At 56.3% G+C, this 56,911-nt stretch carries 53 protein-coding genes, 2 tRNA genes, 1 pseudogene and 1 riboswitch (2 of these 57 only partly in view); of the genes and pseudogenes, 13 read left to right on the top strand and 43 right to left on the bottom strand.

Features of this window, described 5'->3' with window-relative positions:
• The 4 genes from PSTEL_RS09705 to nrdR form a co-directional block, all read right to left on the bottom strand.
• Window positions 1–429, bottom strand: partial view of a TetR/AcrR family transcriptional regulator gene (locus PSTEL_RS09705; RefSeq protein ID WP_052098323.1) — the 5' portion only. 219 nt of this gene lie to the left of the window's left edge; only the first 429 of its 648 coding nucleotides appear in the window; the start codon lies at window positions 427–429; its stop codon lies off the left edge, out of view.
• Between the two features lie 251 nt (window positions 430–680).
• A tRNA-Lys gene (locus PSTEL_RS09700) sits at window positions 681–753 on the bottom strand.
• Between the two features lie 6 nt (window positions 754–759).
• Window positions 760–835 (bottom strand) — tRNA-Ala (locus tag PSTEL_RS09695).
• A 162-nt stretch (window positions 836–997) separates the two neighbouring features.
• Entirely contained in the window at window positions 998–1,471 is a 474-nt protein-coding gene (nrdR, locus tag PSTEL_RS09690) for a transcriptional regulator NrdR (protein WP_038694901.1), read from the bottom strand.
• 140 nt (window positions 1,472–1,611) lie between these two features.
• On the opposite strand from nrdR, the gene PSTEL_RS09685 reads away from it, so the two are divergent.
• Complete coding sequence (locus PSTEL_RS09685) at window positions 1,612–1,842, top strand: alpha/beta-type small acid-soluble spore protein (protein ID WP_038694899.1); 231 nt, start codon at window positions 1,612–1,614, stop codon at window positions 1,840–1,842.
• Between the two features lie 81 nt (window positions 1,843–1,923).
• Here the strand turns inward: PSTEL_RS09685 and PSTEL_RS09680 are convergent, their stop codons facing one another.
• The 6 genes from PSTEL_RS09680 to PSTEL_RS09655 form a co-directional block, all read right to left on the bottom strand.
• A complete protein-coding gene (locus tag PSTEL_RS09680) occupies window positions 1,924–2,490 on the bottom strand; it encodes a lytic transglycosylase domain-containing protein (RefSeq protein WP_038700539.1) in 567 nt (188 codons plus the stop codon).
• Window positions 2,487–3,086 (bottom strand): dephospho-CoA kinase, encoded by a 600-nt coding sequence (gene coaE / locus PSTEL_RS09675; protein WP_038694897.1) that lies wholly within the window; start codon window positions 3,084–3,086, stop codon window positions 2,487–2,489. Before coaE ends, PSTEL_RS09680 begins: the two co-directional genes overlap by 4 nt.
• A 9-nt stretch (window positions 3,087–3,095) precedes the next feature.
• Window positions 3,096–3,881: a manganese efflux pump gene (locus tag PSTEL_RS09670; protein WP_038694895.1), complete on the bottom strand. Its 786-nt coding sequence runs from the start codon at window positions 3,879–3,881 to the stop codon at window positions 3,096–3,098.
• Window positions 3,882–4,074: 193 nt separating this feature from the next.
• The gene (gene mutM, locus PSTEL_RS09665) at window positions 4,075–4,911 is read right to left on the bottom strand and encodes a DNA-formamidopyrimidine glycosylase (RefSeq protein ID WP_038694893.1); all 837 of its coding nucleotides are present in this window, start codon (window positions 4,909–4,911) and stop codon (window positions 4,075–4,077) included.
• Window positions 4,912–4,964: 53 nt separating this feature from the next.
• The gene (gene polA, locus PSTEL_RS09660) at window positions 4,965–7,631 is read right to left on the bottom strand and encodes a DNA polymerase I (protein WP_038694891.1); all 2,667 of its coding nucleotides are present in this window, start codon (window positions 7,629–7,631) and stop codon (window positions 4,965–4,967) included.
• Between the two features lie 167 nt (window positions 7,632–7,798).
• Window positions 7,799–8,347: a hypothetical protein gene (locus PSTEL_RS09655; protein ID WP_038700538.1), complete on the bottom strand. Its 549-nt coding sequence runs from the start codon at window positions 8,345–8,347 to the stop codon at window positions 7,799–7,801.
• Window positions 8,348–8,453: 106 nt separating this feature from the next.
• Here PSTEL_RS09655 and PSTEL_RS09650 point away from each other — a divergent pair, with 106 nt between their 5' ends.
• Complete coding sequence (locus PSTEL_RS09650) at window positions 8,454–9,356, top strand: phosphatidate cytidylyltransferase (protein ID WP_425415262.1); 903 nt, start codon at window positions 8,454–8,456, stop codon at window positions 9,354–9,356.
• A gap of 103 nt (window positions 9,357–9,459) precedes the next feature.
• Here the strand turns inward: PSTEL_RS09650 and phoU are convergent, their stop codons facing one another.
• From phoU to citZ, 15 genes are all read right to left on the bottom strand, one after another.
• On the bottom strand, window positions 9,460–10,119 hold the full coding sequence (gene phoU / locus PSTEL_RS09645) for a phosphate signaling complex protein PhoU (protein ID WP_038694887.1): 660 nt from the start codon (window positions 10,117–10,119) through the stop codon (window positions 9,460–9,462).
• Window positions 10,120–10,194: 75 nt separating this feature from the next.
• Window positions 10,195–10,986: a phosphate ABC transporter ATP-binding protein PstB gene (gene pstB, locus PSTEL_RS09640; protein WP_052098322.1), complete on the bottom strand. Its 792-nt coding sequence runs from the start codon at window positions 10,984–10,986 to the stop codon at window positions 10,195–10,197.
• A 70-nt stretch (window positions 10,987–11,056) separates the two neighbouring features.
• Complete coding sequence (locus PSTEL_RS09635) at window positions 11,057–12,475, bottom strand: methyl-accepting chemotaxis protein (protein WP_052098321.1); 1,419 nt, start codon at window positions 12,473–12,475, stop codon at window positions 11,057–11,059.
• 94 nt (window positions 12,476–12,569) lie between these two features.
• A complete protein-coding gene (locus tag PSTEL_RS09630; RefSeq protein WP_038694885.1) occupies window positions 12,570–13,298 on the bottom strand; it encodes a response regulator transcription factor in 729 nt (242 codons plus the stop codon).
• A gap of 68 nt (window positions 13,299–13,366) precedes the next feature.
• On the bottom strand, window positions 13,367–15,163 hold the full coding sequence (gene pnpS, locus PSTEL_RS09625; protein WP_038694883.1) for a two-component system histidine kinase PnpS: 1,797 nt from the start codon (window positions 15,161–15,163) through the stop codon (window positions 13,367–13,369).
• A 328-nt stretch (window positions 15,164–15,491) separates the two neighbouring features.
• Entirely contained in the window at window positions 15,492–17,054 is a 1,563-nt protein-coding gene (locus tag PSTEL_RS09620) for a FumA C-terminus/TtdB family hydratase beta subunit (protein WP_038694881.1), read from the bottom strand.
• 119 nt (window positions 17,055–17,173) lie between these two features.
• A complete protein-coding gene (gene thiH / locus PSTEL_RS09615; RefSeq protein WP_038694879.1) occupies window positions 17,174–18,289 on the bottom strand; it encodes a 2-iminoacetate synthase ThiH in 1,116 nt (371 codons plus the stop codon).
• A gap of 12 nt (window positions 18,290–18,301) precedes the next feature.
• Window positions 18,302–19,075, bottom strand: a complete 774-nt coding sequence (locus PSTEL_RS09610) for a thiazole synthase (RefSeq protein WP_038694877.1) — start codon at window positions 19,073–19,075, stop codon at window positions 18,302–18,304.
• A 58-nt stretch (window positions 19,076–19,133) separates the two neighbouring features.
• Window positions 19,134–20,168 carry a ThiF family adenylyltransferase gene (locus tag PSTEL_RS09605; RefSeq protein ID WP_156995834.1) on the bottom strand — a complete coding sequence of 345 codons (1,035 nt, stop codon included), beginning with the start codon at window positions 20,166–20,168 and terminating at the stop codon, window positions 19,134–19,136.
• A gap of 2 nt (window positions 20,169–20,170) precedes the next feature.
• A complete protein-coding gene (thiS, locus tag PSTEL_RS09600; RefSeq protein WP_052098320.1) occupies window positions 20,171–20,383 on the bottom strand; it encodes a sulfur carrier protein ThiS in 213 nt (70 codons plus the stop codon).
• Window positions 20,358–21,035 (bottom strand): thiamine phosphate synthase, encoded by a 678-nt coding sequence (locus PSTEL_RS09595; RefSeq protein WP_084064907.1) that lies wholly within the window; start codon window positions 21,033–21,035, stop codon window positions 20,358–20,360. The genes thiS and PSTEL_RS09595 overlap by 26 nt, the downstream gene beginning before the upstream one ends.
• A gap of 119 nt (window positions 21,036–21,154) precedes the next feature.
• Window positions 21,155–21,257: riboswitch (TPP riboswitch) on the bottom strand.
• Window positions 21,258–21,360: 103 nt separating this feature from the next.
• Complete coding sequence (locus tag PSTEL_RS09590) at window positions 21,361–22,233, bottom strand: SDR family oxidoreductase (RefSeq protein ID WP_038694875.1); 873 nt, start codon at window positions 22,231–22,233, stop codon at window positions 21,361–21,363.
• 211 nt (window positions 22,234–22,444) lie between these two features.
• A complete protein-coding gene (locus tag PSTEL_RS09585) occupies window positions 22,445–22,876 on the bottom strand; it encodes a hypothetical protein (RefSeq protein ID WP_038694874.1) in 432 nt (143 codons plus the stop codon).
• A 203-nt stretch (window positions 22,877–23,079) separates the two neighbouring features.
• On the bottom strand, window positions 23,080–24,375 hold the full coding sequence (gene icd, locus PSTEL_RS09580; protein ID WP_038694873.1) for an NADP-dependent isocitrate dehydrogenase: 1,296 nt from the start codon (window positions 24,373–24,375) through the stop codon (window positions 23,080–23,082).
• 134 nt (window positions 24,376–24,509) lie between these two features.
• Entirely contained in the window at window positions 24,510–25,622 is a 1,113-nt protein-coding gene (gene citZ / locus PSTEL_RS09575; protein WP_038694872.1) for a citrate synthase, read from the bottom strand.
• A gap of 282 nt (window positions 25,623–25,904) precedes the next feature.
• On the opposite strand from citZ, the gene ytvI reads away from it, so the two are divergent.
• A complete protein-coding gene (ytvI, locus tag PSTEL_RS09570; protein ID WP_245625119.1) occupies window positions 25,905–27,068 on the top strand; it encodes a sporulation integral membrane protein YtvI in 1,164 nt (387 codons plus the stop codon).
• 108 nt (window positions 27,069–27,176) lie between these two features.
• Here ytvI and PSTEL_RS09565 read toward each other — a convergent pair whose 3' ends face one another.
• The 3 genes from PSTEL_RS09565 to PSTEL_RS09555 form a co-directional block, all read right to left on the bottom strand.
• The gene (locus PSTEL_RS09565; protein WP_038694868.1) at window positions 27,177–27,575 is read right to left on the bottom strand and encodes an FxsA family protein; all 399 of its coding nucleotides are present in this window, start codon (window positions 27,573–27,575) and stop codon (window positions 27,177–27,179) included.
• Window positions 27,572–28,081, bottom strand: a complete 510-nt coding sequence (locus PSTEL_RS09560; RefSeq protein WP_052098319.1) for an acyl-CoA thioesterase — start codon at window positions 28,079–28,081, stop codon at window positions 27,572–27,574. Before PSTEL_RS09560 ends, PSTEL_RS09565 begins: the two co-directional genes overlap by 4 nt.
• A gap of 69 nt (window positions 28,082–28,150) precedes the next feature.
• The gene (locus PSTEL_RS09555; RefSeq protein ID WP_038694866.1) at window positions 28,151–29,323 is read right to left on the bottom strand and encodes an MFS transporter; all 1,173 of its coding nucleotides are present in this window, start codon (window positions 29,321–29,323) and stop codon (window positions 28,151–28,153) included.
• A gap of 104 nt (window positions 29,324–29,427) precedes the next feature.
• On the opposite strand from PSTEL_RS09555, the pseudogene PSTEL_RS09550 reads away from it, so the two are divergent.
• Window positions 29,428–30,153, top strand: a pseudogene (locus tag PSTEL_RS09550) (G1 family glutamic endopeptidase).
• A gap of 137 nt (window positions 30,154–30,290) precedes the next feature.
• On the opposite strand, the gene pyk reads toward PSTEL_RS09550, so the two are convergent.
• The 6 genes from pyk to PSTEL_RS09520 form a co-directional block, all read right to left on the bottom strand.
• Window positions 30,291–31,712 carry a pyruvate kinase gene (gene pyk / locus PSTEL_RS09545; RefSeq protein ID WP_038694864.1) on the bottom strand — a complete coding sequence of 474 codons (1,422 nt, stop codon included), beginning with the start codon at window positions 31,710–31,712 and terminating at the stop codon, window positions 30,291–30,293.
• Between the two features lie 515 nt (window positions 31,713–32,227).
• Window positions 32,228–33,232, bottom strand: coding sequence for an acetyl-CoA carboxylase carboxyltransferase subunit alpha (locus PSTEL_RS09540; protein WP_038694862.1), 1,005 nt, complete (start codon window positions 33,230–33,232; stop codon window positions 32,228–32,230).
• Window positions 33,233–34,126 carry an acetyl-CoA carboxylase, carboxyltransferase subunit beta gene (accD, locus tag PSTEL_RS09535; protein WP_038694860.1) on the bottom strand — a complete coding sequence of 298 codons (894 nt, stop codon included), beginning with the start codon at window positions 34,124–34,126 and terminating at the stop codon, window positions 33,233–33,235.
• An 84-nt stretch (window positions 34,127–34,210) separates the two neighbouring features.
• Window positions 34,211–34,399 (bottom strand): hypothetical protein, encoded by a 189-nt coding sequence (locus PSTEL_RS09530; protein ID WP_038700526.1) that lies wholly within the window; start codon window positions 34,397–34,399, stop codon window positions 34,211–34,213.
• 147 nt (window positions 34,400–34,546) lie between these two features.
• On the bottom strand, window positions 34,547–35,053 hold the full coding sequence (locus PSTEL_RS09525) for a phosphatidylglycerophosphatase A family protein (RefSeq protein ID WP_038694858.1): 507 nt from the start codon (window positions 35,051–35,053) through the stop codon (window positions 34,547–34,549).
• Between the two features lie 190 nt (window positions 35,054–35,243).
• Window positions 35,244–38,909 carry a DNA polymerase III subunit alpha gene (locus PSTEL_RS09520; RefSeq protein WP_038694856.1) on the bottom strand — a complete coding sequence of 1,222 codons (3,666 nt, stop codon included), beginning with the start codon at window positions 38,907–38,909 and terminating at the stop codon, window positions 35,244–35,246.
• Window positions 38,910–39,045: 136 nt separating this feature from the next.
• On the opposite strand from PSTEL_RS09520, the gene PSTEL_RS09515 reads away from it, so the two are divergent.
• Together PSTEL_RS09515 and PSTEL_RS09510 are read left to right on the top strand one after the other, a co-directional pair.
• Window positions 39,046–39,369, top strand: coding sequence for a YtrH family sporulation protein (locus tag PSTEL_RS09515; RefSeq protein WP_038694854.1), 324 nt, complete (start codon window positions 39,046–39,048; stop codon window positions 39,367–39,369).
• A gap of 4 nt (window positions 39,370–39,373) precedes the next feature.
• Window positions 39,374–39,874 carry a sporulation membrane protein YtrI gene (locus tag PSTEL_RS09510; RefSeq protein ID WP_038694852.1) on the top strand — a complete coding sequence of 167 codons (501 nt, stop codon included), beginning with the start codon at window positions 39,374–39,376 and terminating at the stop codon, window positions 39,872–39,874.
• A 350-nt stretch (window positions 39,875–40,224) separates the two neighbouring features.
• Here the strand turns inward: PSTEL_RS09510 and PSTEL_RS26175 are convergent, their stop codons facing one another.
• From PSTEL_RS26175 to PSTEL_RS09475, 7 genes are all read right to left on the bottom strand, one after another.
• On the bottom strand, window positions 40,225–41,535 hold the full coding sequence (locus PSTEL_RS26175) for a glycosyltransferase family 2 protein (protein ID WP_052098318.1): 1,311 nt from the start codon (window positions 41,533–41,535) through the stop codon (window positions 40,225–40,227).
• 61 nt (window positions 41,536–41,596) lie between these two features.
• Window positions 41,597–43,138, bottom strand: a complete 1,542-nt coding sequence (locus tag PSTEL_RS09500) for a polysaccharide biosynthesis C-terminal domain-containing protein (protein ID WP_038694850.1) — start codon at window positions 43,136–43,138, stop codon at window positions 41,597–41,599.
• A complete protein-coding gene (locus PSTEL_RS09495) occupies window positions 43,128–44,288 on the bottom strand; it encodes a polysaccharide pyruvyl transferase family protein (protein WP_169744557.1) in 1,161 nt (386 codons plus the stop codon). The genes PSTEL_RS09500 and PSTEL_RS09495 overlap by 11 nt, the downstream gene beginning before the upstream one ends.
• Window positions 44,289–44,767: 479 nt before the next feature.
• The gene (locus PSTEL_RS09490) at window positions 44,768–46,102 is read right to left on the bottom strand and encodes a DRTGG domain-containing protein (protein WP_038694846.1); all 1,335 of its coding nucleotides are present in this window, start codon (window positions 46,100–46,102) and stop codon (window positions 44,768–44,770) included.
• Between the two features lie 109 nt (window positions 46,103–46,211).
• A complete protein-coding gene (locus PSTEL_RS09485; protein WP_052098317.1) occupies window positions 46,212–47,084 on the bottom strand; it encodes a leucine-rich repeat domain-containing protein in 873 nt (290 codons plus the stop codon).
• An 89-nt stretch (window positions 47,085–47,173) separates the two neighbouring features.
• The gene (locus tag PSTEL_RS09480) at window positions 47,174–47,518 is read right to left on the bottom strand and encodes a hypothetical protein (protein ID WP_038694844.1); all 345 of its coding nucleotides are present in this window, start codon (window positions 47,516–47,518) and stop codon (window positions 47,174–47,176) included.
• A 304-nt stretch (window positions 47,519–47,822) separates the two neighbouring features.
• A complete protein-coding gene (locus tag PSTEL_RS09475; protein WP_038694842.1) occupies window positions 47,823–48,104 on the bottom strand; it encodes a hypothetical protein in 282 nt (93 codons plus the stop codon).
• A 218-nt stretch (window positions 48,105–48,322) separates the two neighbouring features.
• Here PSTEL_RS09475 and PSTEL_RS09470 point away from each other — a divergent pair, with 218 nt between their 5' ends.
• Entirely contained in the window at window positions 48,323–48,904 is a 582-nt protein-coding gene (locus tag PSTEL_RS09470; RefSeq protein WP_038694840.1) for an LURP-one-related family protein, read from the top strand.
• A gap of 50 nt (window positions 48,905–48,954) precedes the next feature.
• On the opposite strand, the gene PSTEL_RS09465 is transcribed toward PSTEL_RS09470, so the two are convergent.
• Window positions 48,955–49,299, bottom strand: coding sequence for a YlbF/YmcA family competence regulator (locus tag PSTEL_RS09465; protein WP_038700520.1), 345 nt, complete (start codon window positions 49,297–49,299; stop codon window positions 48,955–48,957).
• A 149-nt stretch (window positions 49,300–49,448) separates the two neighbouring features.
• On the opposite strand from PSTEL_RS09465, the gene PSTEL_RS09460 reads away from it, so the two are divergent.
• The 5 genes from PSTEL_RS09460 to PSTEL_RS09440 are packed head-to-tail and all read left to right on the top strand — an operon-like array spanning window position 49,449 to window position 55,673.
• The gene (locus PSTEL_RS09460) at window positions 49,449–50,816 is read left to right on the top strand and encodes a YheC/YheD family endospore coat-associated protein (RefSeq protein ID WP_038694838.1); all 1,368 of its coding nucleotides are present in this window, start codon (window positions 49,449–49,451) and stop codon (window positions 50,814–50,816) included.
• A gap of 10 nt (window positions 50,817–50,826) precedes the next feature.
• Window positions 50,827–51,972 carry a YheC/YheD family endospore coat-associated protein gene (locus PSTEL_RS09455; protein ID WP_052098316.1) on the top strand — a complete coding sequence of 382 codons (1,146 nt, stop codon included), beginning with the start codon at window positions 50,827–50,829 and terminating at the stop codon, window positions 51,970–51,972.
• A 30-nt stretch (window positions 51,973–52,002) separates the two neighbouring features.
• Window positions 52,003–53,376 carry a YheC/YheD family endospore coat-associated protein gene (locus tag PSTEL_RS09450; protein WP_038694836.1) on the top strand — a complete coding sequence of 458 codons (1,374 nt, stop codon included), beginning with the start codon at window positions 52,003–52,005 and terminating at the stop codon, window positions 53,374–53,376.
• Window positions 53,377–53,378: 2 nt separating this feature from the next.
• Window positions 53,379–54,488, top strand: coding sequence for a YheC/YheD family endospore coat-associated protein (locus tag PSTEL_RS09445; RefSeq protein ID WP_038700516.1), 1,110 nt, complete (start codon window positions 53,379–53,381; stop codon window positions 54,486–54,488).
• 51 nt (window positions 54,489–54,539) lie between these two features.
• On the top strand, window positions 54,540–55,673 hold the full coding sequence (locus tag PSTEL_RS09440) for a YheC/YheD family endospore coat-associated protein (protein ID WP_038694834.1): 1,134 nt from the start codon (window positions 54,540–54,542) through the stop codon (window positions 55,671–55,673).
• 125 nt (window positions 55,674–55,798) lie between these two features.
• Here PSTEL_RS09440 and PSTEL_RS09435 read toward each other — a convergent pair whose 3' ends face one another.
• Window positions 55,799–56,506, bottom strand: a complete 708-nt coding sequence (locus PSTEL_RS09435; protein ID WP_052098315.1) for an HAD family hydrolase — start codon at window positions 56,504–56,506, stop codon at window positions 55,799–55,801.
• Between the two features lie 220 nt (window positions 56,507–56,726).
• Here PSTEL_RS09435 and PSTEL_RS09430 point away from each other — a divergent pair, with 220 nt between their 5' ends.
• On the top strand, window positions 56,727–56,911 hold the beginning of the coding sequence (locus PSTEL_RS09430) for a YhgE/Pip domain-containing protein (protein ID WP_052098314.1). 988 nt of this gene lie beyond the right edge of the window; 185 of the gene's 1,173 nt are visible here — the first part of the coding sequence; its start codon is at window positions 56,727–56,729; the stop codon falls past the right edge of the window.

The following is a 56,911-nucleotide window of genomic DNA, read 5'->3' as shown; positions in this document are numbered from 1 at the left end:
GCTTAGTGTCTCCAGCATTTTTTTTCTCTTTATCGTCTTGCTGTATTGGGAATACTTATGAATGGAACGCAGGATGTTTCCGCTCTGGTCCACCATCTGCTTCGCTAGTCCCGGATACTGACGAAGATAGCCGACATAGGCCTTGAAAAAACGCAGCAGCCGCTCTCTTGGCGGCAGGCTCTCGTCCTCCAGCGCGCCAAATGCGTCGTCGAAACCGGAAATCAGCATGCGCGTAGCTTCTTCCAACAGATTATCCTTGGAGTGGTAGTGGTAATTGACCAGCGCCAGATTGCTGCCCGCTTTGGCGGCGATCCGCCGCATTGTCAGGTTCGCAATTCCTTCCTCGCGGATCAATGCGATCGTGGCGTCTAGAATTTGCTGTTTCGTTGCTTTGTCGCCAGACGCCGCCGATTCTTCTCCCTTAGCCATACTATTTCATGTTCTCCTCCTTAGTAATGCCAATTTAAGCATCGATTTAAACATTGTTTAATTCATTGTTTAATATACTCTCGTTCCGCAGAACTGTCAACACGCCTGATGTCATTTTAACCCCGGAACCGACCGTTAATGCCGAAAAGATTTTCTATCCGTAACACGTGAATTCGGGAGGACACGCTGCTGTACCGCTCTTCTCCTGAATACGCAAAAAGAGACGGCATCTCTGCCGTCTTTACTTATAATGGACTCTCAGGGGCTCGAACCCTGGACCTGTCGATTAAGAGTCGAATGCTCTACCATCTGAGCTAAGAGTCCATAATATGGTGGAGCCTAGGGGGATCGAACCCCTGACCTCATCGCTGCCAGCGATGCGCTCTCCCAGCTGAGCTAAGGCCCCTTATGGAATTGGGATATGTATGCTGATCGGCTTGTCCACTAAGCAATATCTCACAGCCGACTTTTATATAATACAGAATCCCAAACCTGATGTCAACACTTTTCTATATTCACGTAACTGTCCTCTCCATCCGACGATCGATCTGCAAGATGCCGCAGCGTCTTACAGCACATCCTCATCTTCATTCTTGGACAGCAGCGCCTTCAGCTCTTTCATGAACATATTGATGTCCTTGAACTGGCGGTATACCGACGCGAAGCGTACATAGGCAACCTCGTCCACCGGATACAGCTGTTCCATGACCAGCTCGCCGATCTGACGGCTCTCCACTTCGGCGACGGCGATGCCCCGCAGCGATTTCTCGACCTCGGAGACGATCATCTCCAGACGCTCAACGGAGACGGGACGTTTCTCGCAGGCGCGAATCAGGCCCCGGAGAATTTTATCACGGCTGAATTCCTCGCGGCTGCCGCCCTTTTTGATCACAATCAGCGGAGTCTCCTCCACCATTTCAAATGTGGTAAAACGGCGGCTGCATTTCTCACACTCTCGCCTGCGTCTGATGGATCTGTTCTCATTGGCCGGACGGGAGTCCAGCACCTTGGTATTGGTATGGTCGCAATAAGGGCATTTCATGCCTCGCGGTCACTTCCTTCGCATTGTATTTGGGTTATCAAGAGGAACTTTTTTTCCAGTAAACACCTTGTCCGTTCCGGTTATGAATATGGCAGGTTCGGCACATAATACTGTTACCAACCGATAGGAGGTGAACAACAATGGCACAGGCAAGCAATGGCAGCTCCAGCACCAACAACCTGGTTGTACCTAAAGCCAACGCCGCTTTGGAGCAACTGAAATATGAGGTTGCCCAAGAACTTGGTATCACTCTTTCCCCGGACGGATATCAAGGCAATAAAACTTCTTACGAAAACGGTTCGATCGGTGGATACATCACCAAACGTCTGGTAACTCTGGCCGAACAACAGCTGGCTGGACAATTCCAGTAATTCGCCTTTAACAGGGCAATGATTTGGAAGTGCTGAGCGGCCTTCAGGCCGCCGGCACTTCTTTATGCGTTGAATTTTGGGTCAGAACATGTTTCCGTAGATTTCAACATACTGATTGTAATAATAAATGACCCGCTGCACATAGTGCCGCGTTTCACCGAACGGAATATTCTTCAACTGCTCCTCGCTTCCGTCCCAGGAACCGTCCTCCAGCCAGCTCTTCACCTTCCCCGGCCCCGCATTATAAGCCGCAATCATCATCGCACGGTTGCCGCCGAACTCTCCTGACAGCGTATGCAGATACCAGGTTCCCAGCTCAATGTTAGCGGAAGGTTCATCCCTCAGCTTGTCCAGCGAAACATCGGGCAGCTTGGCCTTCTCGAGCGCCCATTTCGCCGTGTCAGGCATCAATTGCATGAGTCCCAGCGCTCCCTTACGGGATTCCTTGCCGGTCTTGTAGTTCGTCTCGACCCGGATGATGGCTGCGACAAGAAAGGGGTCGACCTGATAAGTGAGGCTGTGCTTGCGGATATCCTCTTTATAATGGATGGGATAGAACCAGGACATCCAGTTCGTGCTGAGAAACAGAACGGCGGTGAAGCCGATGAACAAGAGAAGCAGAACCCGTTTTTTGCGCAGCAGCCTCAGCATGTAAATCCCAGCCTGTCCATCAACTGCTCGATCTGCTTCTCTGTTTCGGCGGGATCGCCACTGTTGTCAATCACGTAGTCGGCCTTCTCCCGTTTGAGCTCAATATCCATCTGCGAATCGAGCCGGGCCTTGGCCTGTTCCTCCGTCAGCCCATTTCGGGCGATCAGCCGCTGAATCTGCACCTCACGCGGTACATAAACCACCAAGATCTTCTCGAACAGATCCTCCTGCTCCGTTTCGTAGAGCAGCGGAATATCCACGATAGTAAGCCGGGAAGCATCCTCCCGCTCAAAAGCCTCCATCCGCTCCCGGGTAATCCTGCGGATCACCGGATGGGTTAGCCCGTTGAGCGTCTTCCGGGCTTCAGGGTCGCGGAATACGATGTCCCCCAGCTTCGACCGGTTCAGCGTTCCGTCGGGTTGCAGCACCTCCGCGCCGAAGAATTCGGCAACGGAGGCCAGCACCTCGTGTCCGGGGAGCATGATCTCCCGGGCAATGGCATCGGCGTCGACGAGCCTTGCTCCCTTGCTCACCAGCAGGGCGGACACGGTGCTTTTGCCGGAGGCTATTCCTCCGGTCAAACCCATAATCATGTTTTCACCTCATAACAGCTTCAGTATTCCAATGGCAATCAATAAGAGCGCCGGCAGCAGCGAAGCCCGCTTCATCCAGGAGCTTCCGGAGAACCGGAAGCCGGTATGAAGCCCCAGAAGCAGAATGCTTCCGCTGAACAGCGCAATCGTAAGCGAAGTCCGCAGCGGTTCAAAGCCCAAGAGCGCAGCGCCAAGCCCTGCTCCGAATGCGTCAAGGGAAAGCGCAATCCCGAGGACCAGCGCTTCAAGGGGCGAAATGCTGCCCGATTTGTCCATATCCGCCGACGACGGGGTGCGCAGAATCTGAATGACGATCCCAAGACGCCGAAGCTCCAGCGAGAATACGGCGGACTTCTCGTCTTGATTCCCATCATCTGCGCGCACCGGTTCTGGCAAAGACGGCCCGGATGACGTCAAGACCACATCAAGCTCCACAGGCACACATTCACTGCCGTTCTCTCCCGCATGTTCACCTGCTTCAGCCTGCTCGCCGCCCCTCGCTTCGGCCGCCTTGCCGTCATCCTTCTGGATCAGCATCTGCACCAGCGACCAGCAGCCCATCAGCAAAATGATGACAGCGCCGATACGGGACGCAATCCCGGGAGATACAACCGATGAGAGCAGCACGCCGACCTGCATCGACACGCTCATCACAACGCCTGAACACAGCGCAATGATCAGAACCGAGAACAAAGGAATTTTCAGCTTGCGCAGACCATATGTAACGCCAACGCCGAAACCGTCCAGACTCAGGGCAAAAGCCAGCAGCAGCAGTGAAACAAAAGGGCTAAACACCCGCAATCCCTCCCGTGAAGAACCGGGGCTATAAGGGGCCTTCAACCCCTCAAGCCGTCGTTCGCTAATGTAGCATTCTTCACCCAGTATATGGGCGGGAGGTCCCGGTGGTGTCATCCTTCTTGAAACCGTGTGAAACAACTAATTATCCGGCGCAATCCAGCGCAGACTGGAGAATCCAGAATAAACCGGCCTAGGTCAGCAGCGGAGGCTGGCAGCTTGGGCAAAAATGCGTGCCCCGTCCCCCGACAACGCTCTTCTCCACCTTGGAGCCGCAAGTGTAACAAGGTTCATCCTTACGCCCGTATATCCGAAGCTTATGCTGATAGCTTCCGCTCTCTCCCTGGCCGTTCACGTAGGACTTAACGGAAGAGCCGCCGGCGTTCACCGCGTTCGTCAGCGTATCGACAATGGAGTCGTGAAGCCGGACGATCTGCTCATCGGTCAAGGAACCGGCAGCTCTCTCCGGATGAATGCCTGCAGCATGCAGGGACTCATCCACATAAATATTGCCGATGCCGACCACGTATGCCTGATTGAGCAGCAGCGGTTTGATTTTTGTATTCTTCCCGGCAAGCAGAGCCTTAAACGCCTCCGCCGTAAAATCAGGAGACAGCGGCTCCAGCCCCAGATTTTTCAGCGGCTGCTGAAGAAGATCCTCGCCGGGAAGGAACAGATCCATTGTCCCGAACTGCCGGACATCGGTGTACCGGAGCTCAGTGCCGTCATCGAAGTGGAAAATCACATGACTGTGCTTGTCCAGAGGATCGCCCTCGGCATACAGGCCGTACCGCCCCTCCATCCGCAGATGGCTGACCAGCACGAGTCCATCCAGCAGAAAACGCAGAAATTTGCCGCGCCGCTCCACCGTCTGGATTGTATGGCCTTCCAGCATATGCGCAAATATCGTGATATCGTCCGGCCGCCGGATAATCCGGGGCAGCCGGACGGTGACTTTTTGTATTCTTTTACCGTGAATCAAGGTGTTCAATGTTCGCTTAACGGTCTCTACCTCCGGAAGTTCCGGCATGATGTCATCACCTCAGCTTTCATTATACCAAGATAAGCCGGGGGCGCGGGACTTTATTTCGCCTCATACCAGTCGCTTCCATAACTTACCTCAGCCTTGAGCGGCACGGACAGCTTCAGCGCGGCTTCCATTACCTCCGGCACGAGAGTCTTCATAATCTCCAGTTCATCCTCCGGCACCTCGAAGACCAGTTCGTCATGCACCTGAAGCAGCATGCGGCTCTTCAGTCCCCGCTCGAACAGCGCGCGGTCCATGTGAATCATGGCCAGCTTGATGATGTCGGCAGCGGTGCCCTGAATCGGCGTATTCATCGCTGTCCGCTCGGCGAACGACCGCTGATTGAAATTGCTCGCATTGATCTCCGGCAAATAGCGGCGGCGCTCCAGCAGCGTTGTGACATAGCCCGCTTTGCGCGCCTCTTTCACGATGTCATCCATATAACGACGCACACCCTGGAATACTTCAAAGTAAGCGTCGATAAACTTGGCAGCTTCTTTACGGGTAATGTTCAGGTTCTGCGACAAGCCATAGTCGCTGATGCCATAGACAATGCCGAAGTTGACCGCCTTTGCAGAACGGCGCATATTGCTGTCCACCGCTTCGGCCGGCACACCGAATACATCCATCGCCGTCTTCGTATGAATGTCCATATCATGCAGGAACGCATCTTTCAGTCTGGCATCATCCGAAATATGCGCCAGCACCCTCAGCTCAATCTGCGAATAGTCAGCCGCCAGAATCGACCAACCCGGCTCGGAAGGGACGAAGACCTTGCGGATTTTGCGGCCTTCCTCCAGCCGGATCGGGATGTTCTGCAGGTTAGGGAACTGGCTGCTTAGCCGACCGGTTGCGGCGATCGTCTGGCGATAGAAGGTGTGGACCTTGCCCGTCGAAGGCGCAATTTCCTTCAGCAGCCCTTCCACATAAGTCGATTGCAGCTTGGCGATCGTCCGGTACTGCAGAATCATCTGTACGATATCATGATAAGGGGCCAGCTTCTCCAGCACCTCGGCGTCGGTGGAGTAACCGGTTTTGGTCTTCTTGACCACCGGCAGGCCCAGCTTGTCGAACAAGATTTCACCCAGTTGCTTCGTGGAGTTCAGATTGAACTCGGTGCCCGCAATCTCATAAATCTGCTCCACAAGCCCGGCAATCGTCCGCTCGAATTCACGTCCAAGCTCTTTGAGTCCATCCTGGTTAACCAGGATGCCCTGCTTCTCCATGTCGGCCAAAATACGCGACAGCGGCATCTCCAGGTCGTGGAACAGCTTCAGCATGGCCGTATCGGCAAGATCCTGCTCCTGCTTCGGCACGACGCCGAGCACAGCCGCGCTCTTGGCGGCGACATGGGCGCCCAGCACCGCCAGTTCCGGCACCTTGTACTTCGCACCCTTGCCGAACACTTCTTCGTCCGCCGCCAGATGTGGCAGCCCGTATTTGGCAACCAGATCGCTTAAGTTCTGGTTCGCTTCGGTCGGGTCCAGCAGGTAGGCGGCCAGCTGGACATCATGGACCGCACCCGCGAAGGGAATGCCCTGCCAATGCAGGGCCAGGTCCGCGCGGTGCAGATCATAGCCGTTCTTCGGCGACTTCTCATCCGCCAGCCAGGCGCGCAACGCCTCGGCCTCACCGCTCTTCAGCGTCTCGAACGGCACAAAATAATGCTTCTCCGGCGTCGAGAGCGCCACTCCGATCACCTCGGACCGGTGAGGATTGTCGCCGTAGGTCTCCACATGCAGCGCCTTGACCTCCGGCAACGCTGCAACAGCTGCATCAAGCTCCGACCCGCCCGCAGCTATCACAATGTCAAGCTCCGGCGCCGGTGCGGCGACTTCTCCATCCACAGGCGCATGGCCGCTCAGATTCAGCCGCTCCAGCAGCGACTTGAACTCCAGCTTCGCCAGCGCAGGGCCGGCCGTGTCGCTCTTGAGACCGGAAAATTTCATATCCTCCCATGAATGGGTCAACGGTACTTCGCGGAAGATGGTAGCGAGCTTCTTGCTCATGACCGCATCATCGGCATGCGTTTCCAGCTTCTCCTTCATCTTGCCCTTCAGCTCACCGGTTCCGGCGATAACGCCCTCGACCGAGCCAAACTGGGCAAGCAGCTTGAGCGCAGTCTTCTCGCCGACTCCCGGCACGCCCGGGATATTGTCGCTCGCATCGCCCATCAGACCTTTGAGGTCAATGATCTGCTCCGGCGTCAGATCGTATTTGCTCCGGATTTCCTCCGGGCCGTACAGTTCGATTTCCGTCACGCCCTTGCGGATCAGCGCAATCTTCGTATGATCCGACGCCAGCTGCAGCATATCTTTATCCCCGGAGACGATCATCACTTCGCGGCCCGCTTCATCGGCTTCCCGGGAGATGGTTCCGATGATGTCATCCGCTTCATAGTTCACGATCTCATACTGGGGAACGCCCAGATTCTTCAGCAGATCTTTCAGCAGGGGGAACTGCTCCGACAGCTCCGGCGGCGTCTTCTGTCTCCCGCCCTTATAATCCTGGTAGCCCTCATGGCGGAAGGTAACCTTGCCCGCGTCGAAAGCGACGATCAGGTGGGTCGGCTTATGCTCTTCAATCAGGCGCAGCAGCATCGTCGTGAAGCCGTAGACGGCATTGGTCTGTTGGCCCGCCGTGTTCGTCAGAGGAGGCATGGCGAAGAATGCCCGGTAGATCACGTTATTTCCATCTATTAAAATCAGCTTGTCCTTGTCCATTATGCACCTCGTCTTCAATTGCTTATCGCTTCTATCTTACCACACGCCCGGCGAAAAAAAGAAGGAATCCCCCGCGACAGCCGGCCGCTTCGGTATCCTTCTCTGTTCATGTGCTTCCGTACAGTACATGATTTGAAAAAAAGGCAGGCAAACCCTCACCTCTTCGCTCAAGTCCGCAGCCCCGGTTCATAATCACTCAGCTTGCCTTCATAAATCAAGGTGAGCTGGCCGCACTTTCTCAGATCATCCGGCGTTACGAGGGCAGGCAGCTTGTTCCACAGCTTGATGCCGGAGCGCTGCAGAATCTCCGCCACGAACTGCGAGCAGAAGTAGGAATTGCTGAACTCAACCGGTTCCTGCAGCGCGACGCCAATCACGCCAAGCAGATTATACAAATATTTGTTACGGCTGCGTAAGAAGACATGCAGCACCCTTCTCATCTTCTCGACTTCCCGTTCTGTAACCTTAAGCTCATAGAGGACACAGGTCGTCTCCGGGTACTTGCTAAACGTTCCTGTCTTGATATCCTCTTGCACGAAGCCTCCGTTCAGGGGATTGCCGGGGTCCTTTCTTCCGAAGCTGTACAGCTCCGACAGCTGCCGGTCGAAGGAGATCGAAGCGTGATTGTACGGGGCTTTGGTATAAGTCTGGATGACACGGGTGAACAGTGTCCCGGTATTGGTAAGCAGTATAAAGACGGAATGTTCGGCAGCCATCATGCGAAATCCCCTTATCAAAAATGAATTCTTCCTTCATAATAACATAGGAACCTTCCATAAATTCTATTTTTCGACAAGTTGGTGATCGCGTTTGAACCATTCGATGCTCTTGCTCATTCTCGTCTTCTCCGCACTGGCGGCGTTTCATTTCATCTATTATATTGTGGACCGCATTCAGCCGGACAAGGACTATACCCCGATCGCCCTTCGCGTCAAAACGTGGTGGAGCATGTTCTTCATCTTCTGCCTGGCCACCCTGCTCAGTTCTGTCGTCTCTATGCTGAGCTTAATGGTGCTGATCTTCTTCGCGCTCAAGGAATACTTCTCCATGATCCGCACCCGCAAAGCGGACCGCAGACTGTTCCTGTGGGCGTATTTGGCGATCCCGATCCAGTTCTACTGGATCTACACCGGCTGGTACGGCATGTTCATCGTCTTCATCCCCATTTATGTATCGCTGTTCCTGCCGCTGCCGAGGCTGATCAACAAAGGAACGGTAGGGTTCCTCCGCAGCGTCAGCTCCACGCAGTGGGGGCTTATGCTGATGGTGTTCGGACTTAGCCATCTCGCGTATTTCCAGGTCGCCTCGCCGGAGTACGGTGCCGGACTTGTGCTGTATCTGGTTGTCCTTACCCAGCTCGGCGACGTCGTTCACGTACTCTTCTCCCTTTATTTCGGCAGACGCAGGATCGTTCCGACCGCCAATCCCAATCTGACCTGGGAAGGCTTCGCCTGCTCGCTTCTTGTGACTACGGCGGTCTCCTTCTTCATTGCCCCATACTTGACTCCGATCGCCCGCCCCTTCGCGCTCTTTACCGGCGCGCTGATCAGTCTGAGCGGGTTCTTCGGCAGCCTGACCGTCTCCGTGCTAAAGCGCGATCTGCTGATTGGCGACGACGACAAGGCGCAGGCGACGAAGAAGAGCTATCTCAGCCTGATTGACAGCCTCACCTATACATCGCCGGTGTTTCTCCATGTGATCCGGTATTTCTATGATTTTATGTAAGGGGCATTTCTTTAAAATAAATAAGCCGCCCATTGAACGCTTAAGATAAGGTTCAAAGGGCGGCTATGCTTCAATATTGTCCATTCCCGTTCCTTGCGGAAGACTACCGGTTCAGATCCGGCCGCTTGCCTGTCACCAGGTACACGACGCTTTCACCGATGTTGGTCGCGTGATCCGCGATCCGTTCAATGTAGCGGCCAACGAGTGTCAGCAGCATGGCCTGGGATACCGTTTCGGGCTGCTTCACCATGTAGCCGTACAGCTCGTTGATCATGGCACTGTAGAGATGATCGACCTGGTCGTCGTCAAGCGCCATTTTGTGAGCCAGATCGGTGTTCTCGTCCAGATAAGCAGTAATGGCCTCGGAGGTCATCGTCTTCACGATATCGGCCATTCTCGGGATATCCACCAGCGGCTTGATCAGATGCTGCCCATGCAGACGCAGAGTAACCTTCGCGACGTCCAGCGCAAGATCGCCCATGCGTTCCAGATCGCTGGAGATTTTGAAGGCCACGATGATCCGGCGAAGATCCTTCGCCACAGGCTGCTGGGTAATAATCAGCCGGGAGCCGATGTCCATGATCTGTTCTTCCATCTGATTCAGGCGAATGTCAGCCTGCACAATCTCCTGCGCGCGGTTCGTATCCTGCTGCTGGAGGGAGAATACTGCGCCTTCCAATGCGTTAACCACATGTTCAGCCATTTGGCGGAGCAGGCTGCGCAGCTCATCCAGGCTTTTATCAAATTCCACTCTTCGGATCATAAAATAGGGTATCCTCCTCGAATCTATATGTCTTCCGGATCTATCGTACAATCTCCCTCCACGCGGGGACGGGACTTAACCGAATCTTCCGGAAATGTAATCTTCGGTGCGCGAATCTTTCGGATTCGAGAACAGCTGCTCCGTTCCGGCAGCTTCTACAATGACGCCGTTCAGGAAAAAGACGGTCTTATCGGACACTCTCGCGGCCTGGTGCATGCTGTGGGTAACCATGACGATGGTATATTGTTTGCGAAGCTCCTGGATCAACTCTTCGATCTTCTGCGTAGATACCGGGTCAAGCGCAGAGGTCGCTTCGTCCATGAGCAGAATGTCGGGCTGAACGGCCAGCGCGCGGGCGATACAGAGCCGCTGCTGCTGTCCGCCGGACAGGCTGAGCGCCGATTTCTTCAGAAAGTCCTTCACTTCGTCCCAGAGAGCGGCCTGACGGAGACTCTGCTCCACAAGCTGATCAAGCTCTGCCTTGGCCGGCTTGCCATGAAGGCGAGGACCGTAAGCGATATTGTCATAAATCGATTTCGGGAAAGGATTCGGCTGTTGAAACACCATGCCCACCTGTTTGCGCAGGCTCTCCACCTCAATGTCCGCACCGTAAATGTCAGTTCCTTCGATGAGAACCTTGCCTTCGATCACCGTGCCCGGAATCATGTCGTTCATCCGGTTCAGCGTGCGCAGCAGCGTGGATTTACCGCAGCCCGAGGGTCCGATAAAAGCTGTAACGGCCTTCTCGGGAACCTGCAAATCCATATCCTTGAGCGCATGAAAGGCTTCGTAGTGCAGATTCAGCTTCTCTATGTCGATGATGGTCTTCTTGTCAGTCTTCGTATCGGTAGCCAGGGTGGCGTTCATATGCGTTCTCCTTCTCAGCATCTTCGGTACAAGTATATCCCCGGTTTGTTAATGACACTCCTGAGAAATGTTAACGCTGTGTAAAATCACCCATCGCCATCAGCCGATTCTTGACCTCCCGCGCACGTTCCGCACTCTGCCGGGCCAGGCGGCAGGCCGCCTCATCGGCCTGTTCTACCGCCCCGACGGCGGTACGGAGATTCTGGAAAAGGCTTTTGGCTGCGGCCACTTCCCCTGCCCCGCCGGCGATGTCGCCGGATGCGGCGCCGGTCAGCTCGGCGGTGCGTCCGGCCAGCCCGCCGATTCCGGCGAGCAGCGCGGAGATGCTCTCCGTCAGCCTGCGGGTGTGATGGGAGAGCGAGCGGACCTCGGAAGCTACAACCTGAAAGCCCCGGCCATGCTCGCCCGCATGGGCTGCCTCGATGGAGGCGTTGAGCGCCAGGAGCTCGCTGGTCTCGGCGATTCCGCCGATTTCGCCGGTGAGGGAGGCGATTTCCGACACATGCTCCAGCAGCTTCGCGACCTGGTCCCGCTGCTCCGCGATCCGTCCCTCCACACGGAGGTAGGAGGTGTGAACATGATCCATTTTGCCCGATCCCGTTTCAATCCACTGCTCCATCCGTTCGCATTCCAAGCGGGCTGCATCCGCCGCGGACGCCGCTTCCTGAAGCGCCGATTCCATGGAGCCGACATGGGTGAAGCTGCCTTCGACGGCAAGCCGGCGCTCCTCCTCGGCCCGTTCCTGCAGCCGGCCGGATAGCCTCATCAGGTCCCGCACCGTCAATACGCCTTTCAGTCTGCCGCCGTGATTAATTACGACGGAATCATAGAACTGCGACTCGCTGCGCTTCAGGGCACGTCCGATTACCTCTGAGGGATGATCGTTAATCTCTGCGGTCAGAGCCTCTCTGTCGGCAAATTGTAAGGCAGGCCGGGAGTAGAACAGCTCCGCTGCGAACCGTCCCGCAAGCTTGCGGTGAAACGCGTCGCGCATGAGAAGCCCTCCGGGAGCTCCGGAAGCGTCGGTTATGACCAGGCATGGGGCGTCGGGATGACTCCGGAATACGGCCAGCGCCTCCAGACAGTTCACTAACCCTCCCACCTCCGGAACCGGCTGGCAGTAATCGGCCAGCGCAACGCCTTCTCTTGAGCCGTGCGGCAGTCCGGCATCCGAATGAGACGTCTCTGCTTCAAGAGGAGACTTCCCGCTGGTCAAGACAGGATCTGACTGCTGTACCGAGGCTGAAACCCCATTCGTCCTTGCGCTTACAGGCATGTCCGTGCGGTCCACATCAGCAGCAGCTTTATCCGCCTGTGCGTCAGAAGTCCCCCCTTTAGCTGCTCGACGCTTCTCACGAAGACGGTCTTCGTTGCGTTCGGCTTCCTCACGCTGGCGCCAGAGAAGGTCCCGATCCACGGGAAGCTCCCTCTCTTCTTTCGCTTCTTCCCGTTTCACTTCTTCATCGCTCTTGGTCAGTACCTGCACCATGAATCCCTCCGATAGTCTTTCATTTTGTTTTCAGACTATAAGACAAATGTCATGGGAATTTCGGCTCATTGTAAAAAAAAGAACCCCGTCGCCGTTAAACGACCGGAGTTCTTTGTTTGTTCACAACCAGCTTGTAACCGACACCCCGAATGGAGTCGATATGAACAGAATCGGGGTCCAGCTCCAGCTTCTTGCGCAGCGAGCTGACATGCACGTCCACCGTCCGCTGGCCCCCGATATAATCGAAGCCCCATACGGCGTTCATGAGATCATCGCGTGTCAGCACAACACCCGGCTTGCGGGCCAGATAGAGCAGCACTTCAAATTCCTTGGGACGTAAATTGATGCTCTGGCCTCCAAGGCTGACTTCATAGCGCTCGGGGTAAATCTCGAGCTGACCCAGAATGATCGTGGAGTCGCCCGGCTTCTGCCCTTCCTGCGGCTCATCCGGGAGGCCGGATACGCGGCGGAGCACGGCGCTGACTCTTGCCAGCAGTTCGGACACGCCGAAGGGCTTGGTCATATAGTCGTCGGCTCCCGACTTCAAGCCGCGGACGACATCTTCCTCGGCATTCTTGGCCGTGAGCACGATGATGGGCGTCCGGATGCCTTGTCCACGCAGCTTATCGAGAATATCGATTCCGTTCATCCCCGGAAGCATGAGATCGAGGACAATAAGATCGAACTGTTCTTTAACCGCACGGTCATATCCCGCCGTTCCGTGATCCTCGAGCGTGACGTCGTAGCCTTCCTGCGTCAAATTGTACGACAGCAGCCGGGCCAGCGTCGGCTCGTCTTCGATGACAAGCAATCGTTGAGTCATAGATTCCCCCGCCTTATTATTTTTGACAAGCTCATCATATCATCGGAATGTTAACCGTGTGTAAAACCTTAACTTTCCTCTTCCTGAAGCAGCGGCAGCTCCAAGGTGAAGGTGCTTCCGATCCCGAGATCGCTGTCCACAGAGATTGTTCCGTGATGCAGCTCCGTCAAATGCTTGACGATCGACAAGCCGAGACCGGTGCCGCCCGAGCTTCTGGACCTTGCCTTGTCCACGCGATAGAAGCGCTCGAAGATACGCGGCAGGTCCTTGCGGGGGATGCCCATTCCCGTATCCGACACGGAAAAGACCACCGTCTCATCCCCGTCCGTCTTCACCCGGCTGGCCGCCGTTACCCGGACGCTGCCGCCGTCATGTGTATAATTGATCGCATTGGAGAGCAAATTCAGAAAAATTTGCCGCAGCTTATCCTCGTCGGCCTCGATGAAGAGCTCCTCTGGAACGTCCATGCTGAGGGAAATGCTCTTCTTCTCCGCCACCTTGCTGAGCGTCTCCAGCAGCGACTGAAAGAAGGATTCCAGATGAATCGGAGAGCAGTCAAGCTGCACCCGCTTGGATTCGATTTTGGACAGCTCCAGAATATCGCCGATCAGCCGGTTCAGACGCTCGTTCTCATCGTAAATAATCTGCAGGAACGAGTTGGCTGTCTTCTCGTCCTTGACGCCGCCGCCGAGCAGCGTCTCCGCGAATCCCTTGACTGCCGCGACCGGCGTCTTCAGCTCATGTGAAACGTTGGCGACAAATTCACTTCTCATCCGTTCAAGCCGGCGAATCTCCGTAACTTCCTGCAGCAGGAAGAGCATGCCCTGATAGCTGCCGCCCTGATTCATCGGTACGCCGTCCATCCGCATAGTGCGTTCGCCGGAATTGTAGAAGTTCCGTTCCTCATGGACCGGCTCCCTGTGCGAGAGCCCCTCCTCCAGAATGCGGGTCAGCTCGAAATGGCGCTTCAGCTCCCGGAAGTTCCGCCCGACCATATCGGCTGCGCTGACGTCGAGCATCCGTTCCGCCGCTTTGTTGAGCAGAACGATTTGCTCATCCTCATTCACAAGCAGAATGCCTCCGGTCATATTGTCCAGCACGCTCTGCAGCAGATTCTCGTTGTCGCGGATCGTGCGGAGCTGGGTCTGCAGGCTGTCCGCCATCACGTTGATGGCGCTGGCCAGCTGGCCGATCTCATCCTTGCGCCTGAGGGGCACCCTGGCGTCGTAATCCAGGTCGGTAATGCGCCGGGCCACCCTTGTAATCTGCTCCAGCGGCGAGGTAAGCCCGTAGGCGACCCGGTAACTGACCAGCGCGGCTGCGACGAACAGTAGTACAAGCCCGCCAGCCATAATCATCCAGGCCCGGTTCAGTCCCTGTTCGACGGCATCAAGTGCCATCGATAGCCGGATGTAGCCTTTGAAGGAGCCGTTCTCCGAGGCTACCTTCTTGGCGACATAGAGCATATTCTGGCCGATCGTATCGCTGTGGCGGATAGCCCGTCCGATGCCATCCTTGGCGGCCTGCAGCTCCTCTTCCCGGCCAAGATGGTTGTCCATCAGCTTGGGGTCCTTCTCGGAATCGCCGATAACCGTACCGTCCTCCCGGATGAAGGTGACGCGGGACTGCGTCAGCCGGCCGATTCTTTGCGCCTGGGCGGTATAATAGGCCAGCGCCTCGGAACTGTCCATGTCCCGGAACTCCATGGTCCCGGTAAGGAGATCAATCTCCCGGGACATATTGTCCTCCAGCGCCCCGACATGGGAATCCTTGAACAAATACGCCATTGTAAGGCCCGCCCCTACAATGGAAATACCGATCAAAATCATTAAAATCAAGGTAAGTCGGACCCGAAACGGTTTCATGGTCTGCTGCCTCTCTCTCCCTCTTGCTTCAGCTCTTTCTTCCGTCTTCTATGGTAGCCGGAAACCGGAGAGAACGCCAGCGGTCATTTCAGGAACGGTTAAGACTGAGCCTGGGACGCACTCCTTCCGTGTCCGGCCCATCAACCCCGAGCCACCGACCCTCTGCACCCGGCACTCAGCACTCAGCACTCAGCACTCAGCACTCAGCACTCGGCCAAAGCTGGTAGACCAGCATGACGGATGGCGGTCGCAAATCGACAAGCAGACTAACAGGGGCCGGGCATTCGATGCCCGGCCCTTCCGTATTGCCTGGATTGCTTGAATTAATTTACTTAAACACCGGCTCGCGGAATGCGGCGAGCTTCTCGGCCGAATTCTTCTCGACATCCGCATGCAAGCTGCCGCCGTGCGAATCCATAGTGACGATCGCCGCAAAGCCCTCGACCTGCAGATGCCACATCGCCTCCGGAATGCCGAACTCCATGAAATCGGCGCCGTTCACGTTCTTGATGCATTCGGCGTAATACTGGGCCGCTCCGCCGATCGCATTCAAATAGACGGCGCCATGCTCGCCCAGCGCCTGAAGCGTCTTCGCTCCCATGCCGCCCTTGCCGATGACGGCCCGGATGCCGAATTTGCGGATAATGTCGGCCTGATACGGCTCCTCGCGGATGCTCGTCGTCGGTCCCGCTGCCTTCACATGCCAGCCAGCCTCATCGTTCAGCATGACGGGGCCGCAGTGGTAGATGACGCCCCCGCCGAGGTCCACCGGGGAGTCGTGATCGATGAGATGCTTATGCAGCGCATCGCGTCCGGTGTGCATTTCACCCGAGAGAATGACCACATCCCCGACGCGGAGGGAGCGGATGTCCTCTTCACTAATCGGCGTGGTCAGCCGGACCTCGCGGGAAGGAGGCGCATCAGGTACCGCTTCCGGCGCTGCCTCCGCTGCGGCTTCGGTTGCCGCTCCTTCCTCCTCGACGGAAATGCCTGTTCCGCGTTCGTACAGCCACTCGCGGATTTCACCGGTCCCGGCGTCGAGCAGCAACCCCTGGCGCCGGAACGCCCAGCAGTTATACGCCACGGAGACGAAGAAACTGGCCGGCAGCCGGTTCATCACGCCGATTTTGCAGCCCAGCAGCGTCACTTCACCACCGAAGCCCATCGTTCCGATACCGAGCTCATTGGCATGCTCCAGTACGTAGTCCTCCAGCTCGGCCAGCTCCGGCACCGGGTTCGTATCGCCCGTCTTCCGGAACAGTTGCTTCTTGGCAAGCTCATAGCCCGAGGCCCGGTCGCCACCGATGCCCACGCCGATGAAGCCGGCGCTACAGCCTTGGCCTTGAGCCTGATACACAGCGTGTAAAATGCACTTGCGGATGCCGTCCAGGTCGCGTCCGGCCTTGCCCAAGCCTTCGAGCTCAGCGGGAAGGCTGTACTGGATATTCTTGTTCTCGCAGCCGCCACCCTTTAGAATCAGGCGGACATCGATTTGATCTTCTTCCCACTGTTCAAAATGGACGACCGGCGTTCCCCCGCCCAGATTATCGCCGCTGTTCGCCCCGGTCAGCGAATCGACGGAATTCGGCCGCAGCTTGCCTTCCTTCGTCGCTTTCCGGACGGCGGCTTCGATATCCCGCTTGATCGCAAGCTGATTGACGCCCACCGGCGTATGGATGATAAAGGTAGGCATGCCTGTATCCTGGCAGATCGGCGATACCTCCATCTCTGCCATGCCAATATTCTGCGCGATGGTCGCGAGCGCAAGGCCCGAGCGCGAGGCCCGGTCTTCCCGGCTGCGCCCCTCGGCTATCGCCCGGCGTACATCGCCCGGCAGGTTGGTGGATGTTTCAACAATCAGTTCGTACAGGCTGTCTTCAAACCGCCGCATTGCATCATGCTCCTCTCCGTCGTCCCGATAATCATGTGGATATAGTCAGATTCCATTCTGAATCTATCATATCATATCGGAACGGCGGCGATAGAGACTGCTTCAAATATAAGATTTTGTCAGACCGGTGCTTCGGCCAGGATGTCCCAATCCTTGAACACCGGCTGAAGGCCGCTCCGGTACAGCATCTCCCGGATTTCCGGCACGCTCCGTTCATCGGAAATCTCGAACTGCGGCGTGCCCCCGCCTCCTGTATGGCCGCCCACCTCCGTCGTCACTCCCGCCGAGATTTTCGTGATGCCCAGATGCACCAGCCGGTCCCGCAGCGCAGCGGGTTCGCGGGTCGACAGAGTAAGGCCCGAACGGGGCAGGAATAGACGGTAGGCAAGGATAATCTGCACGAGCGCGCGGTCCGTTACATCCGATTCCGGACTGAAGCTGCCCAGGTATGGACGGAAACGGGGAGGTGCAATGCTAATCTCGGTTCCCGGATAGCGGTCCTGGAGATACCGGGCATGCATGGCCGTCATGAACGCTTCGCGGCGCCAGTCGGACAGACCGAGCAGCGCGCCGATGGTCACGGAGCGGAATCCGGCCTGGCAGCCGCGCTCCGGCGCGTCCAGCCGGGCTCTGAAGTTCCGCTTCGGCCCTTTAACATGCAGACGGGCATAGGTCTCCCGGTCGTACACCTCCTGGAACATGGTAAGCCCGTCAACTCCGCATGCCGCGAGCTCACGGTATTCCTCAAGCGACAGCGGGTTGACCTCAATGCTTACAGACGAGAAATGCCTGCGTAGAACCCCCGCGCATTCCTTGACATAACTGACAGGCGAATCCTTCCGGGATTCACCTGTCAGCAGGAGAATATGCCTTAGGCCTGTCGCGGCAATCGCAGACGCCTCGCGATCGACCTCCTCCATCGTCAGCTTCTTCCGCGCAAAATCATGCTCAACGCTGAAGCTGCAGTAGGTGCATTGATTGACACAATAATCCGCCACGTACATCGGCGTGAACAGCTGGACGGCGTAGCCGAAATGAGCACGGGTAATACGGTGCGCCTTCTGGGCCATTTCCTCCAGATACGGGACAGCCGCCGGAGACAAGAGGGCTAGAAGATCCTCCGGGTCCAGCTTCTCGCGGGACAACGCCCGTTCCACATCATTTCTTCCATATTGTCCGGATTGCTCACCGAGCGGCATACTTTCCAGCTTCAGAAGGGTATCGTAAAAGCTCATGATCCGCCCCTCCTAAACGCTCAGGAATCCGGTCAGCGGCGAGGAAGCCTCGGCCGCATTCCGGACCGCGCCAAGGCCTGCCAGATAAGCCTGCCGTCCCGAAGCGACGGCGCCGCGGAACGCTTCGGCCATCAGAAGCGGATCGCGGGCGGTGGCAATCGCCGTGTTAAGCAGCACAGCGGCGGCGCCCATCTCCATCGCCTCGGCCGCCTCGGACGGGCGGCCGATACCGGCGTCCACAATGACTGGCAGTCCGGCCTCTTCGATCAGGATGCCGACCAGTTCCTTCGTCTTAAGCCCCCGGTTGCTGCCGATGGGAGCGCCCAGCGGCATGACCGCTGCGGCGCCGACATCTCTCAGCCGGAGCGCTGCCGACAGATCGGGGCTCATATAGGGCAGCACGATGAAGCCTTCCGCCGCCAGAATTTCCGTAGCCTTGACCGTCTCCAGATTGTCCGGCAGGAGATACTTCTGATCATTGATCACTTCGATCTTCACCCAATTCCCCATACCGGCGGCTCTTGCCAGCCGTGCGATGCGCACCGCCTCCTCCGCAGTTCGCGCTCCGGACGTGTTCGGAAGCAGTGTCATATGAGGAGGAATATGCGTAAGAATATTTTCCTCACGGGAAGCGGGATCGATTCTCCGGAGAGCTACGGTAATGACCTCCGATCCGGAGGCTTCCACAACCTCCGGAATCAGCGTATTGCGGCTGTACTTGCCTGTGCCGATGAACAGGCGGCTGCTCAGGCTTTTGCCGCCGATATGAAAGAGATCCTGTGACATTGAATAATTCCTCCTTGATTCCCATTAGGATTTCATAACATAAGCTTCATGGTGCGAATTACCCGAAATAGCGATGATACAGCGAACGCGCCTCCGCCGGATCGCCGGTTCCGTGAACGAGGACGCGTCCGTCCGGAAACACCGCCAGCCGGCGGTGATCCGCTGTAAAAGAAAGCATGAACGGATTCCGCTCCACTCTTCCATAAGGAGCCAGCCGTCTTCCCCACTCCTCCAGGTCCAGCTTGAGCGGCGCGGGCGGAGAAATCTGCACCGTATCCCGTCCGCACAGGACAGCCGTCCTGGTGTGGGAGGCTGCAGACAGATACGGATAGGTCCGGCTCGTCCCGCAAGACGGACAATCGGCTCGCTTCAGCTTGTCCGTGCGGACGGACGAGTGACGGTTCGTCCACAGGTCGAAGGAGACCAACGTGCCCCGCAGCGCTTCCGTACGGCCTGACAGCCATTTCAGCGCCTCGGCAGTCTGAAAAGCGGCGGTCATCTGTACGGCAGGTCCGATAATGCCTGCCGTATCGCATGTATCCGTCCCTCCGGGTATTCCGTCCATCAGACAATGCAGACAGGCGCTCTGCCCTGGGACGATTGTCATCGACAGCCCATAGCTGCCGGTACAGGCTCCGTATATCCAGGGGATGTCCATTTTGGCGGTAATATCGTTCAGAATCATCCGAACCTCAAAATTGTCGGAGGCGTCCAGAACAAGATCGACGCCGTCCATATAGAGAGCGATGTCACCCGCTGTAATATCGGCGACGATGCCCTCCACTTCAACCGCCGAATTGACACTCCGCAGCCTTCGCGCGGCCGCAGCCGCTTTCGGCATATGCTCGGCGGCATCCGCCTCGTCATATAAATTCTGCCGCTGCAAATTGCTCCACTCCACATAATCGCGGTCAACGAGCGTAACGCGGCCTACCCCCGAGCGGACCATCGTCTCCGCACATGCCGAGCCTAGAGCGCCCGCTCCAACGATCAAGACCTTCTTCTCCGCCAGTCTGCGCTGGCCTTCGGCGCCGATTCCATAGAAGCGCTCCTGCCTGCTGTAACGGCTCTCCTCATCAGGTTTCATGCTCATGATCAGCCTCCCCCCACAAAATGCACCAGCTCGATCCGGTCGCCATTGTTAAGCGACAGTTGGTCATATTCCTCCCGGCTGACGATCTCTCCGTTCAATTCCACAACCAGTCTCCGGTCCTTCCATTCCGGAAGCCGGAGAAGCCCGGCTAGCGTCCCGCATTCCTCAGGGAGCAAGGTTTCCTCTCCGTTAATTACCACCTTCAACGCCAACATCTCCTTCCGTAATTTCCTTCATTGCAGCCTCCGCTGCCTCACCCTTCATTGCGGCCTCCGCCGCCTCACGGTAAGCTCTCGCTGCCGACACCGGATCTTCAGCCCCGCAAATGCCGGACAGAACCGCGAACCCGGCCGCTCCTGTACGCAGCACTTCTCCCGCCAGCTCCGGCCCGATACCGCCGATGGCGATGACGGGAGCCGGACAGGCGCGAACCGCTGCCTGAAGTCCGCCAATCCCTCTCGCAGGAAGACCGGGCTTGCTCGCCGAGGCATAGACATGGCCGTACAGGCAGAAATCCGCTCCTTCCCTTGCCGCCAAGGCCGCCTCTTCCGGCGAATGAACAGAGCATCCCAGGCGGATGCCGGGAGCAATCCTCCTTGCTGCTGAGGCCGGCAGGCTGTGTCCGGCAAGCTGCACACCTCCCGCCCCGGAGGCCAGCGCGACATCCAGCCGGTCGTTCACGATCATTTTTCCGAGCGGAACGCCGTGCTCTGCCATTTCCTCCACAAGCCGAAGCAGCTCCTTCGCAGTGATTCTTTTTTCCCGCAAATGAATAAAATCCACGAAAGGATGTACCCCGGCGGCAATCGCAAGAAGAGATTCGAGGTTCATGTCTCCTTGGGACACCAGATGGATCTCGGGACGCATGGATATAGCTCCTTTCTCTAGGCACTGTGCGCCGCTTCTCATTCCCAGATGCAAAAAACCGCCCTCCCGAAGGAAGGCGGCGGAAATCGCGTTAACTGAACCACAAAGGCTGAATAAACGTCCATTCGCTCTCACTTCCCTACGCTGGTATAAACCAGATCAGGTTCGAAGGGTCCGAACTTAAACGTTCGTCTCAGCCTTGCGGCGCCCCCAGTGTCAACGACTATGAAATTGAGTAACCACAGGTAGTGTAGCATATATTCCCAGCAAATCCTATCCCTTTTGTTATAAAAGGGCTGTACCGCCTAAGATTAGCCGCGTTCGATTAGCTGCCTACAATTTCGCCGCCGTTAACATGCATCACCTGGCCGCTGACATACGACGAATCGTCGGATGCCAGATACACAAAGGCGGGAGCCAGCTCCTCCGGCTGACCCGGACGCTTCATCGGCTGCGAAGCGCCGAACTCGCTGACTTTCTTCTCGTCGAACGTGGACGGAATGAGCGGCGTCCAGATCGGCCCCGGCGCTACCGCGTTGACGCGAATGCCCTTGCTTATAAGGTTCATGGACAGGGACCGGGTGAACGCCAGAATGGCGCCTTTTGTTGCGGAATAGTCCAGCAGCTGAGGGCTGCCCCGGTAAGCCGTTATCGAAGTCGTATTTACGATGGTTGAGCCTTGTCCCAGATGGGGCATCGCCGCCTTCGTCAAATAGAACATCGAGAAAATATTCGTGCGGAATGTCCGTTCCAGCTGTTCGTTCGTAATATATTCGATCTTCTCCTGCGGATGCTGCTCAGCGGCATTGTTGATCAGAATGTCCAGCTTGCCGAGCCCTTCCACGGTTTTGTTGATGAGGTCCTGGCAAAAGGCTTCTACACCGATGTCGCCGGACACGAGTATGCACTTGCGTCCTTCCTGCTCGACCTGGCGTTTCGTCTCCTCTGCATCGGTATGCTCATTCAGATACGAAATCACCACATCGGCGCCTTCTTTGGCAAAAGCTACCGCCACCGCACGGCCGATCCCGCTGTCTCCTCCCGTAATAAGAGCTGCCTTGCCCAGCAGCTTGCCCGCCGCCTTGTAGTCTTTAGGCTCATACTTGGGAGGCGGCGTCATTTCCGACTCAAGGCCGGGCTGGTGATTCTGATGCTGGGGCGGCAAAGTCTTCAGGTTGCTCAAATTGCTCTCGGGCATATCTCATTCTCCTCTCGTAGTTGTCTGGCTGGCCCGCACTTTCTTTAGGATGGCTGGATTAATTGCTAATATACCGGTTCTTTCAGTTGTTCCAGCCATTATGTAAATTTACTTAACCAATCGAAAAAGGCTCAAACAGCAAAAAGAAGCTGAGCCGAGGTCACCGGAATGACCGCAGTTCAGCTTCAAACATACGAGAGGCAGCAATTCTTTAGATAATCTCGTTAAACACCATGAAGAACAGCATCACGAGCAGCAATACCGCCAGCAGGGCGCTGAGCGTCCGGATTTTGCCGGTTTCGCTTGTGACATCGCGGTTCTCCTTCATGCCATTTGCGGCCAGGCGGAGGGGTTTGCCCATAATGCCGGCAAGTGCGAACATCGCAAGCAGCAGCAGCGTAACGATGATCATCCAGGGTACCGAAAGATCATCTTTCTTGGTCATCATGTAGCCGCCGGTCAGCAGCTGGATGACAAGCCCGTATTGGGCAAAGCGGTTGAAACCGCCGATCGCGCTGAGTGTGCCTTCCTTGGCCGCAGACGACAGCTTCTCAGCCTTGCTGAGAACAAAAGGCAGCACCAGATAGAAGCCGAGCGCCACCGTACCGATCATATGTAGAAACATTAGCACATGCCAGTCCATAACACGATCCTCCCAACATTACTATGATTTATGTTACATCTAACGATATTATAGCAAATCGACTATCATTCCAAAAGAAAAACCCCGCTTTATCCACATAAAGCGAGGTTTCTCGTTCATATAATTGTCAATAACGGAAGGATGGTCCCGTAACACATGGTCCAAGCCGTTACAAGTTTCGCCGGCTCCGCCCAATTGCGGAACTACATATGCTTGATGACTTCGTCAGCGAATTCCGAACACTTGAGCTCGGTTGCGCCTTCCATCAAACGTGCAAAATCATAGGTAACTGTCTTGTTGTTGATCGCCGTTCCCATGCCTTTGTAGATCAGATCGGCGGCTTCCTGCCAGCCCAGATGCTCCAGCATCATAACGCCGGACAGCACGACCGAACCCGGGTTCACGACATCCTTGTCGGCATATTTCGGAGCGGTGCCATGAGTCGCTTCAAAAATGGCATGTCCAGTCACATAGTTGATGTTCGCGCCAGGCGCGATGCCGATTCCGCCGATTTGCGCTGCCAGCGCATCGGACAGGTAGTCGCCGTTCAGGTTCAGCGTAGCAATGACGTCGAAATCCGTCGGCCGCGTCAGCACCTGCTGCAGTGCGATATCCGCAATGGCGTCCTTGATGATGACTTTGCCTTCCTGCTCGGCTGCTTTCTGGGCCGCATTAGCCGCGTCGGTACCTTCGGCATCCTTGATCTTGTCGTACTGGTTCCATGTGAACACCTTGTCGCCGAATTCCTGCTCGGCCACTTCATAGCCCCAGTTCTTGAACGCGCCTTCCGTGAACTTCATGATATTGCCTTTATGCACAAGCGTAACGCTCTTGCGGCCATGCTTGACCGCATATTCGACAGCTGCCCGGACGAGACGCTTGGAGCCTTCCGAGGATACCGGCTTGATGCCGATGCCCGACGTCTCAGGGAAGCGGATCTTGCTTACACCCATTTCATTTTGCAAAAATTCGATGACCTTCTTAACCTGCTCCGAGCCTTCCTGGTATTCGATACCGGCATAAATATCTTCCGTGTTCTCGCGGAAAATAACCATGTCGACCAGCTCCGGATGCTTGACCGGAGAAGGCACGCCGTCGAAATAACGGACGGGACGCAGGCAGACATACAGATCCAGCTCCTGACGAAGGGCCACATTCAGGGAACGGATGCCTCCGCCGATCGGAGTCGTGAGCGGTCCCTTGATCGCCACGATATATTCGCGGATTGCTTCGAGCGTATCGTTAGGCAGCCATTCTCCATATGTATTGAACGCCTTCTCTCCGGCGAACACTTCGTACCAGGCAATGCTCTTCTTGCCGCCGTAAGCTTTCTCTACCGCAGCGTCGAGTACGCGCTTGGACGCCTTCCAGATATCCCGGCCCGTTCCGTCGCCTTCAATGAATGGAATGACCGGATGATCCGGAACCAGGAGTTTGCCTCCTTCAATGGTAATTTGCTCGCCTTCCGTTGGCAGTTCGAATTTTTCCAGCTTCAACATGAATGTATAGTCCTCCTTATAAATGGGTGTGTGCAGCGTACGCTTCTTTCATCGGTCATAAGGCTGCCATCAACCATCTCAAGGAAAGAAGCATACGCCTGCCATTAACGCTGCCGCGCTAGCCTGAAGTTCACCTATCTTTCATCAACCGGAACATATTTCTGCTCCACCAGGCCCGTATACTCCGCGCGCGGACGGATAATCCGGTTATCCTCATACTGCTCGAGAATATGCGCGGTCCATCCCGATACCCGGCTGATGGCAAAGATCGGCGTGAACAGCTCACGCTCTATGCCTAATTGAGTATACACGGAGGCGGAATAAAAATCGACATTCGGCCGCAGGCCTTTCTGTCCGGTAACCAGTTCTTCGACCTTAACCGACATGTCGAACAGACGCGTGTCGCCTTTCATAATGCCGAGTTCGCGGGACATTTTCATGAGATGCTTGGCGCGTGGATCGCCGTTCTTGTAGACGCGGTGTCCGAAGCCCATGATCTTCTCCCGGCGCTCCAGCTTCGTGCGGATATACGGCTCGACATTCGACAGAGTGCCGATCTCCTCCAGCATCTTCATAACCGCCTCATTGGCGCCGCCGTGCAGCGGTCCCTTCAGAGCGCCGACAGCCGAAGTAACGCCGGAGTATATATCGGACAATGTAGCGACCGTTACTCTGCCGGCAAAAGTTGAGGCGTTGAGTTCGTGATCAGCGTGCAGCACAAGCGCCGTATCCAGCGCCTTAACGGATATCATGTCGGGTTGTTGACCCCGAAGCATATACAGGAAGTTCTCCGCGATGGAGACGCCCTTAAGCGGAGCCACCGGCTCCAGTCCTTGGCGTATGCGCGCAAGCGCCGCGACGATCGTCGGAACCTGGGCCTGCAGCTTGACGGCCTTGATCTCGTTGGACTCACGGCTCATGTCATCGGCGGCTTCGTCGTACAGAGCCAGGCTCGATACGGCCGAACGCAGAGCCGCCATCGTATTCGCATCCTTCGGATACAGCTTCATCTGGGCAATGACCGGCTCCGGAATCGCCGCAAAATCGCTGAGATCCCGTTTCAGCTTATCCAGTTCGGCCGTGGTAGGCAGCGAACCGAACCAGAGCAGAAAGACAGTCTCTTCGAAGCTTGCATGTTCCGCAAGATCGTCAATATCGTAGCCGCGGTACGTAAGTACGCCGTCCACGATCGAGCTGATGGATGAAGTAGTGGCAACGATGCCTTCCAGTCCTTTGGTAACTGTCATTGTCTCAATCTCTCCTTTGGCCAACCGGATAATCTTAATATTGTTCCATGTAAACATTTACAATTTGAAATATTTTGACCCAGTGCTGTACAGTCCTAAAGTTAACCCTTTATTTATCATACTTGAAATTGTCGGTTACGTGAACTATGTGGAAGCTTTAGGGCGCATCAAATGATTTTATCGGAGAGATAGAAAAATACTTCTTTACCGGGCGTTTCAAGTAAACGTTCTCAGTTTACGAGGGACGGAATATGGGCTGTTTTCCGGTATCAGGGAATATACATGGAGAGAAGAAGACAGGCTTCGCTGCTGTATGAAAGGAGGAACCGAATGGACCGGCTCACGCTGAAACGGGTGCTTCGCGCGCTCTGGGTCCTGCTCGCCATTCTGCTCATTCTGTTGAGCCTCTATGTGCTGCTCCCGCTGCTCTACCCGCTTCTACTGGCCTGGCTGCTCGCCTGCAGCATACGGCCGCTCGTGAAGCGGCTTACCCGGCTGCATTTCCCCTCATGGCTTGCCGTTATTTTATCGCTGGCGCTCTATATAGGCTCGGCCGGGCTCGTTCTGACCGCCCTTATTACTCGGCTGGTCAAAGAGCTCGCCATCCTCACCCAGACCTTCAACGAGCATGCACCGCAGTGGCGGGACATGCTGATGGCCTGGACCCAAAACGCCAGATTGCAGAATATTATCAATCAGATCAACCAGTTCTATGCAAGCAACCCGAACCCGCATTCCCCCTTGGGAGGACCGAACAGCAAAACGGGCGAAACGCTCGGAATCGCCTTCACCCGAATAATCACCGGGATATTCAATTTCATTCTCGGACTGATCGCCCAGCTCCCCTCTTTCGGAACTGTGCTGGTTGTCGTCGTGCTGGCTGCCTTCTTCCTGGCGACCGGCTGGGAACGAAGAAACTCGGCGCTGGCCGGGCTTCTGCCTGTAAGCTTCCGCAGCATGGCTTCGGAAATATGGAGCGATCTGCGCAGCGCCTTATTCGGCTATATCATGGCGCAGTTCTTCCTGGTCACCGTCACCGGAGCCATCGTGATTGCCGGGCTTGCGCTCCTGGGGGTGGAATCGGCTTTTGTACTGGGCCTTATGATCGGTGTGGTCGATCTGCTCCCCTACCTGGGCGTCGGCGTTGTCATGATCCCCTGGGCGGCCATCGCGTTCATGACCGGTGACACGGCGCTTGCCGCCGGCCTTGGCGTTCTGTATGTCGTCGTTGTCATTACGCGCCAGGTGCTGGAGCCGAAGGTGCTGGCCAGCACTATCGGACTCGATCCCCTGGCCATGCTGATCGGCATGTTCGCCGGGCTCAGGCTGTTTGGCGCCGCAGGCCTGATCCTCGGCCCCGTTCTGCTTGTCATACTGGGCGCTTTCCGGAGGGCTGGCGTCTTTCGGGGAATTCAATCCTACATTCTCAGCGGAAGGCTGCATTAAGGAAAGCCGACAGAGACCGGATTTTGCGCAATAAAAAAGAGCGGATTGCCCCAGTTCTCAGCGGGCTCCGCTCCTTTTTGTACCGGCAGTTTGAAAGGACCGCCGCTACTATCTTCTGTAAAACGTAAAGGTTCCGTTCTTCATCCTCTTCTCCAGCCACTTCAGCAGCAGCCCCCGGTATATGGTGCGTGTCAGGGGGAAAACCAGTGTAAAGCCGATGATATCCGTGATAAATCCCGGGATTATAAGCAGCAGTCCGCCAAAGAACACGCAGAGTCCATCCAGCATCGTCCTTCCCGGAACAAGACCTTCCTGCATCTGCTGCTTGCTGTCCTGCAGTACCTTGCTTCCCTCAAAGCGCATCATCAGAAGCCCGATCAGCGAGGTGGAGACGAGCAGAAGCAGCGTCTTGGGCGCACCTAGCCAGGAAGAGACGAGAATGAAGCCGAACAGCTCGAACGCCGGAATGATAAACAGCGCGGCCCAGAGCCAGCTTTTCTTGATCATAGCGCTCCCCCTTTCTGCTCCAGCGCAGACCAAATGGCGTTATAGGCATCCGGAAGCGTGCGGTCCAGCCGGACCGGCCTCATCTCCCGGCTGACCCAGGCATGAGCGGTTGAACCGGTGACCAGCAGCTCGCCGCCCGGAGCTTCACAGAAACCCGATTCAGGCACGCTTATCTTAGAATCTTCTTCAGCCGCCCGGCGGATTTCATAGTCGTAGGTGATTCGCAGCGGTGTGAACGCCGTCATGCGTGTGTACACGACGACGAGATCATCGTATCTGGCAGACCTTTTGTAATTCAGCTCCGCCGACAATACGGGAAGCAGGACGCCCTGGCTTTCTAGTCCGGCATAGGTGAAGCCCAGTTCCCGGAGCATTTCGGTCCGCCCGATCTCGAACCAGTTCAGGTAATTGGAGTGGTAGACCACGCCCATTTGATCCGTCTCTTGGTAGCGTACCCGGAATATGGCGGCATGCCAAGGTCCGGCAATTAGATCTTGAGATTTCATGCGTGACGACCTCTCTTCTTGAATAGACATATATCGCATCGGCGACCCCGCTCCTGGAAGGCTGACAGGCTAAAGACCGGCCTCCTGCGCAGAGGGAAGCCTCCTGCGCGAGCCTCGGGCTACATAGAGAAGCAACAGTGCACCCGCCCCGGAGCTAATCATGCAGGCAATATTCATCGTCTGCACGCCGCCCTGATTCAGGAGCACCCCATTGATCAGATTCCCAAGGATACCGGAAAATCCGGAGAACACCATGTTGAATACGCTTTGTCCAGTCGCCTGCATATCGGCTGACGTAATCTTGGACACATATTCAACGGCAGAAATATAGAAGAATCCGAACGACAGGCCATGCAGCGCCTGAACACCGATCATGACTTCAGGATACGGGAAGATCACCTGGATTGTCCAGCGGAGCACGTAGATCAGGGCTGCAAGCAGCAGTGTCCGCTCTGTTCCCAACCGGCCGATCACACGGGAAGCTGCGAACATGGATGGCACGTTGGTGATCGAAGCCAGCAGCAGTGCAATGCCCGCATGGCCAGTGGAGCCTCCCACTGATTGAAAGGCCAGAACAAAATAAGTTCCGAACGCGGTCATGGTCTGATTGACAAGAAAGCTGCCTCCCAGGAAGGCCAGAAAAATCCGGTTCGACACCAGCTGTCGTACACCCTGCGCGAACGAATGCGCCATCATCCGATTCTCCCCAACATCCTTCGGGAGGCTCAGCGCCACGGCAACGGCAAGCAGGTTGAAGAACAGGAAGGGCAGCCAAATGTTCGATACCGAGAAGTTGGACACATACAGGCCGCCCGCGTAGCTTCCAGTGGCCGCGCCAAAGCTCATCATCAGCCGGATACTTCCGTAGGTGGAGCCGGCTTCTCTCGCCGCCGCAATGGCGTAGGAATCGGCGATAGGCGCCTGGGTGGAGGAGAAGATGGTGGACACCATGTAGACCGCAAGCAGAACGATGAACATGTCTGACCGGTAAAAAACAGCCAGCAGTCCCGGAACGGCAACGCTCAAAATCAGAACGAGCCGGGTCTGCCTGTAACGGTCGGCAATGACTCCCCAGCCCGGCTGGATGACAATCGCAACAAGCGTTCCCACCGCCATCAGCACACCGACCTGGCTGCTGTTCAAGCCGTTCTCGGCCAGAAGCAGGGTCAGGTATGGACCGAAAATGCCCCCCGCCAGTCCTAAAACCAGGTAAAACACGCGCAGCTTAAGCAATTTTGTCATGTCTATCGGCTAAATCCCCTCTGTCTATTTTCACATATTGCCCAAGCCTTTGCCGCTCCAGCCGCATTAACTGTCGTATTCTCGAAGAAGGAGACGGCGAACCGATGACAAAAACGATGAACGCTTCGAACAAACGCAGCTTCACCCGGCCCTGTCTGGCTGACAAATCTTATCTGCAATCGGCCGAAAAAGAAGGCTTCGGCTGGGTTTCGGGCAACTGGTCCGGCTACGCCCTGTCCGGGGCAAAAGGCGCTTACCTGCGAATCTGCGGTGAATGGACCGTACCCTTCATCATGCGCACGCCCAATTCCACCTACTCCTCCGCATGGATCGGCATCAACGGATTTCAGAACAGCAGCCTGATCCAGACCGGAACCGGACATGAATGTGTGGGCGGCGTCATCCGTTATTACGCTTGGTGGGAAATACTCCCCGCAGAGGAGACGGTTATTGGGCAACCCGTCTACCCGGGTGACCGGATGCGCGCCGTTATCGTGAAGCTGTGCAAGGGCTAGTGGTCCATCTCGCTGAGAAATCTCACAAGAGGCTGGAACTTCCGTACCATCCGGCATTACAGTGGTCCCCAAAGCTCGGCCGAATGGATCGTCGATGCTCCGCAGGTCGGAGGAAGACCGTCCCAATTGGCCTGGTTCTCCCCCGTATCCTTCCGCCGCTGCCGGGTTAACGGCAAGAATCCCCGGCTATCGCCTGCAGACGGCGGCATCATGATCCAGGACCGCAAGGCCGCTGCAGTTCCCTCCAGTCCCTCGCGTTCGGGAGACACTTTCTCCGTGAAGCGGAAGCTGCGGACAGGCTGCTTCCCCATGTAGCCTCGGACCTCGGACCGATCCAGCCCTATTATTCCTTGCATCATTGTGTCCCCGCTTCATACAAAAAGCAATGGCAGGAGCTGCCATTGCTTTTGGTTATACGCTATCGTAAATTGCCTGAAATGCAGGTTCGGAGATTATTCCGAAATTTGTTCAACCTTCACCAGGTTCGTGGAACCCGAATGGCCGAACGGAATGCCAGCTGTGATAACAGCCAGGTCGCCGGCTTTTACGAGTCCGGAAGCTTTGCCGCCCTTAACAGCCACTTGAAGGAGTTCGTCCGTCGAGTTGGCAGGCTCGCCATATACCGGGAACACGCCCCATACCAGTGCCAGTTGACGCATTGTTCTCTCTTGTGGAGTTACGGCGATAATCGGGGACTTCGAACGGTACTTCGATACGACGCGAGCCGTATGTCCGCTTACCGTGGAAGTCAGGATAGCAGCAGCATTCAGGTCCAGTGCGGAGATCGCTACGGATTGGCTGATAGCTTCCGTAACCGTCGTCTCCTGGGCAATCTGCTGCTTCAGGAAGATTTCGCGATGATCCAGTGCGGATTCCGCTTTCTCGGCGATGCGGGACATCGTCAGCACGGATTCAACCGGATATTTACCAGCAGCCGTTTCACCGGACAGCATGATAGCATCGGTTCCGTCAAAGATCGCGTTGGCAACGTCACTTGCTTCAGCGCGTGTCGGACGCGGGTTGCGCTGCATGGAGTCCAGCATCTGGGTAGCCGTGATAACCGGCTTGCCAGCGATGTTGCACTTCTTGATCATGAGCTTCTGCGCCAGCGGCACGTCTTCAGCCGGAATTTCCACGCCAAGGTCACCGCGGGCAACCATCAGGCCGTCGGATACTGCAAGAATTTCGTCAAGGTTGTCGACACCTTGCTGATTTTCAATTTTGGAGATGATTTGGATGTGGCCAGCGCCACGGCTTTCGAGAAGATCGCGAATTTCCAGAACGTCGCTGGCTTTGCGAACGAAGGAAGCGGCGATAAAATCGATGTCCTGTTCAATCCCGAAAATGATATCGTTGGTGTCCTTTTCCGTAATGCCCGGCAGGGAGATGGCAACTCCAGGCACGTTAACGCCCTTCTTGCTCTTGATCGTTCCTCCGTTGACGATACGGGTCTTGATTTCAGTGCCTTGAATGTCAACAACCGTCAGTCCAATCAGACCGTCGTCGATCAGGATTGTGGATCCTACCGAAACGTCGCTCGGAAGATCTGAATAAGTAACGGAGATACGGTTCTTGTCGCCAAGAATTTCTTCCGTCGTCAATGTCAGATATTCGTCCTGTACCAGTTCAATCGGTTCCACTTCCAGCTTGCCTGTGCGAATCTCCGGCCCCTTGGTATCGAGCAGAATGGCAACTGTCTTGTTCAGTTCCTTCGATGCTTGACGGATCGTCTTGATGCGCGCTCCATGCTCTTCAAAATCACCGTGAGAGAAGTTCAGGCGTGCAACATTCATTCCGGCCAGAATCAATTTCTTGATGTTCTCCAACGACTCACTTGCAGGACCAATCGTACATACAATTTTACTTTTCCGCATTAGGTTTTCCTCCGTTTTTTTGTTTCTCTCTGTCTCACTTTTCCAACTACAAAATCTACTACAAAGTTGCCTGTTTGAATAGGAACTATGTCATATGCAGCTTAGACTGCGCCCTTTTGAATATTACTGCAAGCAGCGTACAAAATCAATGACTTCGCGCCTTTTTTTGGCAAGATGCCTGCGAGAACGCATCTGGCCGGGTAAAAATTTATGTCAAAATCTCTGGAAACAACACAAGCAATCTCTTAGCTATATAAGGCGAGGGCCGCACCTGAATGAAAGCCTGAATGAAAGCCTGAATGACAACCCGTTTCCAAGCTCAGCGCATAAAAAATCTTCAGCAGATTTCTTTGCGGAGAATGTTGCCAATTCCCTATTCAGGTTATTGTTGTGCAAGATCAGGAAGCATAGCCTTTGAAGTTTATACTTCCCTATATTAAAAAAAGACCCCGAAACGCTCGGGGTCTTTTGGTATTTCAGACACAGGGTGCAGAACCTGCTGCCCCTGGGCAATGTTATTCCGGGCTGAGGGCCGGCTCCTCCGTGAATGCCTCTTCGGAGACCTGGGTCTCCTGGAACTCGCCAATCTTCCGGAATTTCCGGTAACGGTCCTCTCTCAGCTCGTCTGCGTCCAGAACGGCAAGCTCGCGCAAATGTCTCAGGAGGGCATCCTTGATGAAGGCTGCCGTCGCTTCGTAATCGCGGTGAGCTCCGCCTTTCGGCTCCGGAATCACTTCCTCCACTACTTCCATCTGCAGCAGATCGGACGCGGTAATCTTCATCGCCTCCGCCGCCTGATCGGCTTTGGACGCATCCTTCCACAGAATGGAAGCCGCGCCGTTCGGCGAAATGGCGGAATAGATAGCGTGCTCCAGCATCAGCACCCGGTTGCCCACGGCCATGGCAAGCGCTCCGCCGCTGCCGCCCTCGCCGATTACGACGCAGACGACAGGAACGCCGAGCGCCGACATTTCCAGCAGATTGCGGGCAATGGCTTCCGACTGCCCCCGCTCCTCGGCCGTATTGCCGGGATAGGCGCCCTTCGTATCAACAAAGGTGACGATCGGACGCTTGAACTTGTCCGCTTGCCGCATAAGACGAAGCGCCTTGCGGAATCCTTCAGGATGCGGGCTGCCAAAGAAGCGGGCGATATTATCCTTCGTATCCTTGCCGCGCTGCTGGCCGATTACGGTGACCGGCACGCCGTCGAGCTTGCCGATCCCGCCTACAACGGCCAGATCGTCGCCGAACAGGCGATCGCCGTGCAGCTCGATGAAATCGGTGAAGATCAGGTCGATAAGATCAAGCGAGGTCGGACGGCTGTGATGCCGCGCCAAGTGCATTTTCTGGGACGGCGAAATATTGGAATAAATCTCCTGCTCCATCAGCTTGTAACGTTCCTCGAGACGGGCAACTTCATCAGCGAAATCGATTCCCTTCTCTTCCCCGAACTGCTTCAGTTCTTCGATTTTTTGGCGCATTTCAACGAGAGGTTTTTCAAAAGGCAAGTCCCCCGCCATCTAAAATCCCCCCTTCCCGTCATGCAGCTCCAGCAGTCTGCCGAGCATGGAGCGCATTTCCTTGCGGTGCACCACCAGATCGAGCTGGCCATGCTGCAGATTGAATTCAGCCGTCTGGAAATCATCCGGCAGCTTCTGCCGGATCGTCTGTTCGATGACGATTCGTCCCGCGAATCCGAAGACGGCACCCGGCTCCGCAATATTGATGTCGCCCAGCGAGGCGAAGCTGGCCGATACGCCGCCCGTCGTCGGGTCTGTAATAACGGATATGTACAATCCGCCCGATTCCCCAAAACGGGCCAGCGCCGCGCTTGTCTTCGCCATCTGCATCAGGCTCAGAATGCTCTCCTGCATCCGCGCACCGCCCGATGCGGAGAATATAATCAGCGGCAGACGTCTCTCGGTCGCCTCCTCAACGGCGCGGGTAATCTTCTCCCCGACGACCGAGCCCATGCTGCCCGTAAAGAATTCGAAATTCATAACGGCGACGATAACCGGCCGCCCGGCAATGCTGCCTTGTCCGGTAATGACGCCGTCCAATTGCCCTGTCTTGAGCTGCTGCTGCTCAAGCTTCGTGGCGTATCCCGGAAACTGCAGCGGGTCCACAGGGGCAAGCCCCGCATCGAACTCGATAAAGCTGCCCGGATCCAGCGTCATGGCGATCCGTTCCACTGCGTTCAGCCGCATATGATGGCCGCAAGACGGACATACCTTAAGGTTCTTCTCCAGTTCCTTGCTGTACTGGATCGATCCGCATTTGGGACATTTGCTCATCAGCCCTTCGGGAATTTCCCGTTTCGGCCGTTCTCCCTCCGCGGGCGCATCGTTTTGCTCCTGACGCGGAGAAGGCACCGTCGCATATTTCCGTTTTTTCTGAAACAAATCTTTGAACAAGAGCCGCACCTCTTCAGCCGTTTATTTGCGTTATGCAGCGTTCGCGCTGTCATGACTGCTCTAATGATGTCTTAATTCTGTGGTTTAGGGATGCAGAATCAGGTTAAGCACTTCCTGAACTTCTTCCAGCTCGCGGGAAGGCACCAGAATCTCGAACTGCTGCTTGGACATATTGATGGGACGACATTTCACCAGGAAGCCCTCTTCCGTCAGTTTGCTCTTAATCATATCCGCCACTTTCGCGGTAGGCGCGATGTAAATAACCGTCCACATGTCCGTTAACGAGGCCTCCCTCATCTCGAATCCAAAGCCGTATCCCGTATGATGGAACCATGATAACATAGTTTACTTTTTTCCTGCAACAAAGGAGGAAGCGGCAAGCCGCCTTTCGGGACCGCTCAGCGGTCCCTTTCTCTCCCCTTAAGACCCGACCTCGTCCAAGGAAACGGGATAAACATTCGCCCCTTCATGGCGGTGCGCAATCCGGGCCGAAGCCGCTGCGGCGATGCCTGCCACGAGATCGTCGAGAAAGACGTGAACGGCATTCTCCCGGTCGTTTAACATTCCGATAACACCGGGTTTCGTTTTATCCAGATAACCAAAGCCTGTCAGCCCGATCATGCCATACACGCCTGTTATGCCCATCGCCAGCGTCTCGTCGGCGCCATAGAGCGATTCGTCCGCCTCCATGATCGCCTGCAGCGGCTGGGGCAGCAGCTTCTTCTCCGCCAGTTCGTCGAGGGCGATACCTGTCATAAGCGTGTACTGCACCTCTCTTTTGCCGAGAACGGCTTTAACACTTGCTTCGCATTCCTCCAGCGCCAGGTCCGGATAGTAAGCCGACTGCAGCGTATGCACGATCCCTGTGATCGCCTCTATGGTTACGCCTCTGCGCTCCAGCAGTCTCACCGCCAACTCATAAGACATAGCGATACCCCTTTCCGCAAAGATAAACGCCTTGCGGCGTCCATTGACGCCAGGCGTTTACCAAGAAATGGAAAACCGATGTTAAGCGCTCAGCTTATACATGACAATCTTCTATTTCGCGTAAAGCCTGTAGTTTCCTAAATGTATGCGGAAAGGGGGAGAAACGTTCTTGTTTCGGCTGGGAAAATGCTCATTTCATTCGCAGCGTGCCGGGTCCCAGCAGCGCTTCGATCCGGCCTGCAAGCTCAGGCGACGGCTCGATCCGGTAGCTGTCGCTGAGCGCGATCAGCCGCTGGCCGCGCTCGTAGAACAGCAGCGTCGGCACGCCGCCGGGCGCGCTCTGCAGCAGCTCCTGCAGCTGCTGCAGCAGGCCGCCATCCTCCGCGGCGGCCGTGATCTTGATGAAGGCGCGCCGGCCTCCGGCATCGCGCGCCGGCTCCGCCTGGCCCGCGGCCGCAGCGCGGGCCTGCGGCGCTTCCGTCCGCGGCGCTGCCGCGCGGACGGCTCCGGCGGCGGACGGCGATGCCCCGCCCGTCCGCCCGACTCCCGCCGGGGCGCCTGCACGCGGCGCACCGGCGGCGGGGCCGCCCTGGCCGCGGCTCTGCGGCCGGGAGCCGAGGGCTGCGCGCCGCTGCAGCAGGGCGCGCAGCGTATCCTGGGCCAGCGGCGCGATCTCATCGGCCAGCAGCTTGAAGCCCTCGTCCTGCTGCTGTACCTTGGCGCGCAGGGCGAGGAGCGCTCCCCTCTCGACATAGGTGCGGCTCCGCTTCCACACCTCGGGGAACATCACAACCTCGCAGCGCTCGATCTGGTCCTCCCATTCGACAAAAGCCATCGCTTTGCCGGCTTTTGTCATAATTTCTTTGACGGAGACGACCATGCCCGCGGTCACCGCCGAGCTCTCATCCTCCGCCTCGTCAAGGTCCATCAAGCGCTGGACGCCTGGCTCCGCCAGCAGCTGCTCGTAGTCGTCCAGCGGGTGGCCGGACAGATAGAGGCCGAGCAGCTCGCGCTCCAGCTCCAGCTGCTGCCCTGCTGTGAACTTCGGAATATCGGGGTAGCGGATATCCCAGTTCGGCGTCTCCACGAGATCGTCGAACAGCTGGATCTGCAGCTCCTCCCGCTCCTTGCGCCACTTGGCCGCCGCATCCGTTGTCTCGTCCAGCATGGCGAGCAGCTGGGCCCGGTGGCCGGGCAGGCTGTCGAAAGCGCCCGCCTGGATCAGCGACTCTACGACCCGCTTGTTGCACAACCGAAGGTCCACCCGGCGGCAGAAATCGAGCAGGCTGTCAAAGGGCCGCTCCTTCCTTGCTTCCAGAATGCTATCGACGGCAAGCGTGCCGACATTCTTGATCGCGGCAAGGCCGAACCGGATATGCCCGGCCTGGGCGGATTCACCGGACACCGGCGTGAAGAGCACGCCGCTCTCGTTCACATCGGGAGGCAGCACACCGATGCCCATCCGCCGGCATTCGAGCACATACTCCGCCACCTTGCGGTGGACGCCCATGACGGCCGTCAGCATGGAGGCCATGAACTGGACGGGGTAATGGGCCTTCAGATAGGCCGTCTGAAAGGCCAGCACGCCGTAAGCGGCGGCATGGGCTCTTGGGAAGCCGTAGTCGGCGAAACGGACGATCATGTCATAGACCGCATTCGCATCCTCTTCCCGGTAGCCCAGCTTCAGGCTGCCCTGGACGAAGTGGGCCCGCTCACGGTCCAGCGTCTCCCGTTTCTTCTTCGACACGGCACGCCGCAGCAGATCCGCTTCTCCGAGCGAGAAGCCCGCCATGAGCGAAGCGATCTGCATGATCTGTTCCTGATAGACGATGATGCCATAGGTGTCGGACAGGATCGGGATGAGATCGGGATGGGGATAATCCACTTCCGCAAGCCCATGCTTGCTCTGAATATATTTGGGAATAAACTCCATTGGTCCCGGCCGGTACAGTGCCAACACGGAGATAATATCTTCAAACACGGTCGGGCGAAGCTCCTTCAGCACGCGGCGCATGCCCGCCGACTCCAGCTGGAACACGCCCGTCGTCTCGCCATGGCCCAGCATGGCATAAGTCGCTTCATCATTGTCCGGGATAGTCCGGAAATCCGGCATGCTGCCGGTCATCTCGAGGGTCCACTTCATCGTCCGCTCGATAATCGACAGCGTCCGAAGACCCAGAAAGTCCATCTTCAGCAGTCCGACGCTCTCCAGATTCTCCATGGAATACTGGGTCAGCGAAGTGCCTTCGCTCCCCTCCTGGAGCGGAACGGCATCGGTGAGCGGTCCGCGAGAAATGACAACGCCTGCGGCATGTGTCGAAGCGTGTCTGGGCATGCCCTCCACCTTCATCGCCATCCGCAGAAGATCGCGGGTCCGCGGGTTCCCGTCGTACAGCGCCTTAAGATCGGGGCTTGTATCGAGCGCCCGCGAAATGCTGATGCCAAGCGTGCCGGGAATGAGCTTCGCAGCCTTGTCGACTTCGCCGTAAGGCAGATTCAGCGCCCGACCCACATCGCGGACGGCGGCGCGGGCCGCCAGCGTTCCGAAGGTAATAATCTGCGCGACATGCTCCTCGCCGTATTTGCGGGAGACATAGGCGATCACCTCGTCCCGGCGCTCGTCGCTGAAGTCGATGTCAATATCGGGCATCGTGATCCGCTCCGGATTCAGGAAGCGCTCGAAGAGCAGGTTGTATTTCAGCGGATCGACGTCGGTGATATGCAGACAGTAGGCCGTGAGGCTGCCCGCCGACGAGCCTCTTCCGGGACCTGTCGCGATGCCCTGCCGGCGGCAGAAGGCGATGAAATCCCAGACGATCAGAAAATAATCGGAGAAGCCCATATTCTCGATGACGCCAAGCTCATAACCGAGCCGCTCGTACGCTTTGGCCCTGTTCTCCCCGGATTCCCACCCCGGCGTATTCGTGTAGCGCTCTTCCAGGCCCGTCTCGCATAGCTGTCTCAAGTATCCGGCTGCGTCCAGCCCCTCCGGAATCGGCGAGAACTCGGGGAGAATATGCCGCCCGAATTCCAGCTCCAGATTGCACTTGTCCGCAATGACGGCCGTGTTATGGATGGCCTGCGGCACATGCGGGAACAGAGCCTCCATCTCCTTGGCGCTCTTCAGATACAGCTGATCCGTTCCGATGCGGAAGCGCTCCTCGTCGTCCACCGTTTTGCCCGTGCCGATGCAGATCAGCACGTCCTGAACCTCCGCATCCTCCCGGGTCAAATAATGCGCATCGTTCGTAACCGTCAGGGAAATGCCGGTCTCCTCGGCCAGCGCGATCAGCTTCGGATTGACCCGCTTCTGTTCGGGAATGCCGTGGTCCTGAAGCTCCAGATAGAAATCCTCTCCGAAAATCTCCTTGTACCGGAGCGCCGCCAGCTTCGCCTCCGCATCCCGCCCGTGAAGCAGATGCTGGGGAATTTCGCCGCCGAGGCAGGCACTGAGGCAGATCAGGCCTTCCGAATGGGCCGCAAGGGCTTCCATGTCGATCCTCGGCTTGTAGTGGTAGCCTTCCAGATGTCCGATTGATACAAGCCGCATCAGATTGCGGTATCCCTCTTCATTCTTCGCCAGCAGAATCAGGTGATAGATCGGCTGGTCCTTCCGGCTGCCCCGCTCGCGTCGGGAGCCCGCTGTCAGATATACCTCGCAGCCGATAATCGGCTTGATTCCATGCTCGCGGCATGCTTTATAAAAAGGGATCGCCCCGTACATGACGCCGTGATCGGTCAGCGCCAGCGCCTTCATCCCGTGCTCGCCGGCCCGGCGGGCCAGATCGCCGATTCGCGCAGCTCCGTCCAATAAACTGTATTCGCTGTGCACATGCAGATGCACGAAAGGGCTCATGATCCCACTTCCTTTTTCGTTAAAGTCCATAATTCCATTTTATCATATTGAAGGGGCCAAGGCCCATAGAATGAAGGAAGAGCACCGGGACAGGCGTGGGCTAGAGACGTCTGCATCTCCAGACAAGGAGGACTTTATGAATATCTTTCTGAGCAAGGCCGTCCTCGATTTCTTCATCGCCTTCGGCATTGTGGTGGGCGGTTCCATTCTGGGAGGCGTCGGGGCTGTCGTGTCGCTGCAGCCTCCGACGATGACGATGCTCGATGTGGCCGACCGGATCAAAATCTGGGCGCTGGCCGCCGCCGTCGGTGGAACCATCGACCCCATGCGGGTCATCGAAAGCAATATGCTCGGTGGCAATCTGTCGCCTGCGATCAAGCAAATTCTGTATCTGGTCTTCGCTTTCCTCGGAGCGCATATGGGCAGCGAGCTCATCAAATGGGTATGCGGAAAGGGGTAGCGTCATGAGAGTTCCGCCCTTCCGGCAGTTTCGCCGCTTCTCCCAGCTGTCGGCGGTCTTTGTTCTCGGCATGGTCATCGGCTGCGGGGTGTACAATGCGGTGTACCATATCGGCTTCAACACCCTGTGGCTGGAGAATCAGGATCTGCGCGTGCAACTGGAGCAGTATGAGAAGGACATCCAGACGCTGAAAAAGTACAAAGACAGTTCGTCCGTAATCAAGGAAATCCGAATCCGGGCAGAGAGTACAGGAACGAAGGAGAATTCCGGCCTTAACGCCGCGATCGTCAAAGACATTCTCCGGGGCATGAGCGCGGACCTGGAGCCGCTGCGGGGACGGAGCGTCTATGAGATCGACGAAGACAGCAAGATGGCCCGCCTGCTGCTCAGCGGTAAACTATACATCGTGCGTGACAAAGAATACAGCGTCAAAATCCGCACCATGCTCGTCGTGGAAGGCGTCCTGCAAATATGGGTGGAAATCGCGCCGCATACCCGGCAGTAAAGGTTCGTTCAGCCGTACTTTTTCCCCACACCCGACTAGAGGCGCATTTATGATTCCGTTCCGCGAATCCCGAAGCGCACGGAAGCAGGCGGACGGTCATGCATATCCTGGTCAGCCTTCATGCCGATCCCCCGTCTCTTGGCTACAGCAATGCGGTAAAGAACGTTCCGTGAATTACCTCAGGTGAGCGAAAAAAGTGCAAGGCACTCCCAGCAAAACGGATTCCTCCTCTGCTAGCAATACGGACCCCTTCTCTGCTCAGCAAAACGGATTCCTTCTCTGCTCAGCAAAACGGACCCCTTCTCTGCACCGGGCAGATCGGAGGTCCGCTTAGCTGGCTTGTTTAGCCTTCATCTTCCAATCAATTTGCGTACAAACGGAAAACGGAGAATCTGCTTCTTCATTAGCCGGCCCCGGAATTCCTGCTTGATCTTGCCATAAATGTCGGGACAGTTGCTCCGCGTCCATTCGTACATATACGTATAGTCATCCGTCGTTTTGGCGGAATTTCGCAAATAATACACAATCGTGTCATAAGCGGTGTTGTTGAACCAGCCAGTCATTTCGGCGCTGCGGTAATTGTACCTGTCGACAGCCATGTTGCGGATCGTGCGCTTCTCCTCCAGATTCCGCACCAGGAAGTCGCGGGACAGGTTAAAAGTAATATTATTGCCATGTATCCGGTACACGCCAACCGCCGAATCGATGAAGCCGGCGTCACCCACCAGCAGAGAGCGCAAGTAAATCGAGGCGTCGTTGACCATGTTCATTTGAAAAATATTCATATCCAGCAGCGCTTCCCGCCGGAAAATCGTCGTCAGGGTCGAAGCCGGCTTCCCGTAGCCCGGACGCTCGAAATTAAGAAAATACGAACGCCGGTCAGTCACCTCGGCAAGCCCGATTTCCTGCAGCTGAAGGCGGCCGCTGGTCGAATACTCCAGAAAAACGTTGGCGGCCACAAAGCTCAGGCCCGGCACTCTCTTGTGAAAGGCGACCGCCTTGCTGAAATAGCCGGGATCGACCAAGTAATCGTCGTCGTCCAGGAACAGGATGTACTCGCCGTCTCCATGCGCGCTGAATGCCTCCAGCCGGTTCGCTCCCGGTCCCCGATTGCTTGTGTTGCGCATATAGATGACCCGGCTCTCTCCGCCAAAAGCCTCCTCCATCAACTCGTCCGTGCCGTCGGTGGAAGCGTCGTCGATAACCGTGATCTCTACACTGGGATAATCCTGGGCCAGAATGCTCTCGATCGCCTGACGCAGGAAGGCTTTGCGGTTGTAGGTGGTAATGATGACGCTGATCTTGGGAGACTCCGCATCATCCGGCAGGCCGCCGCTCTCTGAAGCGGGCGCCAAGCCGTTCTTCAGTTCGTCCAGCCGGGCTTCCAGATTCAGCGCTTCATCCGATTCGCCAAGCCCGAATCGCCGCTCCAGGTAGAAACGGAGCACCTCCGGAGCATCCCTGCCGTCAGCCTGGCGGGCCACAACCTTCGCCAAAGCCGTCATTTCTTCACTTACGCCGGGCTGTTCGTCACCGATCAGCGCTTGAAGGCGCGCAGTCCAGTCCCGCTCGCCCGGCTGCCCCGCCGCATCAGCGTCTTCGCGGGCTGCGTCGGCCAAAAACCGGCGGCAAGCCTGCATCCGTTCCACTCGTTGCTCCATAATTACCCCTCCTGATGACGTTAGTTGCGGCTGTCAATCCGGCCTCGGTCAGCCGCTGACCTTATCCGCTGACTTTGACCTTGCTGGGAACGAATTTGGCTCTGACCTTGAGACCGATGCCTTTGAAGAGGCCAAACCCATACAGGAACACCTCGCGCTCCAGAATGGAGGACACAGCGAGATAGATCGGAAGGATAATTACTCCGAGCACGACTGCCCCCAGAATTATCGATAGGTACGAATTAAATTGGTAATCGACGAAATGATACAAATACACGATGCCGGCGAACACGGCGATATTGGTCAGCCATCTGCGGAACGTCTTCCACGGGCTGCGCTCCAGAAGCCTCCGATTGGCGTACAGGATAATGTCTGCAGACCGGTACAGCAGCGCGGCCACTGTTCCGAGCAGGACGCCGTAGAGCCCCATGAACTGCACAAGAATCAGCGAAACTCCCAGATTGATGCCTGATTCAGTCAGCGAGCGGCCAAGTGTATTTTTGAAATGGCCGGCGATATTGATTACATTGTTCGCGGAGGAGCGCGCATTGATGAGCAGCTTCTGGACCACGAACAGGATCGGCAGCCAGTACAGGACGTAATTCACATCGTTGACACCCGTCGTGTACAGGGTGATAAACGGCAGAATCAGAATATAGGTTACAGTCAGCAACGAGAATACAAAGGCCATGAAGTACAGCTCGTAGGCGTCATACAGCTTGATGAACCTGGACTTTCCCTCATGATAGCTCTGCCCCAACACGAACCGGAAGCTTGTATTCACCGTGTTGACGATGTTGTCGATGATCGTGAACACCATATTGTACATGACGTACACGCTGACGATTTTCAGGTTGGTGAAGAAGGTTAGCACAATGACGTCCGTGTTGCGGAAGATCATGTAAGAAAGCTCATGTACCAGCACGAAATTCTTCTGGTTGATTGCTTCCAGATTGGGCTTCTGGCCGAAATCGAGCCAGTCGTAATGTCTCTTCTTATAGATGTGGAACGCAACCATCTGCAGCAGCGTCACCGCGAAGAAAGACGCCTGTACGAGCACGATATCCACACTCTGCATTAGCAGGATAATGCGCACCAGACTGTTGATGATATTGCCGAGCGTCACCACTGAAGTATCCACATAGCTCTTGCCTTCCGCCAGCAGATACACCCTGAATTTGCCCTGGTAGTAGTAGTTGATCGCCCCGCCCAGGCCATTGAACAGCACGATCGCCATGACCTGCCATACGGCCAGCTCCGACTTGACCGCGAACGGATAAATCGCCGCGATGCCGATGACGGAGATCAGATAGTAGAAGCCGGTCTTCCGGTAATACATGGCTGTGGCAGACAGAATGGAATTGATGCCGCTGCGGTCGTTCTGTGCGATCGGCTTGTACAGCGCCTGAAGCGAAGCAGAGCCGACGCCGGCCTCCAGCAGCGCCAGATAGGCGATAATCTGGACAACCGACGATACCAGACCATTCGCTTCCGAACCGTAATTGATCATGATCAGTCTGGGGATGAAAATGCTGAGGACGATTGTGATGATCTGACTTCCCAAGCCAAAGACCAGGTTAAGAATACTCCGTTTAGCTTTCATGGCCCCTCCTTGCAAGAATGCCCGGACTCATGGCCGAAGCGACACCCGCCGCATCCTGGCTTCTTCCCAAGTATTTGTCCAGTTCAAGGAAGTGCTTCTCCGCCTGTGCAGCCAGTACCGATACGTTCAACCGGTTCGTCTCCTGACTGCGCACGACCGTATCGGGATCGAGAGACGCAATCGACTTCAAGTCGGCATAAGCGCCTTCAAAGTTGGCGTCTTTCATCACGTTGATTGTCTTTTCACTGTACGCGATCGGGAAGACCGGCTTGCCGAATACCCATCCGAGAATCATGGCATGGAACCGTGTAGCAACAATCATGCCCGACGAAGCAAGCAGAGTAATGGCGTCTTCGAGATTCGTCCGGTAGAAGAACATCTCTGTTCGGCTGTGGAAGGTTTCCGGGATCATGGCGTAGATACTCCGGACTGCCTCCTCATCTCCCTCGTATTCACAGAATGACATCAGGGAGACGTCGTAGCCTTCCAGAATGAAGGCGACTGCGATATCCCTGATTTTCTCATAATAGACCGTGTCCAAAGCTTTCAGATTCTCCCGCTCCGAAGGCTTGATCACGGATATAACGACCGATTCGCCGCCAGCGGTATCGGGCTTCGGATGCTGGAACACAATGTCTGGCGCCAGCCTTACATTCCCCAGATCCCGGAACAGCTCATAGGAATACTCATCACGAAAGCAGATATCCGTATAGCCGGAGAAGAGTTCCCGGTGCTTCTCATAGAACACCTCATCCTTGTAAGGACCAAAGTTCGCCCCCATAACGAAATACGGCTTGTTAGAGTCAAATATCTCCTGCTTCCAATTGTAATCACGCACCCAATTCTTTCCCTGCATGAAGACGGAACCGCCGATCTGCACTACGCCGTCGCAGCGCCTCGCGAGTCTCTGCAGCAGCAGCTTCTGCACCTCGATGCTCTTGAAGCTCTTCAGGAGCTTGCGGGCGCCCCGCACCCAGACCGACTCGATCGGGTAGATAGTGAGATTGGGCAGCGATCCGAGACAGGTTCTGTACTCACCCATTGCGGGTAACACAAAATTGGTATCGGGATATCTCTCGCACAGCAGCTTGACGAAGAGGTCATCTCCGAGGTTCAGCTTGGTATAAGCGTTGATCATTAACCGTTTCATTTCTTCATCCCTTCCGCTGGTAATGGGGCCGTTCCATACTTTTTCGAAATAAAAGACCGGATAAGCGAAGCACTTCATGGTCTCTATTTCTCGGTAAACGCCCGGCGTCACGGAGCGCCGCAGTCTGTTTATCCTTGGGTAGCCGAAGTCGGCAAAAGAATAGGCTCTTCTACAAGAAAAAGGGAGCGCTGTTAGGAAATTTTTCTGAAAACCGCTCTTGCTTTGTTCCAATTCTAAATAATCGATTTTGGGTTTGCAATAACAAGGCTGGAAATGTCAACTTTCGCACCAAGGCCGCCCTCCCAGAAGATCATGCCGCATAATCCTTAAGAGGGGGGATGGATATACGAAGGTGTAAGATACTATTTTCCCAGTATTTACCTGATGGTTTTTGGCCGCTAGACGTAAAAATAGCGCGCCGGCATCTTCATGAAGATACCGGCGCGCTATAGTTTCAGAGACGGTGTAGGACTCGCGCCTTACCCGTGGTCGATCGATTGAAGCATCATGACCGCTTTGGCGACCAGACTGTCATGGTGGCTGATTTCGATTTCAAGCTTGCAGGTTCTGCGGCTGCTCTCCAGCAGTCTCGGCGAAATGATCACGGAGTCCTCGATCTGAACCGGCCGTACAAAATAGGTGGACATATTGTCCAGCACATAATCTCTGCCTGTCAATTCCTTGGCCGCCTTTATGGCGGAATGCATCATCAGCGTCGAAATGACGCCCTCCGAAATGGTTCCAAGATCACTGGCCATCTGTGGCGTAATAAAGCCGTGGAAGAAGAGCCGTCCCTCGTCATCCCGGTCTTCAGCGAAGCCGTTCCAGATGAGGTGATCGAACGTCTCGCCCATTTGAGGCTGATTGCGGACATCCCGCAGGCTCTGCAGAACTTCCTTGCGGGTGACCGTGCCTACCAGCTTGCGGTTGCGGTCAATAATAGGCAGAAAGTCGATGCCTTCCCACATCATGATCTGGGCCGCCGACGCAAGCGATGTCTGAAGAGCAGCCGTAACCGGGCCGCGGATCATCATCTTCTCGATGGCTTGGTCCTCCGGCAAGTCCTCCACATCCCGGCGGCCGACGATCCCGATAACCCGGTTCCACTCGTCGGTGACCGGGAAGCGCTGCTCGCCGCTCTCCTTGGACAAGCGAAGCAGCTCTCCTACCGTACTCGTCACCTTCAAGGTGCTGATGCGCGGCTTGCGTTCGACGATATCCTCGACCAGCATGATCTTCTTCTTGATCAGACGGTCAAAGATCGCCCGGTTGATCATATAAGCCACAGTGAATGTATCGTGCCGCGACGAAATGACCGGCAGATCCAGCTTGTCCGCAAGCTCCTTGACCTCACGGTTAGTACCGAAGCCGCCGGTAACGAGCACGCCCGCTCCCTGCTCCAGCGCGAGCGAATGCACATCGTCGCGGTTGCCCACGATGAGCAGGCTGTCAGCATCAATGTAGCGGATCATGGCGTCGATTTTCATCGCACCGATTACATATTTATGGAGCGGCTTGTCCAGCCCTCCGGCTCCGCCGAGCACATGCCCTTCGACTATATCAACCACATCGCCGAATGTCAGCTGCTCCGAAATGCCTCTGGGCTTCTTCTCCACCCGAACGGTCCCGATACGCTCCTTCGTAATGACAATGCCCAAATTCTCCGCTTCCTTAACCGCCCGGTAGGCGGTGCCTTCGCTGACCGCCATCTCCTTGGCCAGCTTCCGGACCGAGATCTTGGTGCCGATCTTTAATTGCTCAATATGCTGCAGCAGCTGCTCGTGCTTGGTGACTGTATCGCCTTGTCCTTCCAAACTGTTACACCCCCGTATGCCGATCTGTACTATTCTGTATTCATTATACACGGGGATACGGGTTACGCAAAAGATGATTATTCGGGCAGCCGAATAATGGTGAAACGGCCTAATCATCACCGACCTTTTTCAGAATTGCATCATTAACCGGAGAGAAATCCTGCACAGGGTTACCTTCCAGATACAGGGATTTAAGGGCAGTAACATGGCGAAGAGGCGTAATATCCTTGATTTTGTTATGATCCAGCATAAGCACGGACAATGAGGTAAGCGGCTGTAACGGTTCAACGGAGGTAATTCCGCTGGAGGATGCAGACAGCCATTCCAACTGCTTCACATCTCCGATATGTGCCCAGTCTTCAAGCGGATTATAGCCAATGCCTAGGATCTTTAACGAGGTTAACCCGGTCAGCGGCGGAATATTCCGAATCTTGTTCTTATCCAGGATCAGTGTATTCAATGAATGCAGCCCGGAGACAGGCTCCATATCTTCGATCTGATTGTCCGAGGAAGATAAGGCAGTAAGATGTTCCAAGTCTCTGAGCGGCCCGAGATCGGTTACCCGATTCCGGTCAATAGTCAGCTTGGTCAGCCGTCCCAATCCCCCCAGAGGAGTCAAATCCCGAATCAGGTTATCGCTAGTGTATAATTCTTGAAGCTCCGACAGATGCTCCAGTCCATTCAGCGAGGAAATACGGTTGTTAGAGAGGTTCAGGATTTTCAGCGAAATCAGCATGTCGAGATCATCTGTCCGGGACACCGATCTCCCGCTTAAGTCCAGCGTTTCAATCTTTTTCAAATCCGAAAGCTTAATGCGCTCGTCGGGCCCCAGATTTAACATGTTGCGTACCGCCTCTGCAACAGCGGGTTCCTTGAAGACGGCTTCGTTGTCCCCAGTTCCGGTCTTCCAAAAGATCAGCCACCCTGCTGCCAGCAGGACGGCTAATATAGCCAGCGTTCGTATAGCATGTTTGTTTCGCATTTCGGCGGGCACCTCACTTGTTTGGTAAAAAACAGAAGCCTCAGCTTCTTGAAAAAAGAAACTGAAGCTCTGTCTCTATAGATTAATTATTAATAATAGGTATAGTTATAGGTTGTAACCTTATATCTCGTGTAAGTAAGCGGTCCTCCAGTAGCTGCTGTGTATGACACGCTGGTTCCGGTCAATTGATAGCTCTGGTTAAAAGTTATAGTTTTATAGGTATACTCAATTTGAGCCATATCCTCCCAATCGAAAAAACCTACCTTCTGCTGCAACTGTCTGGTGCTGCTAAGCACTGTTTCGCTATATGACATAGGTGACACGAGTGAAGAATTCGAGCTGTCATTGGCGCTAACATTTTCAGCAGAAGCAGCCGATCCGGGCAACACCAGAGCTCCGATTAATAGAACAGGCAAAGCTAATTTCCCAATCATACCTTCATCTCCTAAAATTTGTTAGATTGAGTATAGCATACATCATGTCTATTAATATGAGATTTATTGTCATATATTTGAATAATATGGGTCTTTCGTTCGACATGTCCATGCTTTTTGCATCATATCCGGAAATGGCCCATCAATTATGTGATGCGATCCCGCGCACCGGTTCATGACTGTTCTTGCTTCTAAACGCAAATGACCCGCAAGAGAGGCGCTGTATTCCAGGCGTCCTTCTTGCAGGTCATGATTTTCGCAGCAGTATGCAGCCGGCTTGTTATTTGGGATTGATTCCGGAATGTTATGATTTCTGCCCCACCCGCCCCTGTTTGTGGAGCTTCTCCTCCCACCGGGCAAGCTTCGCCTTGCGGACGGCCTCAAGCTGTTTGGATTTCTCCTCGTCGACCCCGATGATGAAATGCAGATGCGCCGCAATAATCAGGAACGCGAAACCCGCCCAAACCACCCCGAACCAGAATACCGGAGCCGGACCGTCCGGCGACAGCCGGGGCAGCTCGTACAGCAGCATGGCCAGCGCCAACAGCAAATACAGTGAATGCTTCCACTTGTTTCTCGTTCTCATCCTTGATGATCCTCTCCTTCGCTAAGTCTGTATTCTACTCTATGAGCCAAGCGGAGAAATTATGAGAGCAAGAGATGAAAGTCCGACAAATGTCCCGGTCCCGAGGCAGCTGGATTCAGAGATTGAATTGCTCAAGCTGTGTGGAAAATGGTATGGATTGATAACCGGAAAATATGAGAAAATAGCCCTGTTTCATACATATGGAAGGAGAACTTGGGATGAATCAGCAATTCAACCACCGCGAGTACCTTATCCGAAGAAAAATGCTATCAGTTCTGGGTGCAAAAGTACATATTTACGACGGAGACGGACAGCTGGTCCTCTACTCGCAAATGAAGGCGTTCAAACTGAAGGAAGAGATTACGCTGTACGAGGATGAGAGCATGCAAAGCGAACTGCTTCGGATCAAAGCCCGCAAGATCATCGACTTGTCTGCTACTTATGATGTAACGGACAGCGCAACGGGCGAGAAGATCGGCGCACTCCGCCGCAGAGGGCTGAAGTCCATCGTGAAAGACGAATGGATCATTCTGGGACAAAATGACGAAGAACTCGGAAAGATCAAGGAGGAGAATGCACTCCTCGCCATTATAAGACGCATCATCCCTTTTATTCCTCAGAGCTATCTTGCAGAAATGGATGACCGGGAGGCGGCGGCTTTCAGACGGAGCCCGAATCCGTTCCTGTCCAAGGTCAAGGTTGATTTTGCCCAGGATACAGGGGGGCAGCTGGATCGCAGGCTCGGTATCGCCGCCGGTCTCCTCCTCTGTCTTATAGAAGGCAAGCAGGATACCGCATGATTTAAGGTTCTATGGCACGGCTGGCTCTTTGGAGGATGAGCGACGGCGTACTAGACGTCCGCGCCGTACAAATGCTCCAGGCTGCCGGAAATGATTTTGTTCACGTCCTCGATCACAACACTGAGACGGCGTTCCGCTTCAAACAGCCGGCGGATGCTTAAATTCATATTCAGCACCTCGAACAGCTTCTCCATCTTCTCCATTTCCTCCTGATCCGGCATTTCACCGGCCAGCATCCGCGCCTGAAGCTCTTGCTGGCTGCTGCGGAAATTGTCCAGCATCTCCTTGCTTGGCAAATCGGCCTCAATGATCGCCATCGCCGCCGAGATATCGGCAACCTCGCCGCTCTCTCTGATCGCCTTGGCCAGTTCATGGGCCTTGTCATATACGTTCATGCTTCGTTCCTCCTTCAGAATGTAATGAATCCGGGTCATTCGAAACAGGGCCAATCACCAAGGAGGGCTACTCTCCATATGATGAATGATATGTAGACCCCAGGTGTCAATCAGCCGGCATCATGCTGCCTACCGGAAGGAGATCCACGATGTCAAAGCTTAAGATCCCGGTCCAAACGGTGCAATCCGGCATTCTGCAGGATAACGCCGTTATGCTGGGCGACCGGCTAATCAAGAAACTCAAAATCCCGGCCCATGGGCCGCTTCTGCTGGCGTACGGTTCATTCCGACAAGAGGTTACGGTCATTCCGGTGCCCAAATCCGACAGCTTGCGCGTCAGTGATGCCCTGGCCCGGCGGACCGGCTGGTCGGGACGGCGCTTGCTGAACGCCTCTTACAGTCCCGGAAACCGGACCTTGCGTCTGGGTCCGCTTATCGGCGTGCTCGTCAGCCGTGAGAATCCGGACCGTCCCGACCGGCCGTTCGGCTCGATCACCCAGTTCTGTCTGGAGCTCACCAACGCCTGTCAGGCACAGGGAGCGTTCGTCTACTTCTTTACCCCGGGGGCGCTCGAAGGAGCGAACTCGACCATATCCGGCTGGGTGTACGAAGACGGCTGGAAAAAGCTCAGGCTGCCCGTCGCCGACGTAGTCAATAACAGACTCACGACCCGCAAAGCGGAGAATAAACCTAGCGTACAGCATTTTTTGTCGGAAGTAAAATCGCGTTACGGCACCCATTTCTTTAATGAGAAGTTTCTCGACAAGAACGAGGTGTTCGACGCGCTGCGAAAGGACTCCTCCATTCAACGGTATTTGCCGGAGTCCCATCTGCTCAGCGGATTCGCCATGCTGCAGAAGATGTGCGCAAGGTATCCGGTCGTCTTCCTGAAGCCGGTACGCGGCAGCCTCGGTAAAGGCATACTGCGCATTTCCAGAGAAGAAGGAGGCGGCTATAAGCTGCAATCGGCCACGCCGATCGGAACGCGGAAGGTAAGCTACCCCAGCCTCGCCAAGCTGTTCCAGGCGGTGTCCCCGAAGCTGAAGACGGCCCGCTTCCAGATCCAGCAAGGACTTCCCCTGATGGAATCCGGCCGCCGGCCGGTCGATTTCCGGGCGCTCGTACAGAAGAACGGAACCGGCAAATGGGGCGTAACCTCCATTGTCGCCCGCACCGCGGGGAATCACCACTTCGTCTCCAATCTCGCCCGGGGCGGCAGCCTTAGCACGGTCCGGGAGGCGGTGGGCAAGAGCTCCCTTTCGCCCGGCGCCAAAGAGAGCGCACCGGTCCAGCTGCCACGCGCGGCGCTGGCTGTCGCCAAAAGTGTCGAGGCCTATATCCCTGCCCATTTCGGCGAGCTTGGCATCGACCTCGGACTTGACCAGTCCGGCCGGATCTGGCTGCTTGAGGTCAATTCCAAGCCGTCGAAGAATGACAACACACCGCTCAGCGGCGTGAAGATAAGACCCTCCGTCAAGCAGATGGTTCAATACTGCCGCTACCTTGCCGGTCTATAAGGAGGACGCCATGCCTGTGACCGAACTCGGCCTCTTTGGTATTTTGACCGGACCGGGAAACCTGGAATCTCCCGTCGCGGAGCCTGCCTTCTGCGAAGCGCTGCTGCGCGCTGCCCCTTCCTATGGCCTGCGGGCAGTGGTCTTCACACCGGACGGCGTATCGCCGGACGGCGGCTCGGTAGCCGGCTTCCGGCGGGCCGCCAGCAACTGGGTGCCGGCGAAGGAGCGAACGCCGGATATCGTCTATAACCGGATGTTCGCGAGCAGCCCGGAAGAAAAACGCGAAGCCGCCCGGGCGCTCCGGGCGCTCGGGCGCAGCTCCGACTGGTCGCGCGGGCTTCCGGACAAATGGAACGTCTACCGGAAGCTCCGGCTTCACCCGGAAGCCGCACGGCTGCTGCCCGAGACGAGACGATATACCGGACGCCGCGGGCTATCGCTCATGCTGGCCCGGTATAAGGACGGCGTCTTCCTGAAGCCCCGGGCGGGCATGCAGGGCAGATTCACCCTGCATGCCGCACCTTCCGGCTCACAGCCCGGAAGCCTGATCATCAGAGCCCGCGATGGGGCGAACCGGCCGCTGCTGCTCCGCTTCCCGGACGAATACAGCGGGCTCGCCTGGGCGGAGCGGTTCATCGGCTCCAAGCGCTTCATTATGCAGCCGTATCTTCGGCTTACCACATGCCGGGGAGAACCGTTCGACATCCGGGCCCTGATGCAGAAGAACGGCCGGGGACGGTGGGAGCTGACTGGCATGGCGGCCCGCCTTGGCCCGGGCGGGTCGCTCACCTCGAATCTCCACGGAGGTGGAACCGCGGAGGAAGCGGCGGCGGTGCTTCGGGAGCAGTTCGGCGCCATGGCCGAAGAGATTCTGCAGAAGCTGGAGCGGACGGCCGCTCTTCTTCCGCCGCTCCTGGAAGCCTCATGCGGGAGGCTAGGCGAGCTGGGACTGGACTTCGGCATCGACCCCGATGGACGAATCTGGCTGCTCGAGGCCAACTCCAAGCCCGGCCGCTCGGTCTTCAAGCTCACGGGTGACCGTGAGGCCGCCCGGCGTTCGGCCGAGAATCCGCTGGCTTACGCGCGCTACCTTCTGCTTACACGAAGCAGTTCTCCCCGCCTCTTGCGAAGCGGGGCGCTGCAATCGGAAGAATGAAACCTAAGGTGCTTAAGGAGGATTCTATAAATGGGTCTCACATACTGCAATGTCCACTTCACCAAGCAGCCCGAACGGGTCGTCTACGTCTCGGGCTCGCTGATGAAAAGCCTGAAGCTGACCGGCAAGAGGAACATCCGGGTCCGGCTCGGCAAAGACGCAATCCCGGCTGTAATCAAGCCAATCAAGCGCGCCGGCAAGCATCTGTTCCTGGCGTCGGGCGTCCAGCACGCCATCAAAGTTCCGAAATCAGGCAGCGTCTACCTGCGGGGCCTCCAGAACGATGAGGTGCAGCTCGGCCCGCTGGTGGGTGTGCTGTCCGACGGTCCCGGCTCCCCGTCCAGTCCGTTCAGCACGCGCACCGGCTTCATCAAGCAGCTGCTGCGCGAGGGCAGGGGCATGTGCTACATCTTCGCCTTCACGCCGAAGGACATCAACTGGCAGCAGGATCGCGTGAACGGCTACTTTTTGACGGACAGCGGCAAATTCGAACGCAAAATCGTCCCCCTTCCCGACGTCGTATACAACCGCCTGCCCAGCCGGCGGGCCGAGACTTCGCCGGCAATCAACCAGCTGCGGGAACGGTTCATCCGCAAGAGAATCCCGTTCTTCAACTGGAGCTTCTTCAACAAATCCGATATTTACCGTCTGCTTGAGAACGACAGCTTCGCCAGCCGGTATGTGCCCGAAACCCACAGCAGCCCGCCACCCGAGACGATCCGCGATATGCTGGAGCGCCACCATTTCGTCTACTACAAGCCGTCGGCGGGCAGCCTCGGCCATGGGATTTACAGGCTCACCTACTTGCCCAAGCGCGGTTATTTCGCCCGCTACCGGAGGGACGGCAAAAATGTGCTGCTGCGCTTCGGCACCTTCGACAGCCTGATGCGGCTGCTGCAGTCCAGACACGGAAAGACCCTGCAGAGCTATGTCGTCCAGCAGGGCATCCGCCTGATCGAAATCGACGGCTGCCCCATCGACTTCCGGTTCCACATGCACAAGAACGGGAACAACCAGTGGGTCGTCGTCGGAATCGGCGCCAAGAAAGCGGGACGCGGCAGCGTAACGACCCACCTCAAGAACGGCGGATCGCTGTTGACGCCTCAGCAGGCGCTCGGCCGCGTATTCGGCGCAAGAGCAGATGAAGTGCTTCAGCAAGCCAAGCAGACCGCCATCCGTCTCGCGGAGTCGCTCGAAACCCAGCAGCGGCATCTGCTGGGCGAAATCGGCTTCGATCTAGGCATCGACCAGGAGGAGAACATATGGATGTTCGAGGCGAACGCCAAGCCCGGCCGCTCCATCTTCCGCCATCCGTCCCTCCGTGCCGAAGGCAAGGCCTCGATCCAGCATATCCTGGAGCACTGCCTCTACCTCAGCAAGTTCCGGAGGAGGGATGATATGTGAATATGCGGACAAATGACGGCAAGCCCGTCGTGGCGATCCTGACGATCGCCGACAAGACCCGCCTGTTCCGGGGCAACCACAAAAATTTCCGTGACATTATCCGGACTGGCAACGATATGGGTTTCCTCGCCTACGTGGTGACCGTGCGCGACCTGAAGCTGGATCGTCCGTCGATCAACGGCTATGTTCCCGGCCCAGGCAAAACATGGATCTCGGCGGAGCTTCCTTCGCCCCAGGTGATCTACAACCGCATCCCGGCCCGGGAGGATGAAGCAAAGCCGTCCGTCGCCCGAAAAATCGCCGAATGTCTGGAATATCCGGGCATTCGGCTGTACAATCCTTACTTTTTCAACAAATGGAATCTGTTCGAATGGCTCAAAGAGTCCCGGGCGGCCTTTCGCCATGTACCGGCAACCAGGCGCTTAAGAAACGGCCGTACACTCTCAGTGATGCTGAAGAATCATCACGGCCTCTACTTGAAGCCAGAGAGCGGCAAAGCCGGGAAGGGGATCATGCGGATCAGGTTTACCGAAGACAGCCCGCTTCCCTACCGCCTGCAAATTCAAAGCGAGAGAAAGAGCGCGACCTACAAGTCCGGTTCCATAGAACGGCTATGGTCCCGCATTGAGAAGGAAACGGGAAGAACGCACTATATCGCCCAGGAGATGATTGAGCTGGCAACCTACAAGGGCCGGCCCTTCGACCTGCGCGTACTGCTGCAGAAGAACGGCAGGGGCGGCTGGGGAGTCACCGGGATCGGTGCCAGACTGGCAGGCGCCCGCAGCATTACCACACATGTCCCGCGCGGCGGCTCGGTCGAGAATCCGTCGAGCATGCTGGAAGCGATGTTCGGACCCGACAAGGCTTCCGCGACCTTGAAGAACGTCACCTCCACCGCCCTCTTGATCGCCCGCCAGATCGAACGGTCCTCCGGCCATACTCTCGGGGAGATGTCGATGGATCTGGGCGTCGACGACAAGGGCGGGCTGTGGTTCTTCGAGGCCAATTCCCGTCCGATGAAGTTCGATGAGCCGGAAATCCGCAAGCTGTCGCTGGAGCGGATCTTTCAGTACAGCCATTATTTGGTCCGGCAGTCCGCCGGCTCCCGCTAGAGCTTGAAGGAAGACCAAGATCCCAATACCAATGCAAGAAGGTGAATGTCCTTGTCCCAACCCGTCTTAGGCATTCTTACCCTGTATCTGAACAACGCCAGGCAGCTTGAAGAGAAGCCGGTGTACCGCAAAATGATTGTCGAAGGCCGCAAGCTCGGCCTCGATGTCTTCGTCTTTACGCCCGCCGATGTCGACAACCGCGGCCAGCGGGTTCATGCGCTCATATTCGACCCGGGTGCGGGACGGTGGAGCCGGGGATGGCGCCCGTTCCCCGACATGATCTACGACCGCTGCCGCATTCAGCGAAGCGCACGATTCCAGCAGTTGTTGGAATTCCGATCCAAATACAGCCATCTCGCCTTTCTCAACCGCCCGCTCCGCAACAAGTGGACGATTCATCAGACCTTTGAGCAGAAGTCGCGATTCCGGCCGCATCTCCCTGACACGCTGCTGTACCGTTCATCCGCCGATCTCCGCCGGATGCTGAAGGAGAATCCGGTTCTCTACATTAAACCGATCAACGGAACCGGCGGCAGAGGCATTCTCCGCATCGAGCGGCCGAAGCATCCGGCGGGCCGCTTCGATATGCAGGGCCGGCGCCAGAACCGGCAGATCATCGCACCCCGCAGGGTGTCGCTGACGGAGCTGGAGGCGATCGTCCGGAGATGGTGTCTCGGAGGCCGGTTCCTGATCCAGCAGGGCATCCCGCTTCGTCTGCCGGACGGCCGGGTTCATGATTACCGGATGCTGGTCCAGAAGAACGGCGAGGGGAAATGGGAGCTGACCGGCATGGCCGGCCGGGTGGGCGCCCGCCGGAGTGTGACGTCCAACCTGCATGGCGGAGGCCATGCGGCGAGGGCCGAGACGCTGCTGAAGGAATGGCTCGGCAGCGGAGAGAAGGCGGCCCAGGTGATCCAGAGCGCCGGGAAGCTCGGCCTTGACGCCGCAGCCTTTCTGGAGGAGAGCTTCGGGGCGCTGTGTGAGCTGGCGCTCGATCTCGCCATCGACCGTGAAGGCCGGATCTATATTCTGGAGGTTAATCCGAAGCCGGCCCGCGAGGTGTTCTTCCGGGCCGGTGAATCGGATACGTACCGCAAGGCGCTGCGGCGGCCGCTGGAATACGCCCTCTGGTTGTACCGCAACAAAGTCGCGCCCCCTCCTCCGAAGAAATCGGCGGAGGAATAACTGCAATCAAGTGACAAAGATACAAAGAGGCCGCTCCTGCCCAGCCTTTCGGCGGGCGGAAGCGGCCCTTCGCGCGCAGCGCTCGTGATGATGATTCACAGCTGATGATTTTCTCGCTCGGCTAATTACTCGGCACTGTCGTACAGTCCAATCAGCTCATCGAAGGAGCTGATGATGACATCCGATCCCTTCAGCTCTTCATCGCGTCCGAAGCCCGCGTATCCGCAGCCTATGACAGTCTGTCCGTTCTCCTTACCGGCCTGAACATCAGACGAGCGGTCACCCACCATCCAGGCCTTGCCGATTCCGAAATGGTCCAGCAGAAGCCGCAGCAGCTGAACTTTGGTCGAGGTCCCCTGCCCCCCGGCGCTGTACAAGCCTTCGAAGACATCCTGCAGCCGGTGTACCGTGACGATGCTGTGGATATAATCCTCAAGCCCGTTGCTGCATACGAACAGGCGCACTCCCCGTTCCTTCAGCTTCCGGAGCGTCCCTTCCACGCCGGGATACAGCGTGGAGATTCCCGCCTTAAGCCCTTCGATTTCCAGCTTCAGCAAAATCTCGTCCGCCCGGCGGTGAACCGCTTCGTCAACATCCGGCATTACGTTCTTCCAAATCTCGGACAGCAGCTGTCCGAGGCCGCTCAAGATCCGTTCCTCAGGCGGCGTCGGTCCGGAATACAAGCCCTCTTCTCTTAAGATATCGAACATTTTGTGATAAGCCGGCAGCAGCAGGCTTTCCGTCTGGAACAGCGTGCCGTCCATATCGAAGATTATCGCTTCAGGCTTCGCCAGGCTGACTGGCACATCTCGCTGCCCGGTTTCTCTAGCCATCGTACATTTCCCTCCCGTGGTGTCGCGGGAATTCACCAAGCTTCCCGGTCCCTGTCTTTTTTCACGCCCTATCATAATGAAAACTGGCGGCAATGTCCATCATGACACTGAAGCAGCGGCGTATGATGATGTCAAACAAATGCCCTTTGCCATTTATATATCGTTCTGTTATATTTATAATTGTTATATTTCAATTCGATATATAAATGGAGGCAAACCTATGACCAAAACGATTCTATTGTTCCTGAAGCATCCGTTGACTGTGGTCGGAATCATCACCGCCGTCTTGTTTCAAGTCTTTTTCAGCACGATCTGGATTACCGGCTATGATCATGTAACCGACCGCGTGAACAAGCTGCCGGTTGCCATTGTGAATGAAGACGGATCGGCGTCCAAGCCGCTTGC

Origin of the sequence: Paenibacillus stellifer, from assembly GCF_000758685.1 — a bacterium.
Lineage (GTDB): Bacteria > Bacillota > Bacilli > Paenibacillales > Paenibacillaceae > Paenibacillus_AQ > Paenibacillus_AQ stellifer.
This window is presented reverse-complemented; position numbering and strand designations above follow the sequence as displayed.

Excerpts from the sequence above, each read along its gene's own strand:
- nrdR (WP_038694901.1), bottom strand. The coding sequence starts at position 1,471 with ATGAAATGCCCTTATTGCGACCATACCAATACCAAGGTGCTGGACTCC.
- PSTEL_RS09685 (WP_038694899.1), top strand. The coding sequence starts at position 1,612 with ATGGCACAGGCAAGCAATGGCAGCTCCAGCACCAACAACCTGGTTGTA.
- coaE (WP_038694897.1), bottom strand. The coding sequence starts at position 3,086 with ATGATTATGGGTTTGACCGGAGGAATAGCCTCCGGCAAAAGCACCGTG.
- mutM (WP_038694893.1), bottom strand. The coding sequence starts at position 4,911 with ATGCCGGAACTTCCGGAGGTAGAGACCGTTAAGCGAACATTGAACACC.
- polA (WP_038694891.1), bottom strand. The coding sequence starts at position 7,631 with ATGGACAAGGACAAGCTGATTTTAATAGATGGAAATAACGTGATCTAC.
- PSTEL_RS09655 (WP_038700538.1), bottom strand. The coding sequence starts at position 8,347 with ATGGCTGCCGAACATTCCGTCTTTATACTGCTTACCAATACCGGGACA.
- PSTEL_RS09650 (WP_425415262.1), top strand. The coding sequence starts at position 8,454 with ATGCTCTTGCTCATTCTCGTCTTCTCCGCACTGGCGGCGTTTCATTTC.
- phoU (WP_038694887.1), bottom strand. The coding sequence starts at position 10,119 with ATGATCCGAAGAGTGGAATTTGATAAAAGCCTGGATGAGCTGCGCAGC.
- pstB (WP_052098322.1), bottom strand. The coding sequence starts at position 10,986 with ATGAACGCCACCCTGGCTACCGATACGAAGACTGACAAGAAGACCATC.
- PSTEL_RS09635 (WP_052098321.1), bottom strand. The coding sequence starts at position 12,475 with ATGGTGCAGGTACTGACCAAGAGCGATGAAGAAGTGAAACGGGAAGAA.
- PSTEL_RS09630 (WP_038694885.1), bottom strand. The coding sequence starts at position 13,298 with ATGACTCAACGATTGCTTGTCATCGAAGACGAGCCGACGCTGGCCCGG.
- pnpS (WP_038694883.1), bottom strand. The coding sequence starts at position 15,163 with ATGAAACCGTTTCGGGTCCGACTTACCTTGATTTTAATGATTTTGATC.
- PSTEL_RS09620 (WP_038694881.1), bottom strand. The coding sequence starts at position 17,054 with ATGCGGCGGTTTGAAGACAGCCTGTACGAACTGATTGTTGAAACATCC.
- thiH (WP_038694879.1), bottom strand. The coding sequence starts at position 18,289 with ATGAGCTTTTACGATACCCTTCTGAAGCTGGAAAGTATGCCGCTCGGT.
- PSTEL_RS09610 (WP_038694877.1), bottom strand. The coding sequence starts at position 19,075 with ATGTCACAGGATCTCTTTCATATCGGCGGCAAAAGCCTGAGCAGCCGC.
- PSTEL_RS09605 (WP_156995834.1), bottom strand. The coding sequence starts at position 20,168 with ATGAGCATGAAACCTGATGAGGAGAGCCGTTACAGCAGGCAGGAGCGC.
- thiS (WP_052098320.1), bottom strand. The coding sequence starts at position 20,383 with ATGTTGGCGTTGAAGGTGGTAATTAACGGAGAGGAAACCTTGCTCCCT.
- PSTEL_RS09595 (WP_084064907.1), bottom strand. The coding sequence starts at position 21,035 with ATGCGTCCCGAGATCCATCTGGTGTCCCAAGGAGACATGAACCTCGAA.
- PSTEL_RS09590 (WP_038694875.1), bottom strand. The coding sequence starts at position 22,233 with ATGCCCGAGAGCAATTTGAGCAACCTGAAGACTTTGCCGCCCCAGCAT.
- PSTEL_RS09585 (WP_038694874.1), bottom strand. The coding sequence starts at position 22,876 with ATGGACTGGCATGTGCTAATGTTTCTACATATGATCGGTACGGTGGCG.
- icd (WP_038694873.1), bottom strand. The coding sequence starts at position 24,375 with ATGTTGAAGCTGGAAAAATTCGAACTGCCAACGGAAGGCGAGCAAATT.
- citZ (WP_038694872.1), bottom strand. The coding sequence starts at position 25,622 with ATGACAGTTACCAAAGGACTGGAAGGCATCGTTGCCACTACTTCATCC.
- ytvI (WP_245625119.1), top strand. The coding sequence starts at position 25,905 with ATGGAGAGAAGAAGACAGGCTTCGCTGCTGTATGAAAGGAGGAACCGA.
- PSTEL_RS09565 (WP_038694868.1), bottom strand. The coding sequence starts at position 27,575 with ATGATCAAGAAAAGCTGGCTCTGGGCCGCGCTGTTTATCATTCCGGCG.
- PSTEL_RS09560 (WP_052098319.1), bottom strand. The coding sequence starts at position 28,081 with ATGAAATCTCAAGATCTAATTGCCGGACCTTGGCATGCCGCCATATTC.
- PSTEL_RS09555 (WP_038694866.1), bottom strand. The coding sequence starts at position 29,323 with ATGACAAAATTGCTTAAGCTGCGCGTGTTTTACCTGGTTTTAGGACTG.
- pyk (WP_038694864.1), bottom strand. The coding sequence starts at position 31,712 with ATGCGGAAAAGTAAAATTGTATGTACGATTGGTCCTGCAAGTGAGTCG.
- PSTEL_RS09540 (WP_038694862.1), bottom strand. The coding sequence starts at position 33,232 with ATGGCGGGGGACTTGCCTTTTGAAAAACCTCTCGTTGAAATGCGCCAA.
- PSTEL_RS09530 (WP_038700526.1), bottom strand. The coding sequence starts at position 34,399 with ATGTGGACGGTTATTTACATCGCGCCTACCGCGAAAGTGGCGGATATG.
- PSTEL_RS09525 (WP_038694858.1), bottom strand. The coding sequence starts at position 35,053 with ATGTCTTATGAGTTGGCGGTGAGACTGCTGGAGCGCAGAGGCGTAACC.
- PSTEL_RS09520 (WP_038694856.1), bottom strand. The coding sequence starts at position 38,909 with ATGAGCCCTTTCGTGCATCTGCATGTGCACAGCGAATACAGTTTATTG.
- PSTEL_RS09515 (WP_038694854.1), top strand. The coding sequence starts at position 39,046 with ATGAATATCTTTCTGAGCAAGGCCGTCCTCGATTTCTTCATCGCCTTC.
- PSTEL_RS09510 (WP_038694852.1), top strand. The coding sequence starts at position 39,374 with ATGAGAGTTCCGCCCTTCCGGCAGTTTCGCCGCTTCTCCCAGCTGTCG.
- PSTEL_RS26175 (WP_052098318.1), bottom strand. The coding sequence starts at position 41,535 with ATGGAGCAACGAGTGGAACGGATGCAGGCTTGCCGCCGGTTTTTGGCC.
- PSTEL_RS09500 (WP_038694850.1), bottom strand. The coding sequence starts at position 43,138 with ATGAAAGCTAAACGGAGTATTCTTAACCTGGTCTTTGGCTTGGGAAGT.
- PSTEL_RS09495 (WP_169744557.1), bottom strand. The coding sequence starts at position 44,288 with ATGAAACGGTTAATGATCAACGCTTATACCAAGCTGAACCTCGGAGAT.
- PSTEL_RS09485 (WP_052098317.1), bottom strand. The coding sequence starts at position 47,084 with ATGCGAAACAAACATGCTATACGAACGCTGGCTATATTAGCCGTCCTG.
- PSTEL_RS09480 (WP_038694844.1), bottom strand. The coding sequence starts at position 47,518 with ATGATTGGGAAATTAGCTTTGCCTGTTCTATTAATCGGAGCTCTGGTG.
- PSTEL_RS09475 (WP_038694842.1), bottom strand. The coding sequence starts at position 48,104 with ATGAGAACGAGAAACAAGTGGAAGCATTCACTGTATTTGCTGTTGGCG.
- PSTEL_RS09470 (WP_038694840.1), top strand. The coding sequence starts at position 48,323 with ATGAATCAGCAATTCAACCACCGCGAGTACCTTATCCGAAGAAAAATG.
- PSTEL_RS09465 (WP_038700520.1), bottom strand. The coding sequence starts at position 49,299 with ATGAACGTATATGACAAGGCCCATGAACTGGCCAAGGCGATCAGAGAG.
- PSTEL_RS09460 (WP_038694838.1), top strand. The coding sequence starts at position 49,449 with ATGTCAAAGCTTAAGATCCCGGTCCAAACGGTGCAATCCGGCATTCTG.
- PSTEL_RS09455 (WP_052098316.1), top strand. The coding sequence starts at position 50,827 with ATGCCTGTGACCGAACTCGGCCTCTTTGGTATTTTGACCGGACCGGGA.
- PSTEL_RS09450 (WP_038694836.1), top strand. The coding sequence starts at position 52,003 with ATGGGTCTCACATACTGCAATGTCCACTTCACCAAGCAGCCCGAACGG.
- PSTEL_RS09445 (WP_038700516.1), top strand. The coding sequence starts at position 53,379 with ATGCGGACAAATGACGGCAAGCCCGTCGTGGCGATCCTGACGATCGCC.
- PSTEL_RS09435 (WP_052098315.1), bottom strand. The coding sequence starts at position 56,506 with ATGGCTAGAGAAACCGGGCAGCGAGATGTGCCAGTCAGCCTGGCGAAG.